Here is a 56,695-nt window from a genome sequence, read left to right as displayed (position 1 = left end):
CTTTATGTAGAGCGAAGCAAGGGCCAATGATACATACAGCCAATTCCTGCGCTCCTCTTCTATTTCCTTAGAATTTATAGGCACAATTCAGGGTTAACGCTATTTTAAGTTTCGGACGATGACCAATTATGTAATGAAGATCTTCCATCACACCAATTCCGGCTACAAGGCCGCTTCGATCGAAACGGTTGAGTGCAATCCGCTGGTTAAACGATAAGTTGAAAAACAGAATTTCCTCCAAACCATGCGCCGTCGTTTCCATGTTTTTCCAGTTATTCACGCCCATCAGCAAGGCCAGTTTATGAGAAAAAAGGGCCCGCTCGTTTAGGCGATAATTCCACAAACGAACATTCCGGCCAAAAGCGATGGCCTGAAAATCGGTATGATTTACATAACGCATCAAATGGACGCTGCGGTTAAAGATGCGGCTTCCTTCGGGTTCCGAAAACAACAATTCGGCGTCCAGACCCCAAAAATCAAGCCCTGCAAATACTTCAACTCCCGTGTAAAAATTCTTGTCGGTGGCCGTCTTTCCTCTTCTGAAATGATAAAGTTCGTTTCCGGTTAACACATCAATTTCTTTGTCTACTACCATCAGGTCGGTATTAAAATTCCGGCCCCATTGCTGCAACAGTTTTCTGTAGCTTTCATCCAGTGGAATTTTCTTCTTGTCAATCAGGGGCAGTTCATAATAGAAAGTGCCAACGAGGGTGGTATCGCCTGCCGAAGCATTGAAAACTTCGAGACTTGCAAAAAGGTTGAGATTACGTTTTCCGAGTCCGGTTAATTGCCCGATATGAAAACTGTTGATATTGACCCGGTATGCATTCAGTTCTGCGCTATCGGCCGAAAAGGCGTTTTCGAGCAGCCGGCTGAGTGCCTGCTCACTGACCACCAGCTGATCGACCGGAAAAAAAAGCCATTTCTTCTTTTCATACACCGAAAGAAAAGTGGGAGCAACTTCACGTTGATCGTTTACTTCGCTGAGCCGGAAACCTGCGTCAGACGAAGGCGGAAGCACAGGACTGACCACCAGCGTGTCGGCCACCCAAAGCTGGGCATGGCTGATAGCGGCCAGAAAAATCAGGGCCAAAAAAACGCTTAGTTTCAGGGTGTGCTTCATACCATTTATTCTGAAAGCGAAGATAATGTTTATGCCATGGAACTTTAGTCTGAAAGCCTGAATTTTTAATGTTCAATGAGGATGTTGTATTTCTGCAATAAACCAGCCAGACCTGCTTCACTAAAACGGGCCTTTTTCATTCGGTTGTTTTCGGGGTCGATTGTAAAATTGTGTGCTGTACGAAAATCGGCTTGTTCCAGAATGCTTTGATCAAACAGCGCCCCCGACAGATCACAATGATCGAAAACAGCCTTCGTCAGATTGCATTCACCAAAATCGGCTTCCAGCAAACGGCAATCGTCAAAACGAATTCCTTTCAAATTTAATTTGTAAAATACTGCATGATCGAGCTGACACTGCTCAAAGCTGAAAGAAAGTCCAAAGGTACTGAGCTCGTTGAACTGAAGCCCCAGCAACTTGCAGCCGTGAAAGTTCACCGTGCTGAATGCCGTTTTACGCAACCGTGCCATGCTCAAATTGCAGCTTTTGAATTCACAATCGCTAAAGCGAAGCTCACTCAGATCGACCGCCGAGAAGTTACAATCGGTAAAACTACAATCTTCATAGTTTGCTTTTTGAATTGGATGGACTGTAAAGTCGAGTTTTTCAAAATGCTGGTCACTTATGTAGGTTTCATTCATTGGTAATGATGACATTTATAGGTAGTTATTAACTTACTGCTTTTCGCTAATTGCGCTTCATGGCTTCGCGCCTGAGTGCTTCGGGCATTTTCTCAATGGCATAGCGCAGGGCTGTTCGGGGCATGGTTTCGCGGTGCTTCATCACAAAGTCGAAAACTTTCTCCTGGTGGTGTTTAGCAGCTACTTTCAACATCCAGCCATAACCTTTTTGTACCATGTCGTCGTGGTCGTGAAGTAAAAGGTCGGCGATCTTAAATACAATATCGATAAACATGCCTTTTCGGGCAGGCACAATGAGCGATACTGCTGCAGCACGGCGCATCCAGCGGTTTTCGGAACCGGTAAAACCAAGTAGTTCGATCAATAATTCAGGGTAGCGCATCATCAGCTCTCCCATGCTGTGGTTACAAAAATTATCGCAGCTGGCCCAATTACTCACATACTTATCGATCCACCGTCGGAAAAGGATCAAATCGTCAGGCACATATTCCTTTCGCCGTGCATAACACCAATCGCCGGCCACAAAGCTTTCCTCGAGCATTCCCGACTGCCAGAGTGTTTCGCACAGCAAGAAAATTTCATTTTTCGAATGACTTTTCAATTGCTGATACAACTCCTTACTGATTGCTTTTAAAGGTTTTGCTTTAACGCCATACACCTGCACTGTTTCCTTAAAAAAGTGCTGGCTGCCTTCACGGGTCTTTTCATCGGCCGCTTCAGTGAGGCGTTTTCTCAACAAATCGATGTGCTTGTTCATTTTTCAATTTTTAAGCTTGTCCGATCACAGGGGGCTACAATAGGTATTCTTTTTGAAGACCTGCATTTGGCGTTTCAGTATAAAAAAGGGAGCTAATGCACCAACTTGTTGTTGCTTCATTCCTCCTTTTCGGTCAAAACTCCTTTTATCAGCTCTGAACTGCCTCCATCGCTGTCGCTCACCATCAGAAGCTGGATACTATTATTTGCCGAAACGGAAACGGGAAGCACCGATTCTACCTTCAGTTTCAGCGGCTTTGCATTCTCTTCGATAAAAACCAACCAGGGCGAAAGTTCATTGGCCAGTTCACTCACGTCAACAATACCGACAAAACTACCCAAAATTTCACCATCGTGATAGGTATCGGAGGTATTTTCGACCGACGCTGTAAAAACAATTTTGCGTCCGCCGGGTAAAAATGAAGCTCCCGAAAAGCCGGCACCAATGCCGTTAAGCGCTGGTAAATGAATGTGGTACCACCTGAATTCAGGCAACACTCCGCTGCCTTCGAGGTAAGTCATCAAAGCCTCCTGTCCGAATTCAAAAATCAGGTTGACACCCCTGTTAAAAAGATATATATTCTGCCCGTTGGCAGCCACTGCTTCAATGTTAAATGTTGTTTCATCCAGTACGCTTGCTTCCCGCATTTTTTGGTATAAGGCTCCCGCATCAAAAGTAAGCGGACCTGAAGCTGCTTTTGGATTAATTCTGACAATTTTGTCACGCCAGGGCGATTTCGATCCCGAGCCCATAATCAGCAATTCCTCCACGCCATTGTGCTCAAGCACCGTCATGGCCTCATAATCGGGTTTCACTGCTTTGTCAAAAATACTGTCGGGCCTTTCACCACCAAGCGCTGTTTTTTCTGCCACGCGAAAACTTTCATCCAGCCTAAAAAGCCAGGGACTGTCATCTCCGGTCACATAAATGGCTGAAGCCAACACTTCAACTCCCGAAGCCGAAGGAAGGCCGGTAAGGATGTGACGTTCCTGCACAATAAAACCAGCTTGTTGCTTATCACAGGCAGTTAAAAGCAACAAAAAAAACAGCACGATTAAGTAAGCCCAATCAATTATTCTGACCATGGTACACCTTTTTTATCCCAAATTAAAACTTTATTGGATGAAAAGAACAAGATTCACAAGACTTTCTTAAAATGATAATTTCAATTTCATGCATCAACATGAAAACTCAAAAACACTTCTACGCTACTTGCCTTACTAATTTTCTTCTGCATTCTTGTTTGTGTGGTTCATACGATAAAGTGTATATTTGAAAAAAAAAATGTTTTTATTGCTCTTGTATCTGGCGCTTGCGCTGGTAATCTCTTTTATCTGTTCCATTATGGAATCGGTCTTGCTTTCTCTTCCTCCCTCTTTTCTGATGGTGAAAAAAGAAGAAGGACATGCATGGGCTCACACCATGGAAAAATTGAAAGCCAACATCGACAAACCGCTATCGGCCATCCTGTCGTTGAACACGGTAGCACACACCATTGGTGCGGCCGGTGTAGGCGCTCAGGCCATCAAGGTTTTCGGCGAACAATGGTTTGGCCTGGTTTCGGCCATTCTTACCATCCTCATTCTGGTAATCACCGAAATTATACCCAAAACCATTGGTGCCCGCTACTGGCGCAACCTCACCCCTTTTGCTGCCTATACCATCAATACCATGGTCTGGATCACCTATCCACTGGTACTGATGTCAGCAGTGCTTACCCGGCTCATTTCAAGGCGCAAGAGCATGCAATCGACCAGCAGGGAAGAAATTGCGGCCATGGCCAGCATCGGTGCCAACGAAGGTGTTTTCAATGAAAAAGAATACCGCATTATACAAAACATGCTTCGTCTGCGTGATGTAAGAGTAACCGAAATTATGACCCCTCGTGTGGTGGTGGCAGTGGCCAACGAAGACATGAAACTCAGCGATTTTCTAAAAAATAAAAACTATTTGAAATTTTCACGCATTCCGGTTTATACCAACAATGAAGAAAATATTACAGGATATGTTTTTCGCCAAACGGTTTTCGAAAAACTAGCCGAAGATCATTTTGAACTGAAATTAAGTGATCTGAAACGTCACATCGTAATCGTTCATAACAACATGCCCCTTTTTTCGGTATGGGATAAACTGTTGCAAAAGAAAGAGCACATCGCACTCATTGTTGATGAATACGGTGGCATGGATGGCATCGTAACCATGGAAGACATTATAGAAACATTGCTTGGACTTGAAATAATTGATGAGAAGGACACCGTGAGCAATATGCAGCAATATGCCCGTGAACGTTGGAAAACCCGACAGGCAAAGTACAACCTGCTCGAAGGGATCCAAAATAATGAGGAATATTCACAATAAAGTTATTTCATAGCTGCGTGCCATTTTTGAAAGCAATACATTAAATTTGAACAAAAGCACTAATTGAACAGCTATGGAAACAATGTTTGAAATCTTAAGATCGATGCTTAAGCCGGCAGTCATCGTATTCATTATCGCCCTGCTTTTGGTCTTTAATTCGTGGATCTTCAAAAGGTTCAAAAGCGATTCTTCTACCGGAAATATTATCAGGCGAAGTGTTGCCCTGCTCATCGTGTTAACCGGGCTGCTCATCTTTTTGCTCTCACTGCCCATCGACAAAACCACCAAAGGACAGATATTGAGCCTTCTGGGAATAATTATCAGTGCCGGCATTGCCTTAAGTTCAACGACCATACTGGGCAATATGATTGCCGGTTTCATGAACAGCTCGATGAAACGTTTCCGTAACGGCGATTTGATCAACATTGGAGCATACACCGGACGGGTAACCCGAAAAAGTATTTTTCATACCGAACTCCAATTGGAAGACAGCAACTTCATTACCATTCCTAACCTTTTTATCGCGGGAAACATCGTAAAGCTCACCCGCAAAAGCAACAGCGTTATTTCAACCGAAGTCTCACTGGGTTACGACATCGAACGCAGCAAAATTGAAGAAGCGCTGAAAGAAGCTGCCCTGGCCACCGGCCTCACCGATCCTTACGTTTACATTACCAATTTGGGCGATTATTCGGTAGTTTACAAAATTCACGGTTTTCTCGACGACAGCAATAAGTTTTTCAGCACCCGTTCGTTGCTCAATGCCATGGTGATGGATCATCTGCATAAAAGCGGAATCGAAATCGTATCTCCCACTTTCATGAACCAGCGGAGGATTGACGAAAAAACCTTTATTCCGTACACGGCATCGGAGGATAAAAGCACTACAACTGCCGAAGAAGCAACACCCGAAGAACTGATTTTCGACGAAGCCATCAAATCGGAAGCAGTTGAAAACAAACGCGACTACATCAAAAAAATACAGGAAAAACAGGAAGCTCTAAAAGCAAAGCTGAAAGACGCCAAAAATACTAAGGAGAAAGACCAGCTGAGTCAGAAAATTGAGCGTTACGAAAAAGAGATCGGGAAAATTCAGCAACATATTGAGCAAAGTGAAAAAGAAGCAGAGAAAGAGAAAAAATAAGAGAAAACAACCCTGATCAAGCTTTAGCCAACATGACCTTCAACAACCAGCGCCTTCACGTAGTGGATGCCCTCAGGGGTTTTGCCATTATTTCGATTATGCTGCTGCATAACATCGAGCACTTCGATTTTTACTACCTGCCACAAGGGCTTCCTGCCTGGATGATAACCATCGACGGCTTTATCTGGGACAGTCTGTTTTTCCTGTTTGGTGGAAAATCGTATGCCATTTTTGCCTTTTTGTTTGGCCTCACCTTTTTCATTCAAAGCAACAACCAGGCACAACGGGGTCACGATTTCAGAGGCCGCTTTGCATGGCGGCTCTTACTCTTGCTTCTTTTCGGACTGTTTAACTCGGCTTTCTACGAGGGCGACATCCTTTCAATATATGCCATGATCGGGATTTTCCTCATTCCCTTTGCCCATCTGAAAGACCGCAGCGTTTTTATCATTGCCCTGGTGCTGATGTTACAACCCTATGAACTGTATGAGCTGCTTCTTGCATTGACTAATCCACAGATGGAAGCCCCGCAGTCGATGGCCAACCAGTACTTTGCACGCATTGGCGAATACATTCCGGGTGATTCATTCAGGGCAACGGTGAAAGGAAACCTCACCAACGGAAAAGCTGCGGTTCTCTACTGGAGCTGGGAAAACGGTCGCATAGTGCAAACACTGTCGCTTTTTATGCTGGGCATGCTGGCAGGCCGAAGAAAAATTTTTGTTCCATCGGATGAGATGCTGAAATTATGGAAACGCGTCCTGCTGCTATCCGTCGTTTCCTTTGCTGTGCTTTATCCTCTTCAGCTTCAATCTGCTAAAATGATTAACAGCGAGGCCATATTAAAACCCTTTGTCACTATAATCACTTCGTGGAGCAACTTGTCCTTCATGTTTATCCTGCTGGCCGGCTTTGTACTTTTATTTGAGAAATCACGTCTTCACAGGCTGCTCAATGGCTTTTCTCCGCTTGGAAAAATGAGTCTGTCGAATTACATTATGCAATCGATAGCGGGTACTTTTATCTATTATGGTTTTGGATTGGGGCTCTACCAATACACCGGAGCCACCTGGTCCTTGCTCATAGGAATTGTGCTGGCAGTGTTACAAAGCAGGTTCAGCAGATGGTGGATGCGCCGACACCGCCACGGTCCTCTGGAATACCTGTGGCATAAAGCTACATGGATCGGAAGCAAAAGACAGTGACTGAGATGGTACCGTTGAATTTATTTTTTGATTTTAGCCACCAGCAGACTCAGACTCATGAGCACCAGCATCAGTACACTCATGCGTGCCAGGTAATCGCCCGAACGGGCATAAAACGTCAGCTCGCGGTTACGGTTTAAAGTTCCTTTTAAAGCAGTGCCCGTCCACCATTCACTTTGCTGAATAATTTCGCCTTTCTGGTTGATTAATGCGCTGATTCCGGTATTGGCCGATCGTGCAATACTGCGGCGCAGTGAAATGGCCTGAATACGTGCATAGGAAAAATGCTGTCGATATCCGGGTGAGTTTTTCCACCATCCGTCGTTGGTGATGACAAAAAGCAATTCGGCACCTTTATGTACAAAACCCGACACATATTCCCCAAAAGCCGATTCGTAACACACGGGCACACCAACAGGAACATCATTCGATACAAGCACTACCGTGTCGTTGTTCGTTGCAAGGGTTCCCGTTGTACCACCAAGGTCAACTACCAGCTTGTTTAAAAAGCGGAGCTGTCTTTCAAAGGGCATGGTTTCTACTCCGGCCACCAGCTTTGCTTTGTGTGATAGCTGAATTTCACCGTCCTTCGGTATAAGCAAGGCCGAATTGAACGCATCGTAAATAAGCGTGCTGTCGTCAGAATAACGTGCCGTAGGAGTAGCCTCGTCTTCATGATAGCGCAAATAAGTCATGGCACCACTTACAAATGCTGCCTCCCCCTGTTTTTCATCCAGAAAACGGGAAATCATCCTTACCGGAGCCTGACTTTCCAACTCGTGTTGCCATAGCTGATGAAGTGCTGTTTCGGGTGCTACATAAAAATCGGTCGTTTCATCACCCAACGAATCGGCCAGCTGTAACATGCGCCGGTATTGTTCCCGGTGGCTCATTCCTGAGAATTTTTCGGAATAGGGATCAATGTTGGGTTGTGCCACCACCACCTGCACCGGGTCATCCTTTTCGCTGTAATTCGCAAAGCGGATCAGTGAAATAATCACAGGAACAAAAAGCAATAGCACACTTACGATCATCAGTTGCCGGCGAATTGCCAAGCCTTCGATCCAGTATTTCTTCAATAAGTTCCACAATACCAAATTACTAAGCAGTATCCACAAGGTACCACCCTGAACACCGGTGTATTCGTACCATTGAATCAGACGAATATCGTTGGCCAGTCCGTTTCCAAGGTTTAACCAGGGCCATGATAAGGGCCAGTTATAATGAAGGTATTCGAAGGATAGGAAAGCAAAAATCAGGAATAAATTTCCAAAACCATTTCCCTTGATCCGGTAGGCAAAATGTACCGCCCACCAAACAAGCGACATGAGCAGCGAGTTGGTAAATATGGCAAACAGGGCTCCGGCTGGTGTGGCATGCCAGATCCACCAGGTAGAGAGTCCGTTCCAAAGCAATACGCTAAGGAATGCATACATCCAGAAAGCCAGTGGAGTATATTGGTTTTTGTGAAGTGTAAAATAATGATTCAGAAACAAAAGCGGAAGCCATGCAAAAAGCAGCACCAGCCCGCTCATCCCTAACCACGCCATACTCAGTAAAACGCCCGAAAGAACCGAAAGGGCTACGAATTTAAGTTTCATCCTCCTACCCTTTTATTTTCATTAAGATCGAGAAATGATTTCTTCTGTTTTTCGAAATAAAACTCCAGTTGGCCCAGCATCAATGCAGCCCAACCCACCTGGTTGATTACTACCGGATTCTTATCCTTGTTAAACATTTCGATGGGTGATTCGAGAAAAGTATGCGTATGCCCGCCTAAAATCACATCGGTAAAGCGGGTTTTGGGAGCCAGGGTCATATCACTGATTCTTGGTGTATCGTATTGAAAGCCAAGATGAGAAAGACAAACAACCAAATCACATTTTTCCTCATTGCGAAGATAGTCTTCCTGTTCAAGGGCCACCTCAACCGGATCGTTGTAAACCGTTTGTCCCGACAGGTTCTCTCCAACCAGGCCCTGCAATTCAATACCCAAACCATAAATTCCGATTTTGATCCCCTTGCGCTCGATAATGTGATTTTTTTTAACCAGGCCTTTCAAAGGAGTTAAAGAAAAATCATAGTTGGATGAAATAAGCGGAAAACCAGCATTGGGCATCACACCCGCCAGGGTATCAAGGCCACTGTCGAAATCATGATTTCCAATGGTACCCGCATCATACCCCATTTCACTCATTAGCTTGAGCACCACTTCGCCTTTGAAAAAATTATAATAAGGCGTGCCCTGCGAGAAGTCGCCACAATCGAAGAGAAGCAAGTCAGTTTCCTTCTGACGCAATTGTTTTACATAAGCCGAAATTCGGTTCATTCCTCCCCTGCCACCGTATTTTGGATCATTTTCGGGAAAAGGTTCAAAATGGCAATGCATGTCGTTGGTGTGAAGAATTACCAGGCGGGTCATTCCGTTAATTGCTGCAGCAGGCATGGCCATAAGTCCGGCTCCGGCCAAAGCACTGGTTCTAATAAATGCTCTTCTATTCAACATAGTAAATCCTCCCATCTGTACTTCCACTTATTTTCTCTCCCCGGTCATTCATGGCCCGCATGTAATCAATAATTACTTCTCTCATTTTGTATCCGGTATCAATTCTTTTATTGGCCCAGGTAAGCACCTTCATGCCATCGCCACCGTTGGCAATGTAATCACTGGTTACCATCCAGTAGCTTTTAGCCGGATCGACCCGTACTCCCTGTACTTTGATATCCACTGCCTTGTCCTTGAGCATTCCGAAAGTAATCCCTGCAACTCCTTCACCTTCCCGCGTTGCAATGTAACTGGCCAGGTTCATTACCTGTTCACCACTTAGTTCAAGCAAAACCAGTTCATTTTCGAAGGGCATGATCTCATAGCCACTTCGAATTGTTATGGCTCCCGATGGCAAAGAAGCCCTGATTCCTCCATGATTGAAAAGTGAAAAATGCGTAGTAAAAGCCAACTGATTGCTGTCGCAATAGTCAACTGCGAAATCAAGAATTAAATCGCTTAAAAAGTTACTTAAGGGGCTCTCGGGCCGGTAACTTACCAGCCCCTGATCACTGTAGGCAATTACTTCCGACATTTTTGACTCCACTTCGAGCTTGTAAGGTTGCAGTATGCGTTCAAACTCGGGATCACTGATCGAATCGGCAATTACATTGATCGACAGATTCTTATAATCGTAGCTGGTACTTTCATTCACCGTTGAGCAGGAAGACAAAACGGCCAGAGAAATACCAGCAATTAACATTCGTATGTTCATTACTTGCAATTTAATATTTCTGTAAATGAATGGATTTTTTTTTAATTTGCTTCAATTTAAATTAAACTAAATAAATACCAAACGGTTCAAATGAAAAAGCAATGTTTGTCTTCACAAAAAGGCATCCATTCTTTGTAGCTTAATTTAGCTTTTATAAAAATATTTAAAAATGTACATCACCAGCATTGGATGCGCTCACAAGCAAAGACTCCTTACAAAAATTATACCGACTACCCTTATTCCGGTTTTATTGTTGCTTTTTTTAAGTTTTAGCAGCATGGCTCAGGAGCATCGTGAGTTCGTTGCCAAAAGCGGAGACGGAATATACAGTATCTTGAGGAAACATGATATCCCTCTTTCGTATGTTGATGAGTTCATTGAATTGAATAAAGAAAAACTTGGCAACAGCCACGAACTTAAAATTGGCTTTCGTTATAAATTACCGAATACCGAACAATCAGGTATTGTGGCAGAAGAAATCCTGGAAACCAAACCCCTGGCAAGCAAACTGCCTACTCGCCGTTTTCCGATATTTGGAGAAGCATCGCAGGATGTGATTATTGAAAACAACCTGCTGGGCAATGCCGTGTATTACCTGGTAGCAGGTCATGGAGGTCCCGACCCGGGAGCAGTGGCAAAATACAATGGCAAAACCCTGTGTGAAGATGAGTATGCCTACGACATTACCCTCAGGCTGGCCCGTCAGCTCCTATCGATGGGGGCCACGGTGTATATGATTACCCGCGATCCCGACGACGGCATCCGGAATGGCTGGTATTTGCAGCACGACAAGGATGAGCGTTGTTATCCCAATCTGGTCATTCCCATCAACCAGAATGCCAGGCTGCGGCAACGAAAAGACGCCGTGAATAAACTCTACAACCAATACCGCGGACGATATCAACGGCTGGTTGTCATCCATGTAGATTCGCGAAGCCAGGGCGAAAAAATCGATGTTTTCTTTTATCACGACAAACGCAGCAACGATGGTAAAAAACTGGCAGTCAGCATGCGGGATACTTTTGATAAGAAATACAATACCCACCAGCCCGGCCGGGGTTACAACGGCACTGTTTCGGCACGCAACCTGTACATGCTGAAATACTCGTGGCCGGTTGCCACCTTTATTGAACTGGGAAATATAAATCATCAACGCGACCTGCAGCGTTTCATCATCGAAGACAACCGCCAGGCACTTGCCAATTGGTTGGCCGAAGGAATCCTGCTTGATTATGAACGAAACCACTAAATACCCTTCGCCCCTGATCCTCTTCGACGGGGTGTGCAATCTTTGCAATGCTTCGGTTCAATTTATACTGAAACATGAAAAAGAACACGTTTTGCAATTTGCATCTCTTCAGCAGAAAGAAGCAGGTAAACGACTGGCTGCATTTGAAAGCAGTAAAATAAGCGATTCTGTTTTACTGATTGAAAAGGGGAAGCTGTACCAGGAATCAACTGCTGCACTTCGTATAGCACGCTATCTGAAAGGATATAATTTCTTCTATCTATTCATTGTAATACCTGCCTGGATCAGGGATCCGCTTTACCGCTTCATTGCGCGTAAACGTTACAGATGGTTTGGAAAAAGAGATGAATGCATGCTTCCACAGCCTCACCTGAAACACCGCTTTCTTTAGTAAATCAGTTCAAGGTCACCCGACTCAAAATTTCGATAAAGCCGCGACAGATGTCCCATGAAATTCCCCAGTTTCCAGACTGCTTTTTGCGTTCCTTCCGATACATCCTGTTGTTTCATTTTCAGCATCAGTATCAGATAAAGCGTATTCAGCACCACTTCAATGTCATTGTCCTTTTTCCCTGACTTCTGGCGCACCAGCTCAATGTCGGGTGCGATGTCCTGGTAAAGACGGATATACTCAGCATCGACCTGCTGACTTAGCAGGGCCTTGTGAAAATGATCAAGATCGTTGACCAGATTCACCAGAAACTGCATATGGCCGCTTTGCTGCTTTTGCTCCTTTTGCATCATCAGCACCAGATTGCTGTACCAGTCAACAATTTCCTTATGCTGTATATCATCTGCCTTGTACTGGCTGATCAAAACTTTTTCGATCTGGTTCATGTCGAATTGAAGCGCACGAATCATGTCTTCAATTTGCCACATGTATAAGATGTATTCTGAAATATTCTGCTTTCGTTTCTCGCGGGCTACAATCATTTATTCCTTTACTATTTTGTATGCAAATTGTTTTTGCTTCGTTGAAATATGGAGCAAATATAAGCCCTTTTTCAATGAAGAAAAATCAATCACGGTTTCCTGCCTGAAATTTCCCTGAAGCAAAAGTGAGCCCGACAGCCCCATCAGTCGATAGCTGCCAACTTCGTTGCTTGGCTCATTGTGCCGTATGGTCAAATGATTGATCACCGGATTCGGATATACCTGAAGCTGATTCAGCACTTCGTCGTCAACACCTGTTCCCTCGAGAAAGCGGAAAGGCAGTGCCGGCGCAGTGGTAGAAATGGTACCCGTAACATCCGTAAGGTAAATGCTGGTCCATTCAGGGCGTTCAACAGCATTGCTTTGAATCATCGAAGCCCAGTCCTGATCGGTAAGTCGTTTAAAGTTAGCAGTCACATTTTCGTGATACGACATAAAGGGACCGGTATAAGCAGTATAGTTTCCGCTTTCGCTGTTTTTAATAAGAAAAACCCCCAGATTAATTTTTCCTGTTCCGGTATGTAAAACTTTGCCCACAACATTTCCTATTTCATCGGTTGGCTGCGTATGTACATCAACAACAGGATAATCATGCTTGTTGATATCGTCGGTATTGGCAAAAAGCTGGTTGTACCAGCCTGAATAGGGTGGCGCACCACTGCCCCCGCCTTCAAACAACATCGATTGCAGCCAGCTTTTTTCTGCACTGGAAAAAGGCTGTCCTTCCAGCTCTTTCCGGGCCAGCACTTCCAGCTGATCCATAATTCCGGCAAAAACCGTGAAATAACTTTTTATTTGATTGAACTCCCAATAATCGCTTTCGATCTGTGAGAAAAACTCACCAGCTTCGCGGGTAAAAACAGCCAGGGCTGCATAAAATTCAGGATAGGGCTCCACATAACTGCAGGGATACGAACAGCCGATCATGCCGGTATACGAAGGTTTGGCATACAACAAATTATCGTGCCTCAACTGGCTCCATGATGCCAGCTGGGTATTCAGTTTTTGGTGATGCCATGCCGAAGTACGCATAAAAAATGGCAAATGGCTGTCGTCGTCAAGCGGGTTCAGTTGCCTGATAGCTCCCAACCAGCTGTTGTAATAGCTGGTGGTCCAGAAACTGTCAGACTGGTGATCGATCAGGTAGCGCATGTTGGCCAGATTGGGCCCGTAATGAAACGCATCGATCTGATCGGCCAGCAAATATGCAGCATCGCTGTTGCCTAGGGCAAACGCAGCTTCCAAAGGATCGGGCAGGCCCCTGAATACCTTTTTGCCCTCGTAAATAATTCGGTCGTATACCATGTTGGCCAGCACATACGAATCGATAATAAAACGCTGACCGCTGAGCCTGAAACTTAAAGGCAATTTATCGGGTTCACCTGCATCGGGGTTCGAAAAGAGCATTCCGCCCATGATCTTTTGCTCCAGCTCAGGATGCATGCTGATGCTTTGCTGCCAGTTGGCATACACTTTTGCATCGAGCAGATCGGTGGCTTTCGTAATTCCCTGTTCGTTAAGCAGCTGCTGCAAATCGCCGGGGGTAACATTGTCGCTCTCCCCTACCAGATAGTTAACGATGGTTTCATTCTGCTTGAAACGGGACAGCTCAACGGTGCCTTGCATCAGCTCATTAAGCAAAAGCGCCGTAATGTTCATCCTTTTGATTTCATCCGCTTCCCAGTTCAATTCCCATGGATTATTTACCGACGGAGTCATAAAAAACTCAATCCGCCCCAGCCACATCATCGTCCTGAAATAATTCTCAAGCGAAGGATAGCCCATGGCCTGGTCTGAGGGCGTATCGACATAATGCCCTCTGACTTTGAACTGAGAAAAGTCAATGCGCCGCTTTCTTTCCGTTTTACAGAAAAGCGATAATTCGCTAAAATTTTCAGAAGCGATGGCTGCCATTACCTCTTGAAACTGCTCATTGGTTGCCAGCCTGACCGGCTTATCTTCACCGCTTATTAAGGAATACGCAATGGTGAGATACAGATCGGCATCGGCCAGGCTTTCATCGATTCCCTTTCCTGCATAAACAGTCGCCATTGTCGGAAATTCGGAATACAAATCGGCCAGAAATTTTTCCAGATTATCGCGCATCAAAAAGCGCTCGGTACTTTTCAACAGGTAGCTGTAAGAGCTGTGTAAGGCATGTAAAATGGCATCGGTCGAGATAAATACCGGCAGGTCGTTGGCATAGATGGTGTGAAAAGCAGATCCAAAATTGGGATAGCTCATCCGTTCGCTCACAAAAAAGTGGTGATCGCTAAGCAGTTGTAATTCATCGCTGCTTAATGCCAGGCGTTCGCGGACTGAATCGAGCCATGCCACCTGCGACAAGGCCGGAGTACCGCCATATCCCTTATAATAATATTCAGCCGGGCGAGCATACACAAGCTGCAATTCATCGGAACCGATGACGGCATGTTGCGATTTAAACTGCTGATAAGCATCAAAGTCGATTTGGGCCTGAAGCGATAAGCCGATAGCAAGGCCTGACAGGAAAAGTAGAAGTGTTTTCATTGCTTCTGGTTTAGCGGGTTGAATCAAAATTACAAAACTTTCGCCTAACAGATTAACAATAAAGCTAAAAGGTTGCGTCGTAAAACGAAAAAAGTTTATTCGTCATCACCTGTAAAACGTTCCAGATCGCGTCGTTCCTTCTTCGTCGGCCTGCCGGTTCCCTTGCTGCGCTGCGTTCCCTGCATGTATTTCTGCATTTCGAGGATTTCAAGATTTGAAGCAGGAGTGACATCCTCCATAAAATCGGGAACCAGTTTGGCCCCCATCCGTTTTTCAGTAAGTACGAGCACCTTATAATGATAGGTAACCGGGCTTTTTTGCACATGAATCACCTCTCCTGCATGAAGCTCACGCGATGGTTTTGTGTTGATTCCATTGATACTTACCTTCCCCTTACGACAAGCTTCGGCAGCCATGCTGCGTGTTTTAAAAACCCTTACAGCCCAAAGCCACTTATCAATGCGTACCATAGTGCTCATCTATTTGTTATTAAAGAAGTTCATGGTTCGGTCGAGGCCAATGGTACCGAACGAGTGGATAATTTCAATCACCTTGTCCATCCGCTCGGGGAGCAAGGCTTCTTCTTCGGGGCTCCATTCGCCCAACACATAGTCGATTTGCTGCCCCTTGTTGAATTCATTTCCAATACCAAAACGAACACGGGCATAGTTGCTGGTTCCCAATATCTGGGTAATGTGCTTCAATCCGTTGTGGCCCGCATCACCGCCCTTACCCCGCATGCGTATGGCACCAAAGGGAAGAGCAATATCATCGACAATGATGAGCACATTTTCGAGCGGAATTTTTTCTTTCTGCATCCAGTAACGAACCGCATTTCCACTCAAATTCATATAGGTTGAAGGTTTAAGGAGTACAAAAGTTCGTCCCTTGAACTTGTATTCGACCATGGCACCATAGCGCCGGTTGATATCAAAAACAATATTGGACGCCCTTGCAAGAGCGTCCAATATTTTAAAGCCAATATTATGGCGGGTATTTTTGTATTCTTCTCCTATGTTTCCTAAACCTACAATTAAATATTTCATAATCATTCAGTTAATAGGATCTGATGTCTGGAATGTGCTCCAGCCATTTTGAGTCGAAATTACTTATTCAGCAGCTTCTTCTCCAGCTTCTGCTTCTGCTTCTTCTTCTTCCTCTTCACCCAACGATCCGGCTGAACGTGATGCACGGGTTACCATAACGCGCACAACAGGTACCGATTTGGCGTTCAGGAACTTCAAGGTTTCGGTTTCAATATCGCTAACACGGTAGCTTTGTCCCAGACCCAGTTTTGTTACATCAATGGTGATGGTATCGGGTAAGTCCTGTGGCAGGGCATATACAGTCAGACGACGCATTTCAAGCTGCAGTTTACCACCGGCACGAATACCTTTTGCAAATCCTTTGGTGGTAACCGGAATATTTACTTTCACCTTTTTGTCTTCCGAAACTTTCAGAAAATCGATGTGAAGTGGTTCATCGCTTACAGGATGGTATTGTACGTCCTGCATGATGGCCTGATGTTTTGTTCCATCAACATCAAGATTTACCAGATATACACTGGGAGTGTAAATCAGTTTGCGCAAGGCACTGAAATCACATGAAAAATGTACATTCTCTTCCAGACCGTAAAGTACACAAGGTACCTGTCCTTCATTTCTTAGTCTCTTCGACTCTTTTTTTCCAAGGTTTTCGCGAACCTTACCTACTAATTCGTATGTCTTCATAATGTTTAAAATTGTGGTACTCAGCCCTTCCTGCCTGTTATGCAGGACAAACCGCATACACATGTATAACTATTTATTTAAAGCGGTGCAAATATACAACAATCTGTTAAACTACAAGATTTCAGTAAAAGAAAAAACCATGTTGAAAGAAAGGATTGTCTCTCATACATGGTTCGTTATCATTTAATCTTCTTCCGTTTTACTGAATGTAGAAAGTACTGATCGACTTATAGTAATACACCTTATCGATCACATCGGCTAACAAGGGTGCCAATGATATGATTTTTATTTTATCAGATTCCTTCCTTAAAGGAATGGTATTGGTAAAATAAACTTCTTCGAGTGCTGAATTTTCAATGTTCTCGTATGCCGGGCCCGAAAGTACCGGATGGGTTGCAAAGGCCCTAACACTGTTGGCTCCTTTATCCATAAGCAAACCAGCTGCCTTTGTAATGGTTCCTGCGGTATCGATAATATCATCAACAAGAATGACATCCTTGCCTTTTACATCGCCAATTACGGTCATGTTTCCAACAACATTGGCCTTACTTCGGGTTTTATGACAGATCACCAGGTCGGTTTCGAGCAGCTTGGCGTAAGTGTTGGCACGCTTGGTTCCGCCCACATCGGGTGAAGCAATTACCACGTTGGGTAAGTTCATTTCTTTAATGTAAGGAACAAATAACGAAGATGCATACAGATGGTCAACCGGAACATTGAAGAAACCCTGAATCTGGTCGGCGTGCAGGTCAACGGCAATCAGGCGGTCGATGCCTGCGGTAGACAAAACATCGGCAGCCACTTTGGCACCAATCGATACGCGGGGTTTATCCTTTCGGTCCTGACGGGCATAACCCAGATAAGGAATAACAGCAATTACTTTGTAGGCTGAAGCCCTTTTAGCTGCATCAATCATTAAAAGCAGTTCCCACAAATTATCGGCCGAGGGAAATGTTGACTGAACAATGAAAACATAGGAACCTCGAATGGTTTCTTCAAAACAGGGTTCAAACTCACCGTCGCTGAAACGCGGGCACGATGATTTACCCATTTCGATGTTCAGATGTTTGCATATTTGTTCTGTGAGATAGGAAGTTGAGGTTCCTGTGAAAACCTTAAGCGGGGCTTTACGTGGCATGCTTTAAGAATTTTGTTTTGATTTGATGGCTCAAAAATATAAAATAAACCCTCTCATTCAACAGGGCCTGTTAATTTAGCTTGTTTCAATTTACAACTTTCTCCTAAAAAGGGGCCGCCTTTTTTCATGTTATTGATCAGCATTGTTTACCTTTTCAATAAAATCGAGTATTTCTTCACGTCCCAGACCGGTTTCAGCTGAGCTTTGAAACATGATGGGCGTTTCGGCCCAGGTTTCAAGTAATTTATCGGCATAGCGCTGTTCAAACTGATCCTGGTCGGTTTTATTCAGTTTATCAACCTTCGTAAATACAATCACAAAAGGAATCTGGTTCTCACCCAGCCACTGCATGAATTCAAGATCGTTGTTCTGGGGTTCAAGCCGGGCATCTATCAAAACAAAAATTCCATAGAGATTTTTTCGGTGAAGCAGGTACTTGCGAATGAACTGCTGCCATTTTTTCCGGTCACTTTTCGACGATTTAGCATAGCCGTATCCGGGTAAATCAACCAGGTACCATTGTCCATTGATGATAAAATGATTGATAAGGCGGGTTTTTCCTGGTTTCCCCGAAGTCATTGCCAGCTTCTTCTGGCCGGTTAACATATTGATTAATGATGACTTTCCGACATTTGAACGGCCAATAAATGCATACTCGGGTTTTGTCGAATTAGGACACTTATCGATATCGGTATTACTAATCACAAAACGGGCATCATGAATAATCATAAGAATTGTTATTGGGTGTAAACTTCAAGAAAAACTACTTTATCGTTCAGTGGCTCATAAACGATACTGCCAAGACTTGCAGGCAGGAGTATCGTTTCACCGGCCTTCACATGCGTTTTTTCACCATCGCGACTAACGAGGTTCATTGCACCCGCAGTGCAAATCACGATCACAAAGCTATCAATTGCATAATAGTCACGTTCGGCCTGACGTGTAAGTTCCAGCCGGTTGGTGGTGAAATACTCGCATGAAACCAGTTGAACAGGCTCGTTCTGTTTTGCTTCATATTCAACAAGTGGATTTTTCACCTTCGTGTAATCCATCACATCCAAAGCCATGTCGAGGTGCAAGTCGCGTCCCTTACCATTTTCATCTTTTCGATCGTAATCATAGATGCGATAAGTGATATCCGATGTTTGCTGAATTTCAGCAACCAAATTGCCCGAACAAATAGCGTGTACACGGCGTGCCGGAACAAAATAAACTGCTTCCTTACTTACCTTTTCGTAGTGAAATAGTTCGGTGAGACTTCCATCTTCGAGTTTCGCGATGAATTCATCCCGGTTGGTGTCGCGTTCAAAACCGGTAATTATTTGGCTGTCATCGGCAGCATCGAGCGCATACCACATTTCGGTTTTTCCGAAAGCATGATGACGCTCCCTGGCTTTACGATCGTCGGGGTGTACCTGAATCGATAAATCGGCATTGGCATCGATGAACTTAATCAAAAGAGGAAACTCATTCCCATACTTCCTGTAGTTTTTCTCACCTACCAGTTCATCCATGTAGATCTCCAGTAATTCCTGCAGGCTGTTACCTGCCAACGGACCGTTACTTAGCAGCGAAATGTCCCCCTCAACAGCCGACAACTCCCAGCTTTCACCAATATTTTTTCTGCCCTGAAAATCTTTTCCCAGTTGCGTTGCCAGCCGTGTTCCTCCCCAGATGCGTTCCTTGAGAATTGGCTCAAACTTTAACGGATATAAATTCATGTTGAATACTTAAAATTCGAAATCAACTGCAGCACGTTCAACGGTAATCTCCTTCACAAAATCAACCACTTTCATGTGCTCAGGATGAACCCGGTAAACATCCAGATCGGCCAGAGAATCGAAATGACTGATCAGGCACAAATCGTACGAAGGTGCTTCCAGTTCATGGTGCCTGCCAACTTCGATGTGCTTCAACTCCGGAATCGCTTTCTTCAGTGCCAGCAATTTCGATTTAAATGACTCAAGCGCTTGCTCCTTCTCCTGCGAATTGGCAAATTCTTTCAGCTTAAATAAAACAACATGATTGATCATTTTTCAGTATTTTTTGAAGTTTATTATTTGAAATCCCAAAGAAAACCTTGCAAAGATAGAGCAACAGGATTAAAACAAAGAATTTTAGTAAAAAGAATTGGCAGCCATTGCTTACAGTTAATAACTTGTACCTGCCAGCCAGCCAATCATCCGACCAAGCAGCAAACGATAATCCTCGTTGCTGAATGCATGTCCGTCGTGTCCAGGTTGAAGATAGATAACCGGTGAATTCTGGTAACGATGCACCCAGGCAATGACCTTTCCGCTGGCTTCATGATTGGTCAAAAGCAGTGGAACTACCTGAGGGAGCACTTCAAAATTACCATATACTTCATCGAAGAGTTCAAAGGATTTCAGGCCCCTTGTTACCGGATGGTCGTCATGCGCACTTTGCACCAGGAACTTTGTTTCGTGACGGTAGGTTGAATAGCCCGAAGGCGGTGTACCCTTGTATCGCTTTTCATCATAATACTTTCCACCCACAATTGTGCGGTATTCGTCCCACTGCTGATACGACAGCAAGGAATGGTGCAGAAAGAGAAGTGCTTTTCCATCTTCTGTCATTTTGAGCCAGGCTGCCTTTTCATCCTCGTTTATTTCCTGATACATATCGTAAAAAACCAGCACATCGTAGTCGTTCAGCTGCCTGCGCAAAATCATTTGATTGGCATCGGGCTGGGTCACATGTTTCCATGTCAGTCCATCCATTTCGTCGAATAGATTGAAAAAGGCTGCTTCTTCAAAACTTTTCCCTCCGGTAATCAGTAAAACCGAAATATCACCTGCTTTTAAGGTGGATGAAAAGAACAGAATGGCAACGAAAAAAATCCACTTCATGGTTTAAACTTTTAATTGATTCAACAAGCCAACTGAAAACAGCAGCACTATAGGAACGAATTCAGGCATTTTTTGTTAGAATTTCAGGCTCTTTTCTGATATTTTGCAATGGCAAGCACAAGCATCGTCACACCAAAAAGAAGCGCAAAAACAAGATGTGGCAAAATATCGGCCAGGGAAGAGCCTTTCAGTAAAACCATCCGGTTAACATCGATGAAATAACAAACCGGATTAAACCAATCGACAATCTGCGCCCATCGGGGCATGCTCTCAACCGGAGTAAAAATTCCACCCATCAATACAAAAATCATCATGATGAAATAGGCAATAAAGAGTACCTGCTGCTGAGAGTCGGCCATGGTTGAAATAAACAAACCTGCAGCCAAAATACCAACGAGATACACTGCTGCAAACAAGAACAGAACCAACAGGTTTCCCTCGATTGGCAAATCAAAAGCCACCCTGGCTATTATCAGGCCAAAAGCCAGATCGAGCAGACCAATGAACCAAAACGGAATCAGCTTCCCCGCAATCAGTTGGTATTTTTTAATGGGCGTAACATTCAGCTGCTCGGTGGTACCCAGCTCCTTCTCTTTTACAAGGTTCATTCCTGAAAGAAACATGCCGATGATGGTAACCAGGATCACCAGAATTCCGGGTGCCATGTAATGCTTGTAGTCGAGCGCCTTGTTGTACCAAAAACCAGCGTTGCTTTGTATACGTGAACCATTTGCTTCGAGCGGAACACCCAGGGTTTCGGCTACAATGTTTTTATTAAAACCAAGGACCACATTTTGTGCATACCCAACAGCAATTTCAGCAGCCGAACCGTTGATGGCATTCACAATCAACTGTAATTGCGCATGCTGCTCACGAGTGAGTTTACGTTCAAAATTGGCCGGTACGGTTATAATCAAATCGGCACGACCGGCTGCCAACCAATCTGTTGCTGTTTCACTATCGCTGACAATGCCCTGTACCTTAAAAAAAGGTGAACCGGAAAACTGATTATAAAGTGCGCGTGAGCTTTCACTCCGGTCGTGATCGACCATGATCAGCTTTGCATCTTTCAACTCAAAATTGGCAGCATACACCAAAATCAGCATTTGCAAAACCGGCACTACCAGAATAATGCCCAACATCCGGCGATCTCTCAGGATTTGTATCAGTTCCTTTTGCAAAAGGTAGAACAAGGTTCGCATGGTACTACATTTTATAATTTTAAGGGCAGATCATCTCCCTGATAAACCGGTTTCATGACAGCCTCACTTTGAATTTTTTCACACTCGCTACAACAATCAGCACACTCATTACAAGCAAAATGGACACTTCTTTCATAATTCCCATCCAGGTACTTCCCTTGAGCATAATGTCTTTTACAATGTCGTTGAACCAACGGGCCGGCATCAGGGCACTGAACCACTGCAAAACCAGGGGCATGTTTTCGATTGGAAAAATAAATCCCGAAAGCAGCAAAGTTGGCAGCATCAGCCCGATCATCGAAATAAACATGGCAATCAGCTGCGTGGGGGCGATGGTTGAAATCAGAATGCCAAGACTCAGCGAAAGAAAAATGAACAGAAAACAAACCAGCATCAGCAAACTCAGGCTTCCTGCCACCGGCATCTGAAATACCAGCGTGGCCATCAGTACAATCAGCACCGCATCGATAAAGGCCACAAGCAGGTATGGCGTTACCTTGCCCAGTATGATCTGAACCGGGCGCAGCGGTGAAACCAGCAATACTTCCATGGTACCCAGTTCTTTCTCACGGGTAATCGACACCGACGACATGATGGCCGAAACCAGCATCATGATCATTGCCATTAGTCCGGGTACAAACATGTAAACGCTTCGTACCTCTTCGTTGTAAAACATTCGGCTTTCGAGCTCAATTTGCATGGGCAGCTGCATTTTTCCAAATTCCTCTTCCTCTACCGAACGAATTACCTGGCTTGTGTAGGTGGTAATAAGTCGTGCCATATTGGGATCGCTGGCATCGACAAGCAGTTGTATTCCGGCACTTCCTTCACGTTCTGCTTTTTGTGCAAAGCCGGGTTCGAAAACCACTACTTCTTTGATTTTTCCGCGCCTGAAAATGGCTTCTACCCCATCGTCGTTGTCCAACTGATCAACAATGGAAAAGTAGGATGATGCTTCCAAGCGCCCGATAATTCTGGAACTCAGATAATCGTTTGAGCGATCGTAAACCGCAATCTTAACATCCTGAATTTCGGTTCGAATTACAAAACCAAAAAGCAGCATTTGTGAAATCGGTATACCCAAAATAACCAAAAGGGTACGCGGATCGCGCCAGATATGAAAAAACTCTTTTTTGATGAAACCGATAAAACTGATCATATTCGAATACTTCGTTTGTTCATACAATTTCCGGTCAAACCGGATCTTTTCATCACACAGCTCACTGATTAACCAGCATTTTTCCTGCGCGCCAATTGCAGAAATACCTCTTCCATACTGGAAACGCCATAGTGCCCGATCAGCTGACCGGGCGAATCGAGTGCTTCGATGCGGCCATCGACCATGATGGAAACCCGGTCGCAGTATTCGGCCTCATCCATGTAGTGCGTGGTAACAAAAATGGTGGTTCCACCCGCGGCGGCTTCGTAAATCATTTCCCAAAACTGACGCCGGGTAAGCGGATCCACTCCTCCGGTGGGCTCATCAAGAAATACAATTCCGGGACGATGCAAGATGGCCACCATAAAGGCGAGCTTTTGCTTCCAGCCAAGGGGCAAATCTTTTACCAGCTGATTTTTTATTCCGGGCATATCCAGGTGCTCCAGCAGTTCCTGCTGCCTTACCTTGCGCTCTCTGTAAGGAATTCCGTAAATTCCGCCATAAAAACGGATGTTTTCATTCACCGTTAAATCCTCGTAGAGCGAAAATTTCTGACTCATGTAGCCAATGGTCTTTTTTATTTTCTCGCTTTCGGTATAAACATCGAAACCATTGACCCATAGTTTACCCGAAGTGGGCTTCGACAAACCACACAAAATACGCATGGCCGTGGTTTTGCCTGCTCCGTTTGCTCCCAGAAAACCAAAAATCTCTCCCCGGTAAACATCGAAGGTGAGGTGATCGTTGGCTATAAAATGTCCAAATTTCTTAACCAATTCCTTTACCTCAATTATTTTATCCTGCTGCTTCATCATTTTTTCAGTTAGCTCATTGCTTTGCCATCAAATCCATAAACACGTCTTCGATATTCGAGAAATCCTCAAAAATTTCAGGACGATGCTTGCGTTCTTCCATAAATTGCAGAATATCTGCTTTTTGGGTTCGCTCACTGACCGTTAAATGAAGGTATCTGCCAAAAGGATATACCGAAACAGTTTGCGGCCAGCTCTTCAAATCGCACAATAAGCGATAGGTATCAGCGGCGCTCACCTTCCAAAGTACTTTTCCAAACTGTTTCACAATATTTTGCGGCGAATCGACCGACATAATCCGGCCCTGACCAATCAGGGCCACCCGCTCACAACGTGAAGCTTCGTCCATGTACGGGGTCGAAACAAAAATGGTAATTCCTTCGGATTTCAACCTGGCCAGCATGTTCCAGAATTCATTTCGCGAAACAGCATCAACTCCGGTGGTGGGCTCGTCAAGCACCAAAAGGTCGGGCTGATGAATCAGGGCACACGACAAGGCCAGTTTTTGTTTCATTCCACCTGACAGTTTTCCGGCCCTTCGGTTCTTAAAAGGAAGCAACTGCTTGTAAATTTCCTCAATAAGGTGAAAGTTATCCCGAATATTCACGCGATGAACCGATGCAAAAAACTGCAGATTTTCTTCCACTGTCAGGTCGTGATACAATGAAAAACGACCGGGCATGTAGCCAAGCATCTTTCTTATTTCACGATAATCCCTTACCACATCGTTTCCGGCAATTGTTGCAATTCCGCCATCGGGTATAAGCAAAGAAACCAACATGCGCATGAGTGTTGTCTTTCCGGCCCCATCGGGACCAATCAGACCAAACAACTCCCCTTTTTCCACCTTCAGTGAAACATCGGATAATGCTTCCCTTGAGCCGTATTTCTTCGATAAGTGCTTTACTCGAATCATCTTGAAAGTGCTATTTTATTTGCTCTTTTCCAGGTTCAGTGAACCTCATTTCTCCTGGCATACCCAGCTTCAGACGACCATCGTTCTTCACCCTGACTTTTGCAGCATAAACCAGTTTAACTCGTTCTTCCCTGGTTTGAATAATTTTCGGGGTAAACTCCGACTGTTCCGAAATCCACGAGATGATGCCGGGATATTCCAGCATTTCTCCATCGCTTCCATCGATATACACCTTAACCTTCTGTCCCAGTTCTACCTTATGAAGTTGTTGTCCCGACAAATAGCAACGAAAATCGAGCTCTCCCAGGCGGGCCATCTTGTACAATGGTTTACCCACTGTTGCCAGTTCACCTTTTTCAATGTAGCTTTCAAGCACCAGGCCTTCTCCGGGGCTGATGATGGCACATTTCGAAATTTGATCATCAAGTACATCTTTCTGTTTGCTCAACACGCCGACTTCGGCCCTTACGGCCTCAATCTGAGCTTCGGCTGCCAGTATTTGTTTCTCAATCATTCTGAGTTGTCCGGCTGCATCGTCGCGTTGCTGCGGTGTTGCTGCACCCCCTTCGATCATGTTGAGAATGCGCTGGTAATTGGTATTCACATTTTCCCATTGCTGTTTCTGAACTTCGATTTGTGCCCTGAGTTGTTTAATTTGAGAAAATACTGCCTGTTGACGACTCTTGATTTGTTCTTTCTGGAGAAACAGGGCCATGGTATCGATCTGTCCGAGTTGCTCGTCAGACGCTATCTCCTTTCCCTGCCTGATTACCGAAGCAACGAGCAGCCCGTTCCCCTGTGCCGAAACAATAAGGTCGTCGGCTTCAAAATGACCGTAGGCATCGGCCAGCCCGGCACGCCGGTCGCAGGATGTAAACGACAGGAAAAACAGTGCCAATGCGATGGCTACTAATCCATTGTTTTGATTTGTTCTCATAATTAAAGGCCTAAAAGTGAATTGTATTTTGTTTTTGCTTTCAAAAGCTGAATCTGATGAATTTCGCGATTGATTTTCGCAATGGTTTCGGCATTCAGGTCGCCCAGATAATCGCTGGCCGTGATGGTTCCGTTTTCAAGTTCCAGGGTGGCTGCCCTGAGAATATCCGCTCTCATTTTTAATACTTTAACATCGTAGTCGATAAGACTTTTCAGTTTTTCGATGTCTTCTTTTGTTTCACTTAAACTCAGCTCCACCTGCCGGATAAACTGCGCTCTTTCGATCTCAATCATTTCGCCTTGTACTGCATTGGCTTCAATACTTCGGCGCGTATTGTTCCAGTCGAATACTTTCCAGCTTAAGCCAACTCCCAGCACATAATAAGCATCCATGCTGTTGTTAAGCATATTCAGGCCCGGCTTTCCATATCCGGCCTGTGCAAATCCGAATAATTTAGGATAGCGCGAGCGCACAAGCAGCTCATTGGCTGCACCAAGTTGTTGTTGCTGTTTTGAGAACAATGAAAGCTCAGGTCGCAGCTCCCATCCCTCGTCAAGTGCAATATCGTCAGGTAAAAGCAGCTGAGCAGCCGTGAGCCGGGCACCTGTAGTTATGCTCATTGCCTCTTGCAAGGCCTGGCGCTGATGCCTTGCCTCCTGTATCTTTTGCTGCATATTCAGTTGTTCAACGGTCAATTGCAAACGATCTTTTTCGCGGATCATGCCAGCCTTAACCGCTGTTTCGGCTTTTGTAAGTTGCTGCTGCAAGACCTCGAATTGCTGCTGTAAAATGGCCTCGCTGCGTTCGCTTAATACCAGCATAAAAAAAAGATTTTCCACCATCAGGCTCAGTTGATGTGCCTCAACTTCAAGCTGCTGCTGACTGGTTTTCAGGCTGACATCATTCGCCATACGACGTGCCTTGTTGATCCCGCCATCCCAAATGATTTGCTTTAGCTCCAACCAGGCTTTGTACTGATCGTTTGATAAGGGTTCGAAGTTGAAACCAGGAACCGGCAGATCGAGTTCTATCACATCCGACTGGTAAGTGGCCTGTGCATGCACACTAACATCGGGCAACCAGGCTGAACCCGTATTTTCCTGTTCAATTTGATTGAGCTTTTCCAACAGGACCAAACGCTCCATACGGGGATAATTGGCAATGGCCATTTGCCTGCATTGTTCAAGAGTAAAAGACTGTTGTGCCCACATAAGCGGGCTTGAAAACAACATTAGCATAAAAAGTATACGAATCTTCATAGGGTGATATTTTAGAAATTATCATCAGGTGGCATGCCTTCAGAATGATGCCCCATACCCGACAGCAGGTCGATAAGGAAAGCAGTACGCTCATCCAAAAACTGACTATATTTCGCTTCGTTATTATCAAAAAACATCCGCTGAAAAAGCGGTCGTGCAATGTGTGGGAACAAACACATGCCCATCACATTGGCAATCATGTGCTGTGGAAAAAATTCGGTCTGTTCCGAAACAGGCAATTGCTGCTCAATTTTCCCGATGATATCGCGGGGCCTGATGTTCTGTGAACGAATCAAATCAGCCAGTTTGTCGGGGTGTTGCCATATTTCGTGAAAGAAAAACTGTGGTAAATAGGGATTCTCTTTGAAAATTGTATTATAAAACTCAATGAAGGTCCTCATCATGTTTTCGATTGACAGGTCGGACTGAAACGATTTGGCAAATTCAGGAATCATGACACTGATAATGTCCTGAAATACGGCGTCGAACAACTTGTCCTTCGATCGGAAATAATAATGCAGCAAGGCCTTGTTGATCCCGGCACGGTCGGCAATTTCCTGCATACGTGCCCCCTCCAGTCCTTTCTCAATAAACACCTCATGAGCAGCACTGATGATTTTTTTTTCTGTTTCCTGTTTTACGCCCTTCATTTTAACTTTAACTATTTGGTTAAACTTTTTGGTAAAATTAGAAAACAGAAATAGCAAATCAAATACCTGGATGAAAATTTTTAACCGGATGGTTAAATTATGGGCTTGAAAAGAAGAAACCTATTTTTCGGGAGATGAGGGAGAATAAACTTTATACACCACATCTAATTCGTTACTCAGTGCTTCCAGTTCTTTTTCATTCTCAGCCCAACGGATTGTCTTTCTGATTCGGCTAAGGCTTTGTGGTGTAATATTCAAATACGAAGAAATATCTTTTAACTCACAATACTTTACTACTGCCGGGTACTCACGCAAAAACTGTTTATATCGTTTCTCTGCACTCATAGTACGAAGCAAAGCAACTTTATAGTGCGTCATTGCCAGGTAGTTAGCCACACCCATTGTTGCAAATTTTGCCAAATCGAGATTTGAGAAAATCATAGGAATAAAATGCTCGGCAGGAAACTCAATAAATTCGCAATCAGTTAATGCTTCCAAAGTAATTCGGGAAGGTTTGTTATTTAAAAAAGAGACTGTTTCACTGAGGATAATGGGCGCTATTCTAAAGTCATATACAAATGATTTTCCATTAAAATGGTCTTCGCATTTCACAATTCCTTTTCCCAAAAATCGAACAGCACGTTCTACACGCATATAATCAAGCAACCTAGTTCCTTTTTCAACCTTATAAAAACGCATAATACTGCACATCTGATCCCATGTAGCTTCAGAAACAGGACTGGTTACTTTTATAAACTCATATAATTGGGTTTGGTATCTTATAAAATCATCTTGGTCGAGCGACGTCATGGTATCAGAATTATTAAGTTTTAAAAATAAAAAAAATTACCATTTGTTAAGCCACTATTTATCATATGTTAAATATAAATTTTCTATTTCTAAATACATTTGTGTTTACAAATTCTAACACAAAATGCAAAAACATATTTATTTTCCAAACTCGTATTGCACAAGGCTACAGATAAAGCGAGTAAAAAAACCATTAATCAACGACAAAAATTTTAAAATAAACCACTAAGACAATATTTATGAAAAAATGGATTTATGTATTGCTTACAGGTCTGGTTCTCATCTTGCAGGGCTGTAATGAAACCGAGTATGTTTTATCAGCACCGCAACTCGAATTTACGGTAGTAACCGATAACATGGTTTTTGTTGAAGGCGCAACAGTGACACTTTACAACACCAAAGAAGATTGGACAAACAGAGAGCATGCCGTTCAGTCTCTACCAACCGATTCAAAAGGACAGGTATTTTTTCAAGATCTAAACGAACAGAAGTATTACTTTTTTGTACAGAAAGGAGAAATGAATAACCTGGCGGACATTGCTGCAACAGCCGAATCACTACAAATGGGGCAATTATCTCAACTCCTGGTTAAGATTATGGAGAACCCGTTTTAATCCTGCAATCATAAAAAATAATACGCGATGAAAAACATAAAAAATTATACAGTAAATTTTCTCACAGTTCTATTTTTTCTGCTATTCTTTTCTTCGTGCGAGAAAGAAGTCATTATAGAAGATCCAACACCTGTTTATGATCATGGAGAACGCTTAATATTAAACAATGATTTGCTTATTCTGGACAACAGCGAATTAACATTCGGGGGACAGCAGGGGGTTTCATATGACGACGCAACAGAAGTTTTAAAATTTGATGAAGCGGGGATAATCGATGAGCTCGAAACTGATCTCGACACAGGCATGGTTTTGCTTATTAAAATGGAGAAGGATGTGCTTCTCAGAAAAATTACTGAAGTAACAAAAAATGGAGGCGAATATGAGCTTAAAACCAGCCCGGGGTCAATTTCACATATTTTTGATAATGCACGTTTAAATTTCGATTTTAGTCCCGATTACAGTTACAAAAAGATGCAATCAATGCGTTTGAGCACAATGAATGATGAAGAACTAAGTGCAGCCCTGACCGATAAGGATAAGCGCATACATCCCAGTGAAATAAGCATGAAAATCGGAGGAAAAAAAGAACTTCTGTTTTCAGTGAGTAAAGAAATGTATTTGCCTGCAAGCAAATCAGCAAGTATGGAACAATCTTTCAATGAAAACAACAAGGTTGGGTTCAGCCACCAATTCGATGATCCGTTCTCAATACCTTTGCATGGTCCCGTTGAATTAGTACTTGAAGATTTTGGCTTTTCATGGTATTCAAAGCTAAGCGCCGAGTACAGCAAGAGTATTGGGTTTACATCTCAGTCAGCCAGTTTTAAAGTGATCGCATCAGATATGGATATTGAAGCCTGGTTTGATGCCGCGTTGATTGCCGAAGGTGAAGTGCCGCTGGTAAACGACGAATCACAACTGCTTCTGCCGGTAGTTATCCAATTTACATTTCCGGTAGCAACAATTCCGGTAGTTATTGATGTTGAATTTGCACTTAATCTGGGTACAGAAATCACCTTGGACGGAAAAGCAAGAATTTCTTCGGGATATACAGTAAAATATAATATCCCCCGCTTTGAGATTGGGGCCCATGCACATCATTGGGACAACTGGAAAGGAGATCATCTTGACTGGGGACCGGTATTTAATTACGAAAAAGGCCACATTAGCGACCAACACTTCCACCCTTTAACAATTGAAGCGATGGCTACCTTAAAACAGGTTTATACCATAAAACCAACAATGGGCTTTGCTATCTATGCAGTGGCTGGTCCGGAGATTAACATGGCCATTGGAGCCGAGTATGATTTTAGTGTTGGTGCAGGTGCACGGTTTGATGTAGAAGGAACTAAAGCTCCCGAAACATACATTGGATGGGGAGCGAACCTGGCTTCCAGAATTGGAATCGGTGGCGGAGCATGGATCGACCTTAAGGTGGTTAATAAACATTGGGATATACCTACCCTGCCCGTCCTTCCAAATATTCCTATCTGGCACACTCCGGAATCAATGGAGAAAAAGTCGGATAATGATTTTGCCCAAACGATCGTTGGAGCGTCAAAAGAAGTGGAAGTGGAAGTTAAAGACTCCTGGACCTTACCTGCCCCGGCGATGTTTGTTGAGTGGGTTTCAGACGGCGGAGGATACTGGGAATATCCGATTACACTATCCGGTTTGGGAACCACAAAAAACACATGGCACCCAACAGAAGCCGGCGAATTTGCACCCTATTGCTATGTCAAAAATGGTTCATTGGAAGAAAAGGGCAGGGTAACCTTTAATACCACAACCAAGGCAAATTAGAAAATTGCCGTAGTAAGTAAAATGAGCTGTCTTAAATGAAAAGACAGCTCATTTTGTTATTGTGCAATACATCATGGCAATCATTTGCGTCCACTAAGATATAAGCTGGCAGCCCTTTTAAAAAACCGCCTGTCAGGTCTACTTTTAGTTTTCATCATCAAAAAAAGTAAGACATCAGTAAAAGTAAAGAATTTAGTCAGCAACCAACTTAATAACAAGAACATAAAGTGTTTATACATTATCGACTCATCCACGCTATCGCCTTTTAAGGACAGCAAAATCAATGAAGTTTTTGTTTTCGGGACAACGTTGAAATAGAAAAATAATTTTTAATTTCGCCTTTCATACCATAGCCAATGGCCATTAAAATTGCATTGATCCTTTCTGTTGTGCTACAATTTGGGGCAGCCATCATCGCACTCTCGCTGACAAGACGCACACGCACCAACATAGCCTGGTGGCTCATCTCATTCGGATTCTTACTCATGGCATTCCGAAGATTATTTGAGATTTTCATGGTTTATGACATCGAAAACCGCTTTACTTCACAAATGTTAAGCAGCTGGACCGGAGTAATGGTTTCATTACTCATGTTGTTAAGTCTGGCCTTTGTAAGGCGAATCTTCAACATTCAGCAACAACTTGACGGCTTGAGAAAGGAAAATGAGGCCAGGGTGCTTTCGGCCATTATCAAAACAGAGGAAAAAGAACGTCAGCATTTTGCAAAGGAACTGCACGATGGACTGGGTCCCTTGCTTGCTGCCGTAAAAATGGCTATTTCATCAAGACGCAAAACCTATGAATTCAAAGATCAGGTCATTGAAAACGCAGAGAAATTAATTGACGAATCAGTGCTTACCCTAAAGGAAATTTCAAATAAGCTAAGTCCTCACATCCTCAATAACTTTGGATTAGACAAAGCAATTCACTCGTTTATTAGTAATCTGAAAATCATTGACAAACCAAAAATAAAATTGAAAAGCAACCTGGAAAACAAGCGTTTTAGTTACAACATTGAAGTGCTGCTTTACCGAGTTGTTTGTGAATTGCTAACCAACACCCTGAAACACGCCGAAGCAAACAATGTATACATTGACCTGCTTCTGGAGGATCATCAAATAATGGTCAACTATATCGATGATGGCATCGGATGTCCCGACTATGAGCAGATCAATGGCTCAGGTCAGGGCTTTACCAACATCCGTTCTCGCATACAATCGATCAATGGTGAATATCAATTCTACAGTAGTCCGAACGAAGGAATAAGAGTCGTCATAAGCATTCATCTCTAATAAAATGGATCAATTATCATTAATTCTGGTCGATGACCATCAGCTATTTCGTGAAGGATTGCAGTTGCTCTTAAGCCAGCTTGATTACATAAAAAATGTAAGGCAAGCCGGAACTGCAAAAGAATTTTATCATCTGGTTGAAGCACAGGAACCCGACCTGGTATTTATGGACATCGATCTGCCGGAAATTGATGGCATTGAAGCTACCGGAACCATCTTGAAACAATATCCCCAAATGCGTATTATTGCCTTGTCGATGTACGGCGATGAAGATTACTACACCCGCATGATTGAAGCAGGTGCTAAAGGCTTCTTACTGAAAAATTCAGGCATCGACGATGTGGAAACTTCCATTAAAAGTGTGATGGCCGGCAAAAATTATTTTTCTCAGGAAATTCTAAGTAAACTGCTCAACAGCATTAACCGAAAAAATCAGGTACAAAAAAACACCGACCTCAGCGAACGTGAAACAGAAGTACTTTTCCAAATTTGCAAAGGATTATCAAACCTGGAAATTGCCGATTTACTCAACATCAGCAAACGAACAGTAGACAAGCATCGTGAAAACATACTTTCAAAATCGGGTACCAAAAACACAGCCGGCCTGGTTATTTACGCCATAAAAAACGGCGTGGTCGAAGTGTAGAAAACATACAAACAAAATTAAAAATTGAATCCGTAAAGCAAAAGTGTAATGTGTATTACAAAGCATTTTGCGATTTTTCGGATACTATCTCGATCTAATCCATTACTATATTCTGGCTTTTTCTGTTCCCTCTACCACTTTCACACCCCAAAACCACACTACGTTTTTATACCTAGTGCTTACGATTTAACACGTATAGACATTTTACGTTTTTACGCTGTTTTACCCCTGCTTTCAAACCCCCAACTTTGCACCAAGCTTAATCACTTAATCATTCTTTTAAAAAAAACCTATGAGTAAAATAAAATTTCTGTTTGCACTCTGCTGCTTAATTTGCCTGCAAAGCCTTTCATGGGCACAAATACGCATCGATGCTCAACTGCGCAACCGCTTTGAGTTGCGCGACGGCTACAAAAAACTGGCAGCCGACGGGGCTAATCCAACCGGAATCGTTTCACAACGAACCCGAATTAGCTTTGCCTACAAAAGCGACTTGCTAACCTTGAATATTACGCCGCAGGACGTGCGCCTTTGGGGTGGAGATGCAAGCTGGAGCTCGTCGGGAGTAGCCACAAACAATTCGATTGGGCTGTTTGAAGGCTATGCCGAAATTAAAACCGGCGAAAAATTAAGCATCAAAGTGGGGCGACAAGCTTTTAAGTACGACAGTCAGCGCATGTTAGCTGCCCGCAACTGGAACCAAAACGGGTTGAGCCACGATGCGCTGTTGCTCAAGTTTAAAATGAAAGAATGGAACCTGCACCTGGCCGGTACATGGAACAACCTATCCGATTTAAAAGCGGAAAATTATTACCCGTCGAACCGGATTAAAACCCTCGATTTTGCATGGCTAAACCGGAATTTTAACAACAATCTTACGCTTTCGTTTTTACAACTGGCAGCCGGCACAACCGATACCGACACCACCAACACGCTCAATTTCAGGCACACCACCGGCGTGTATGCACAATACACCAAAGGCAATTTTTCGGCATGGGGAAACGCCTACTACCAATACGGAAAAAACACCGAAGCCAAGGCCGTTAGTGCCTTCATCGTTGATTTTGAAGCCTGCTACAAAACCGGAAAACTGAGCCCTGGGATTGGCCTGAGTTATTTGTCGGGCAACAGCAAAACCGGCAGTGCACAAACTACCGATAAACTATTTGATGTGCATTACGGGGCGCGCCACAGCAAATTTGGGGCGATGGATTATTTTAGCTCGTTTGTCTCACAAACACAGCAAGGCGGACTTGCCCATTACTTCTACTTCCTCGATTATCAAATCAACAACAAGGTTAAAATCAACAATAAAGCACAATATTTTCAACTGGCACAAACCAATCCGTTAACGCCTCAAAACAAAAACCTTGGCTTCGAAAACGACTTAGTATTAAAATACCAATTTAACGAATGGGGAAACCTCGAAAGCGGCTATTGCTTTTTTGTACCCACCGGCTCACTCAGAACCTTGCAGGGCGTGCCCAACAACAAATTTTCGCAATTCGTTTACATTCAACTTACAATAACACCAACACTTCTAAAATAAGAGACTATGAAACGAGCATGTAAAAAATTGACCTCTAAGTTGAAAATAATTCACATCATGCGAGTTCCATACGATACCATAAAAAAACAAACAATTCAATCGTATGAAAACATCTAAAACCATCATTTTTATTCTGATTATGGCACTGTTTAATTCGTGTGCCTCGAAAAAACAAAAAGAACAAACCATTAGTATTTCCGGGGCTTTTGCACTGTACCCTTTAGTGGTTATGTGGGCAGAAGAATACAAAAAAGAAAATCCCGATGTACGTTTCAACATATCGGGTGGAGGTGCCGGCAAAGGCATGGCCGATGCGTTGTCGGGCACGGTTGACCTGGGCATGTTTTCGCGCGAGATAGCCCCGGCCGAAATCAACAAAGGCGTATGGTGGGCCGGCCTTACCATCGATGCAGTGTTACCAACCATCAGTGCTAAGAATCCTTATCTCAACGCGCTAAAAACAAGAGGCTTAACCCGCGACGAACTGAAAGCTGTTTACATTGATGGAGACATTACAAACTGGAACCGGTTTTTTGCAAACGAAGAAGCAAACGAAATAGTTGTTTATACCCGTTCCGATGCCTGTGGCGCAGCCGGAACCTGGGCAAAATACCTGGGAGGCACTCAGGAAGACCTGCAGGGCATTGGCATATATGGCGACCCCGGGTTAGCCGAAGCTGTAGGGAAAGACCCACTGGGCGTGGCTTTCAACAACACCATTTTTATTTACGATATCGAAAGCAGCAAAAAACGCCCCGGCATCGAAGTGATACCCATCGACCTGAATGAAAACGGACATATTGATGCCGACGAAGATTTCTACAACACCTTCGACGAGATACTCGCAGCCATTGCCAGTGGAAATTACCCCTCGCCACCGGCACGTGAACTGTATTTTGTTTCGGACGGAAAACCCGAAAAACAAGCCGCACTCGATTTCATCAAATGGTGCCTTACCTCGGGACAGCAATACATCAAAGAAGCCGGGTATGTACCTATTAGCAAGGCAAAGATTGATGGATATTTGGAGAAGTTGTAATGTTTATGGAAGACTGGATTCTTGGAAAAATGGAAGAATGGAATGTTGGAGGGTGTGTTTCAGGTTTAGGACGAGTCATGTTTGATGCTGTGCGTTCGAGGGCAAAGCCCGTTTGACGCTTCGCGTTTGAAGTCGGGTCACCTCCTATTGCTTTCAAAATGAAAATTACAGGTTTAGCCCGTGAAATGCGACGTAAGGAGAATATCTCACAGGGCTTGCAAGTTTCAAAAAAGCAATGACTCAATAACTGTTGACTATTTACTAATGCTGGGAGCTATGCGACCAGTCCCGATGAGTGAGGCACGAACGACATCGGGAACTATTGACTAAAAAATGTTAAGCAAACGAAAAATAAGCGACCGAATTTCAAATGGGTGGATGATTGCTGCCTTGATATGCATTTTACTTTTACCGGTAATCATAGGGGTCGCACTGTATTTTAAATCGGCACCATTGCTGGGTGAGCACACACTGGGCGAGCTCATTACCTCGTCAAACTGGCATCCCAACAGCGGAAAGTTTGGTTTTTGGCCTTTCATAACCAGTTCGATGTATGTTACCCTATTGTCGTTTGTATTTGCAGCGCCCGTGTGCCTTCTGGCCGGCATTTACCTCACCCAGTTTGCAAGCAAAAAGCTTATCGACATGATGCACCCGGTTATTGACATACTGGCCGGACTGCCATCGGTTATTTACGGTGTGTGGGGCGTACTTATTATTGTACCCTTTACCTCAAATGTGCTTGCACCACTTTTCAACACCGAATCGTCGGGCTATTCTATCCTTTCGGGTGGTATTGTGCTGGCCATTATGTGCATCCCGTATATGTTGAACATGCTTATTGAAATATTCAATACAGTGCCACGTGGCTTACAGGAAGCCTCGCTATCGCTGGGAGCTACGTACTGGGAGTCGGTAAAACATGTGGTAATACGTGGCAGTTACCCGGGCATTATCTCGTCGTTTGGACTGGGACTTGCCAAAGCATTTGGCGAAACCCTGGCCGTAATGATGGTAGTGGGCAACATGGTACAGGCAACAGCCAACCCCTTTAAAGCCGGATACCCGCTCCCCGCCCTTATTGCCAACAACTATGGCGAAATGCTTTCGATACCAATGTACGACTCGGCATTAATGTTTGCCGCTCTGCTGCTTTTGGTTATCATCCTGCTAATCAATCTTGTATTTCGATATTTTATTCATAAAACCCAACAACGATGAAACGAGCAAAGGTGATAGAAGAAAAAATATTTAAAAGCTTATCGGGCATAGCCACCTACTCGCTTATTGTTCTACTGGCTTTCATTATTGTTGTAATTTTTGTGAAAGGCTTCAACGCTCTATCGTTCGACATGATTACCAAAACCCCAAAAGGCGGTTATTATTACGGAGGCGAAGGAGGTGTACTCAATGCCATTATTGGGTCACTTTACATTGCCCTGGGGGCAACGCTTATGGCAATAGTTATTGGTGTGCCCGCAGCATTATTCATCAACGTGCACCTGGTGAGGCACAAGAAAACCCAAACGACAGTCCGTTATTTTCTCGATGCGCTGTGGGGCATTCCTTCAATTGTGTATGGTGCTTTTGGATTTACGCTGATGCTCTATCTGGGGATGAATGCCTCGCTAATAGCCGGAATTATTACTGTAGCTCTACTAATTGCACCAATTGTGGTACGTACGTTCGACGAGGTACTGAGCAAAATCCCCATTGGCATGCAGGAATCGGTGCTGGCCATGGGCTCAACCAAAACCGAAACAGCCTTTAAAATTATGCTGAAACAAGGATTTCCGGGGCTTATTACCGCCATTCTGCTGGCTTTTGGACGTGGCATTGGCGATGCAGCATCGGTACTTTTTACCGCAGGTTACACCGACCTTATCCCCGTAAACCTCGACGAACCCGCGGCAACACTCCCCCTGGCTATCTTCTTCCAGCTTAGCTCGCCCATACCCGAAGTTCGCGAAAGAGCTTATGCCGCAGCTGCAATTTTAACCATTATCATACTCGTCATCAGCCTCTCAGCCCGTGCCTTGTCGCGTCGGTATTCAAAAACCATCATTAAATAAATCGTAAAAATAAGCAACCATGGAACTCATTCAAGCAAAAGTTATGACACCATCTCCACAAAAAGCAACACGTCACGAAAAAGCTTCGGTGCCCAGCGCCATAAGCATCAAAAACCTTGACGTACATGCCCCGGGACATCATATTCTGAAAAACATCAACCTCGAAATCCCCAAAAACAAGGTAACGGTACTGTTAGGCCCTTCGGGCTGCGGTAAAACAACCCTGCTAAAAAGCCTCAACCGCCTCACCGACCTGTACAAGGAGCTTAATGTTACCGGCACCATCAACATCGATGGCGACGACATACTCAACACACGGCAAAACGTTGCAGACCTGCGCCAAAAAATGGGATTGCTTTCGCAACGCCCTTACCCGCTACCCATGTCGATTTATAAAAATGTAGCCTACGGATTACGACTTAAAGGCATTAAAGACAAAAAACTTATTGCGCACAATATTGAGAAAAACCTGCGCGAAGTTGGCTTATGGGACGAGGTAAAAGACCGTCTGCACACGCCGGCCAACAACCTGTCGATTGGTCAGCAACAACGCCTGTGCCTGGCACGCGGCCTGGCCGTTAAACCACTGATTATACTGGCCGACGAACCCACCTCGGCACTCGACCCCATGTCGAGCAGCACCATCGAAAAGCTGTTTCGCGAAATAAAAAGCCACTACACCATTGTGTTGGTAACCCACATTTTACGACAAGCCAAGCGCCTGGCCGACCATGTTGTATTTATGTATTATGGCGAAATTATTGAAGAGGGAGCTCCCAACGATCTTTTCACACGTCCACAGACTGCACTTTTAAGAGATTATCTTCGCGATGGCAACTAAGCAGCAAATAAACATTGGTTCATTTTATTATCTTTGCAGAATTCAAAAGCTGCAATCATGCCCAACAGAATTCGAAAGAGAAAAATTGGAATGTTCCCTCCCATGGAAGGCTATAAGCCCTTTGGCATTCCCATGCGCGAGCTCGAAAGCATCAATTTACTTTACGAGGAATTTGAAGCCATACGACTTGCCGATTATGAGAATCTTTCGCAGGAGGATGCAGCGGAACGAATGAATATTTCACGCCCTACCTTCACCCGTCTCTATGACAAAGCCAGGAAAAGTATCTCGAAAGCATTTGTCGAAGGAAAGGCCATCATCATTAAAGGAGGATCCTATATTACCGATGATTACTGGTACAAATGTGATCAATGTAACGAAACCATCGTTGCAATAAAGCCCATCACCCACTGTCGTAATTGTAATTCAAACGACCTGACAGCCATCGGAAAGGAAAATACAAAAAATGATAGCAGGGGAAGTAAAAATCACAAGTCACATACATAGCATCAAAATGAAAAGCATCGCACAATACAACACCCGTGACCGTGAAATCATGAAATATGCAGAGGCGGCTAAAAACAAGCAACTCGATCGTGTTGACGAGCTATTGGCCTTTGCCAGCCTGGCGGGAATAAAAACAATAGGGATTGCTTATTGTGTTAATTTTAGAAAACAAGCAGAAAGTTTAAGCAAAATCCTCAGTCAACATGGATTTGAAGTATTTAGTGTTGACTGCAAATATGGGAAAATTAAAAAAGATGAATTGCTGCCCGGCACGAAAGGACTGCTCTGTAACCCGGCCGGACAAGCTTCCTATCTTAAGGAACATCAATGTGAACTCAACATCATGATGGGGCTTTGCGTAGGACACGACATGGTTTTCAACCTCCATTCAGAAGTACCGGTTAGTCCCTTAATTGTGAAAGACCGAATCAGGAATCATTATCCTAATTCAAGGTTTGAATCGATCAATGAAGAATAACAAAAATCAAAAACGATGCAAAATACTACCGTACGAATTGCTTTTGCCACAGACAAAGCAGGCCTGCTGCACGCTGGCTTTTTTGGTTCGGCCGACACTTATCAGCTATTTGAATGGAAGAACCAACAATTTAGTGCACCCGAACTGCTTCCTAACCCGACTCCGTATGGCAGCAGTCAAATCGATTTAATGGAAAAAGGTCAGGCCATTGTCGATCTGCTAAATCAACGAAAAATAAATTTACTCGTTTCTGGCAGCTTTGGTGAAAATATCAGATTGATGACACCTCATTTTATTCCGGTGATCATTCATGCCGAAAATATTGATGCTGCATTGCTTGCCATTGAGCGGCAAATGCACTGGATTGTTGAAGAACTGAAACAAGATCGCACCCAGTTTAAGGTTTTTACCATAGGTAAAGGAATCATAAAAAGTAAGGTAGAATCGCATGGCTTTAGATCGAAAAACATCAAGGCATGAAAATTTCTGTACTCACCGACAATGCACCCGGATCGAAAACACTTTCAGAACACGGGCTATCGTATCTTATTGAACACGACGGACAAATTATTTTGTTTGACAGCGGGCAAAGTGATGTTTATCTACACAATGCCCGTATTATGGGAATTGAGCTCAGTGCTGTAACACACATTGTGCTTAGTCATGGCCATTACGACCATGGTAACGGACTGAAATCGCTCAGCGGCGGCAAGCTTGTTTGTCACCCCGGTGCATTTGCCAATCGCTACCGGAAACGCGACCACAGTTACATTGGGCTCAATATGAGCAAAACCGAAATGGAACAGAAGTTTGAGTTGCTCACCTCATCAGCGCCTTACAATATCAGCGACAACATCATTTTTATGGGCGAAGTGCCCAGAACAACCGATTTTGAATCGGAAACCACACCGTTTGAATTCGATAACTACAAGCCCGATTTTGTGATGGACGACAGTGGCCTTGTTTTGCAAACCCCCAAGGGTATATTTGTGCTTACAGGTTGCGGTCACGCGGGGGTGGTAAACACCCTCGAACACGCACAAAATATAACAGGCGACAACCGGATATGGGGCATCATGGGAGGCTTTCACTTAAAAGAAGAGAACCGACAAACCCGCGAGACGATCCGGTACCTGAAAGACAAAAATGTAAAACACATTATCCCGTCGCATTGCACTGCGCTTCCAGCCCTGGCTGCTTTTTACAATGCCTTTGGAATTGAACAGGTAAAAACAGGAAATACGTACACCTTTGAATAAATACCACAATGGACACCATAATCATTTCCACATTAAAGCAATCGTTAATGATTACCGCTTTTGTATTGCTCATGATGGTGGTAATCGATTACATCAACGTACAAACCCGAAACACCTGGGCTGAAAAATTACGTCACTCGCCTGTTTCACAAATCATTATGGCAGCCTTGCTGGGCATTACTCCCGGCTGCATGGGAGCCTTCACCGTTGTTTCGCTTTACACACACCGCATGGTAGGACTGGCAGCACTTGTGAGTGTTATGATTGCCACATCGGGCGATGAGGCTTTTGTCATGTTTGCCCTGTTTCCAGCGAAGGCTCTGCTCATCAATGCCATACTTTTTGCTATTGCAATTATTGGCGGACTTATTGTGCTCCATTTCACTAAAAAGAAACAAAAAACAGCTCGAGAAGTACATGGTTTTGTTGTCCACCAGCAAGATGTATGCAAATGCTTTGATCACAAAATCATCCTGACTCAACTGAGAAAAATATCATTTGAACGGCTGGCCATGATCGTTTTTGCTCTCCTGTTTATTGTGTTGTTGCTTAACGGTGCCATTGGTACTCCAGCCTGGGGATGGAAAAGAGTTACATTTCTGATAGGAAGCCTCTTCCTTCTTTTTGTTTTTATTAGCGTACCTGAGCATTTTTTAAATGAACACCTTTACAAGCACATCATAAAAAAGCACCTGCTGAGAATTCTATTGTGGTCGTGGGCTGCCTTTTTATTACTGCACTTCGTGCTTTCAAATGAACTGATGTCAGGTATAATCGAGAAAAACGATTACCTGATTTTACTTATCGCTGTAGTAATGGGCTTTATCCCCGAATCGGGGCCACATTTGGTATTTGTCACACTTTTTTCGCAAGGAATGATTCCTGTAAGCATACTGATTGCCAGCTCCATTTCACAGGACGGGCACGGCATGCTTCCATTGCTGGCCGAAAGCCGTAAAGATTTTTTCAAGGTGAAAGCCATTAATATGCTGATTGCACTATTGATTGGAGCAGCACTTATCCTGGCCGGCTTATAAAATTTTGCGTCCTGTAATGAACCTATGTTCATTTTATTTTTTACCTTTGTACCGTACTATAGATTATAAGACTTTAGGAAAAAGACTAGAGACTTGCTTCTAAAGACATCAAACAGAACTTACACATAAAAATTAAAGATGATGGCAAGAGGAGACAAAACAGGTCCAATGGGACAAGGTTCTATGACCGGCAGAAGTTTAGGATATTGTGCAGGATATGACAGCCCTGGTTTTACCAGCGGATTTGGCGGCGGACGCGGACAAGGCCGTGGATTTGGCAGCGGTGGACAAGGTCGTGGTTCTGGTGGCCGCAGAGGTCGTGGTCGTGGGTTCGCATTCAACGCCGGATACACCAACGCACCACAAACCAACAGCAACGATGAAATACTCAACCTGAAAGCACAAGCCGAATCGCTAAAAAAAGCACAAGAGGAAATTGAACGCAGGCTGAAAGACCTGGAAAACAATTAAGGATTAGCTCCAGGCAAAATGGATAAGAAAGCCATTGAGAAAGTGGCCCTTCCCAGTGTTAAAAACATTATTGTTGTTGCATCGGGGAAAGGCGGAGTAGGGAAATCAACAGTTTCGGCCAATCTTTCGGTAGCCCTTGCACGGCAAGGTTACCGGGTTGCATTGGTCGACACTGATTTGTACGGTCCATCGATCCCTCTGATGTTTGGGGTTGAGGGGCGTAAGCTTGAAAGCAAGGAAGTTGATGGTAAACAACGCATTGTACCTTTTGAACGCTACGGAGTAAAACTGGTTTCCATCGGGTTCTTTTTAAGCAAACAACAATCACTGGTATGGCGTGGCCCCCTGGTTTCTAAAGTAGTTACCCAGCTTTTTGAAGACACTCTTTGGGGTGACATCGATTATATGATCGTCGATTTTCCACCAGGAACAGGCGATATTCAGCTTACTACGGTGCAAAAAATGAATCTTTCGGGGGCAATTATAGTTACAACTCCCCAACAGGTAGCCGTCGCAGATGCCCGAAAAGCGGCCGACATGTTTCTTTCGGCGCATATCGGAGTTCCGGTATTGGGTATTGTTGAAAACATGGCATGGTTTATTCCGGCACAGCACCCCGACGAGCAGTATTATATTTTCGGAAAGGGAGGCGGACTGAACCTTGCCCATGAGCTTTCGGTTCCTTTAATCGGACAAATACCCTTTATAATGGAAATTGGTGAAAAAGCGGATCATGGCCTTACGGTGTACAATCAGCAAAATAAAGCTGCAATCGATGCTTTTGATTCGATCTTAACTTATATCACACACGAAACAGCAACAATATGATCGCATTCGGGCCGATACCTTCACGCAGACTGGGACTGAGTCTCGGCATTAACAACATTGTTTCGCGCAAAGTCTGTACTTACAACTGTGTTTACTGTCAAATCGGACAGACTAAAAATCGGCAGCTTAAGCGCGAAAGCTTTTACGAGCCCGAATACTTAATTCGCAATGTAAAGGAACATCTCGACAAACTCGACCTGAAACACCAACCCGACTTCCTCACTTTTGTTGCCAATGGAGAGCCCACGCTTGATATCAATCTGGGAGATGAAATAAAACTGCTGCAGGATACTTTCTTAATTCCCGTTGCCATCATTTCAAATGCCTCGCTGATGGCCGATGAAAAAGTGCAGAACGAGCTGATGCATGCCGACTGGGTTTCACTTAAAGTCGATTCGCTTGAATCCGACACCTGGACTAAAATCAACCGCCCCTACCCTGGCATCGACTTAGATGGAATACTGCAGGGCATCGAACGTTTTGCCGGACGGTACCAGGGACGATTGCACACCGAGACCATGCTGGTTGACAGACTTAACGATCACGAATCGGGTCTCGAAGCCACTTCGGCTTTTATTGCGAAACTTCATGTCGAAACAGCCTACCTGTCGATCCCCACACGCCCGCCGGCCGAAAAAACAGTAAAAGCCATTACGCCCGAAAACATTGCCAAAGCCTGGCAAATATTCAATAATAAAGGCATTAACACCGAAAACCTTACAGGCTTTGAAGGCACCAATACCGGCTATACCGGCAATGCCTACGAGGACATATTGAACATTACAGCCGTTCACCCCCTGAGAGATGACACTTTAAACGAGTTACTCAAAAAAGAAAAAGCCGGAATGGAGGTCATTGAATCGCTCATGACGCAACACTACCTGATCAAAAACCATTACAACGGACACGATTACTATACAAGAAATTACTATTTATAGCAATGATGATTCTACCTATAATAAAATATGGCGCATCGGTTTTGCGAGATAAAGCAGGACAAATTGATAAGGCAGATGACTTTAAACAGCTCTCCGAAAACATGTTCGAAACCCTGAAACAGGCTCAGGGCATTGGATTGGCAGGTCCACAGGTCAATGTACTCAAGAATTTGTTTGTCATCGACACCACGCCATTCGCTGATGACGGAACGCCTACAATTGAAAAAGCTTTCATCAACCCCGAAATTCTGCATTTTAGCGAAGGAGAAGAAGATTACGAAGAAGGTTGTCTCAGCATTCCCGGCATTTTCGAGCGTGTCAGAAGGCCCTCATCCATTGAAGTGCGCTACAGAGATCTCCATTTCGATATTAAGGAAGAAAGTCTCACCGGGATCGAAGCCCGTATTTTTCAACACGAATACGACCATCTGGAAGGCATCCTGTTTATTGACCGGATTCACCAACTAAGAAGAAAGCTGATTAATAGAAAATTACAACAAATTTCGAAATACAGACATTGAAAAAAGTCATTGAGGAAAAAGTCATCACCTAATGAAATTAGCAACTTAGCATCACAACTTAATGACTTTTTGACTTTTGACTTAATGACCTTAAAATTAATATTATGCCTAAAATGAACGGAACAGGCCCCGAGGGCAAAGGATCGGGAAGCGGAAGAGGACTTGGCAAGTGCAGGCCTCATACTTCCGATGAGTTACTCGAACAATTGGGAAAAGGACAAGCCAAACGACGCAACACAAGCGGCGGCGAAGGCAAAGGACGGCGTTTGCGCTACAATCAGCAAAACAATCAAAAGTAAGTTGGTTTATTTTCTTCCAAATTGCTTTTGAAGCCCGCCGGTAATCGCCTCGTGGTTCATCACCAGCATGGCTGCTCCCACTACGATCATGCCCGCGATGGCATACGCGTCGGGCGATTCGTCGGGCAACAACAGCCAGCTCAGAATGGCCCCAAGAACCGGAATAATGAATTTCCAGGTATTGAGGTGCGAAATTTTCACACCCGGACGGCGTAACAGGGTAAACCAAATGGCAAAAGCAGCAGCCGACAGAAAACTCAGCCAGGCCAATGCCAGCCAGAATTCGGCAGGGAAAACCCGGTTCAGTTGCCAGCCTTCGAATGACCATCCGATTAAAAACAGCACTAATCCACCAATCCATAAAGAGGCAGAACTTAGCACCAACATCGAAATGTTGCGTTTACTCTTCATCACCACCACATTGTAAAAACCACTGACCAGGTTGTTTCCGATCAGAATAACCACCCCCAACAGTTCATAAGCACCGGCAATACCTTTTGTCTGACGCCCCAGATTGATAATTACAATGCCCAAAATGCCCAACAGAATACCTCCTGTCGTTCTCAGGTTCATCTTGTCGTTGTGCATGGCAAAATGGGCAACAATGGCTGCAAACAAAGGTCCTGAACCAATCACCATGGCACCTACAGCACCGGGCACCATGTTGATGCCGGTATAAAACAGACTGTACATTAGTACGGTTTGTAAAAAGGCAATGAGCAGAATGTAAGAGAAATGGGTTCTTAGTGCCTGCACATAAGCGCCTATTTTTCCATAAAACGCCATGATCATCAGGCCCGAAATAAAAAAACGAATGCCGGCAAATTGCAGGGGACTCATGTATTTCAAACCAATTTTCACTCCGGCAAAAGCAGTGGCCCACAAAAAACAGGCAACAATGGCCAGAAAGGCGGTACCTTTCATTAATTTCCTCAGGTCTTCACTCATGCTAAATTGTTTTCTTTTCGATAACCTGCAATAAACCCTCGGCAGCATCCTCAAGCAAGTCAAGCACCAGTTCGAAGCCTTCGTCACCTCCGTAGTATGGATCGGGAACCGAGCTGTAAGCACTGCGGGTGCAATAGTCAGTCATCTTTGAAATTTTCTTCCTTTGCTCCTCGTTTTGGGCCATGACTTCCAAATCGCTCAGGTTCTGATCGTCCATGGCCACAATGTAATCGAAATGATCAAAATCGACTGCCTTGTTTACTTTTCGCGAAATACTGTCGAGCACATAGCCCCTGCGCCGGGCATGTCGTTGCATGCGCGCATCGGCCGCCTCACCTGCATGTACAGCAATGGTTCCTGCCGAATCAATCTCGTATTCATCACTCAAGCCGGCTTTCTGTACCACACGCTTAAAAACTGCTTCTGCACTGGGTGAACGGCAAATGTTGCCCAGGCAAACAAATAAAACTCGTTTTTTCATCGATCCTTTACATTTGAATAATTGGCAAAAGTAATCGATTACTGGCTAATTTAAAATGAAACGAAATTAGTACCCTTCAAATGAAGCAACTCTTAACACTTACTTATTGAGCTTGCTGGTCCTGCTGTTTACTTTCAATCTGATTGTCAGTCGTTCGCCCGCAATGACAAATCAAAATTTGTCACCGCCTTATCCTTACAAATTGTCAAATAACCGGGAGCAACATTTATTTTTTGTTACTCAATACAACAAAATGTATGATTTTTATAAATTTGTCACTTGCCGAAGAATTGATCATTGAAAATTGTTTTACAATTTTTAATAAAGTAGATAATTGGTTATTTTGCGATTGGATTTAATTAAACCAAAACAATAAAACAAACAACTATGAATTACTTCTTTTTGATACCATTGGCATCGGTCATTGCCTTGGTTTTTGCCTGGTTTTTTTATCGCTCGATGATGAAAAACTCGGAGGGCAATGATACAATGAAGGAGATTGCCCAATACGTCCGTGAAGGGGCAATGGCCTATCTCAAAAGTCAATACAAAGTAGTCGGTCTTGTATTTGCTGTCATTCTGGTTATACTTACCATTCTTGCTTACATGGGGGTACAGAATCCCTTTGTACCTGTGGCTTTCTTAACCGGAGGTTTCTTCTCAGGCCTTTGTGGTTTTCTGGGGATGAAAACAGCTACCAACGCTTCGGCCCGTACAGCTCAGGGAGCTTCGGAGAGTTTAAACAAAGGACTGAAGGTTGCTTTCAGAAGTGGTGCCGTAATGGGACTTGTAGTGGTGGGTTTTGCCTTACTCGACATTTCGGCCTGGTACCTTATTCTTACCAAACTGGTTTACACTGCCGAACACATGCGTGACGGACTGACCTTTTTAGGACTCGACCTGGTGAAAGCCGGTACCGATGAATCGCACAAACTGGTAGAAATTACTGCTGTTATGCTTACCTTCGGAATGGGTGCTTCGACCCAGGCCTTGTTCGCCCGTGTGGGTGGTGGTATTTATACCAAGGCTGCCGATGTGGGCGCCGACCTGGTTGGCAAGGTAGAAGCCGGTATTCCTGAAGACGATCCGCGCAACCCTGCAACCATTGCCGACAATGTTGGTGACAACGTAGGTGATGTGGCCGGTATGGGTGCCGACCTTTACGAGTCGTATGCCGGATCGATTCTGGCAACCGCCGCATTGGGTGCTGCCCTTTCGATGAATTCCGATGAACAAACCTCCAAAATTGTAGCACCGATGATCGTTGCTGCCGTGGGAATTATCCTGTCGATCGTGGGGATTTTTATGGTACGCACCAAGGAATCGGCTACACAAAAAACACTGTTAAGAGCGTTACTTATCGGAACCGGTGGAAGTACCGTGCTCATTATTGGCGTCGTAGTGATTATGGCTGCTGTTGGAATGATTACCTGGGGTATTGTTGGTGCTGTTGTTTCAGGACTTATTGCCGGAACCATCATTGGTCAGGGAACCGAATATTTTACTTCCGATGAATACAAACCCACCAAGGGCATTGCACGTCAGGCACAACAAGGGCCTGCCACTACCATCATCGATGGTATTGCTACCGGGATGTATTCAACCTGGATTCCTGTGGTGACCATCGTAGCCGGCATCATTGCTGCCTATGGTTTTTCAGGCGGCTTTACCAACTTTGGCGAGGGTGTTTATGGAATTGGCTTTGCTGCAGTAGGCATGCTTTCCACACTGGGTATTACCCTGGCAACCGATGCTTTTGGTCCCATTGCTGATAACGCCGGTGGAAACGCCGAAATGTCGCACCTGCCCAAAGAAGTACGCGAACGCACCGATGCACTCGACATGCTCGGAAATACCACTGCTGCAACCGGAAAAGGTTTTGCAATTGGCTCGGCAGCCTTAACGGCCATGGCCTTGCTTGCAGCTTATATGGAAGAAATTAAAATCTGGCTGAAGAAATTGCTTGTCGATGGGGAGGTTTTATCGCGTAATGGTATTCAGTTTATGAACGACGGTACCGAAACTGCCGTTGAAGGTGCCAAACAGGTGCTGCTGAACAATGCGACCATTCAGGACTTTTCGATCTATTACGATCTTTCTCTCTTCAACCCAATGCTTTTGGGTGGTTTATTCCTGGGTGCCATGATGGCCTTTGTTTTCAGCGCCATGACCATGAAAGCCGTAGGACGTGCCGCTGGTGCCATGGTCGATGAAGTACGTCGTCAGTTCAAGGAAATCCCTGGAATACTCGAAGGAACATCCAAACCTGAATATGCCAAATGTGTGGCCATTTCGACCAAGGGTGCTCAGCGTGAAATGATCGTTCCCTCCTTACTTGCCATCATTGTTCCCATTGTGGTAGGACTGGTATTCGGTGTAGCCGGCGTCGTTGGTCTGCTCATGGGCGGTTTAACCACCGGATTTACTCTGGCAGTGATGTTGAACAATGCCGGTGGTGCCTGGGACAATGCCAAAAAATACATTGAAAAGGGCAATTTCGGCGGAAAAGGAAGCGAAGCACACAAAGCAGGTGTTGTTGGCGATACCGTAGGCGATCCGTTCAAAGACACCTCAGGTCCGTCACTCAACATCCTGATTAAACTGATGACCATGGTTTCGGTGGTGATGGCCGGCTTAACCGTTGTTTATCATATTTTCTAAATCCATACTTTTTTATAAGGAAAAGCCATCATCTGTTACGGGTGATGGTTTTTTTATGCAACTGAATGTAGGTGACAAATGTGTCAGGAAACAAGACGCACGTATCAGGATGCAATAAAATTTATTCCCGGTGTGGTACGATTGGAATGCACGCCAAGGCGCAGAGACGCAAAGGGGAATAAGCTTTCAATTCCAGCTTGGCGATTGGTAGCTCAAGCTCGAAGCCAATCAGAAATTGAATAAAGCCGTTTCAATTCCAGCTTGGTACGATTGGTAGCACCCGGCAAGCATGATCACCGGGCTGGCCACAGGTTTCAATTCCAGCTTGGTACGATTGGTAGGTGTTCTTTCACAAGGATTAATAGATGGTGACAATCCCGTTTCAATTCCAGCTTGGTACGATTGGTAGAAAATCGACTTTAAAACCACCCTCGACCAATTTCTGTTTCAATTCCAGCTTGGTACGATTGGTAGCATATATAACACGTTATAGCCAATTAAGGCTCGTGTTTCAATTCCAGCTTGGTACGATTGGTAGTTTAACAAATATATCATCAATAGTTTTAAATGCTGGTTTCAATTCCAGCTTGGTACGATTGGTAGCAAAAGGAACAGGTGATACACCAACCTTAAAACTGTTTCAATTCCAGCTTGGTACGATTGGTAGTTACAGGCGAAAAATCAACATACTGATGGAGTACTACAGTTTCAATTCCAGCTTGGTACGATTGGTAGCGTACAAAGATGCCACCGGGGTGTATCACGAAGAAGTTTCAATTCCATCTTGGTACGATTGGTAGAAACACAAAGTAGTTATTACTTTATTATATTCCTGGTTTCAATTCCAGCTTGGTACGATTGGTAGTGTACGGGCAGTCGTGAAACAATTAGCAATTAAGGCGTTTCAATTCCAGCTTGGTACGATTGGTAGCCAGCCCTCCGGCTTGACCACTTGCACGGCCAATAATGTTTCAATTCCAGCTTGGTACGATTGGTAGAGCCCTCCGGCTTGACCACTTGCACGGCCAATAATGTTTCAATTCCAGCTTGGTACGATTGGTAGCAAAATACGAGCGTATGCGTTGGCTGCATTGGCTAGTTTCAATTCCAGCTTGGTACGATTGGTAGCATTTTTAACACTCCACGCACGACGCATAATTTATTGTTTCAATTCCAGCTTGGTACGATTGGTAGATAATTCACATAAAGGACAAGCAAGCTAATCTGTCGTTTCAATTCCAGCTTGGTACGATTGGTAGTTTCCAATTTTTCAGGGGTTTTTGCAATTGTGGTTCGTTTCAATTCCAGCTTGGTACGATTGGTAGCGTAAGGAGTGGCTGTGTTGTCACCGCTATCATACGTTTCAATTCCAGCTTGGTACGATTGGTAGTAAATTCAAGGCTTTTCCCGCTTGCCTTTGCAGCGTTTCAATTCCAGCTTGGTACGATTGGTAGAACTTTCATGCTTGCGTGTTCCTTCATAACTTCATGTTTCAATTCCAGCTTGGTACGATTGGTAGCCCTGTCGTCAATTGCATAATAGCAATCTTCTACTGTTTCAATTCCAGCTTGGTACGATTGGTAGTGTCACCAACAACTTTTCTTCCGCTTTCGCTTTTATTTTGTTTCAATTCCAGCTTGGTACGATTGGTAGAAACCATGTCCGAAATGTGGTGAAAATTTGCTGACAAGTTTCAATTCCAGCTTGGTACGATTGGTAGTTCGCAGCGGTGTAAAATGTGGCTATTGACACGCGTTTCAATTCCAGCTTGGTACGATTGGTAGAGCTTGCGAAGTCGCTGAAATGCTACATAGTCTGCGGTTTCAATTCCAGCTTGGTACGATTGGTAGTCCCGCCCTCGCTACAATCAAAAAACAAACATTAGTTTCAATTCCAGCTTGGTACGATTGGTAGTGCCGTTGACATGAACACTGCAAATGCTGTTCGACCGTTTCAATTCCAGCTTGGTACGATTGGTAGTCAAAGAATGCTGTTATGATGATTGCCTTTTTCATGTTTCAATTCCAGCTTGGTACGATTGGTAGAATCGTAAGCCTGATTCCAATTAACTGTATTGAAGTTTCAATTCCAGCTTGGTACGATTGGTATTATCAAAATCAAAATTATCAGATAAATTATTTGATAGTTTCAATTCCAGCTTGGTACGATTGGTATCTGGAAATGCTCGCACAAACATATTCTGTGCTCAGTTTCAATTCCAGCTTGGTACGATTGGTATTTTCGCCGTAAGCGGCAATAAGGGCATCGCCGCCGTTTCAATTCCAGCTTGGTACGATTGGTATCAGTAACCTATCCACATACACTGAACTAAATTAAGTTTCAATTCCAGCTTGGTACGATTGGTATCTATTGCACAATGTCACGATTCTGAATATAACTTGTTTCAATTCCAGCTTGGTACGATTGGTATTCGTTGTCGATTACATTGAAACACTCAAAAGCGATGTTTCAATTCCAGCTTGGTACGATTGGTATCAAGCGTTAAGTCAGCATCAAGCGCAATCGTCAAGTTTCAATTCCAGCTTGGTACGATTGGTATCAAACATGATTACAGGGCTGGCCACCGTGGCCACTACGTTTCAATTCCAGCTTGGTACGATTGGTATTACCCTCGATCTGCTCGACTATGCTACAAAGGACGTTTCAATTCCAGCTTGGTACGATTGGTATATTGCTTACCAGTTAAATGTTGTATCAAAATATATGTTTCAATTCCAGCTTGGTACGATTGGTATAACTATTAAACCTGCACATCAATCTTCCATGTCTGATGTTTCAATTCCAGCTTGGTACGATTGGTATTCAATTCCTATGCAATTGATTTGCTAATGGGTACTTGTTTCAATTCCAGCTTGGTACGATTGGTATAATACGATGAGGGAACAGAAGCGCGTGGTACAGGTGTTTCAATTCCAGCTTGGTACGATTGGTATTTGACAAATACGACAAGGCCGGGGCTTTACTTTCGTTTCAATTCCAGCTTGGTACGATTGGTATATATATCAAATCCGCTTTCAGTATAGCTACCATCGTTTCAATTCCAGCTTGGTACGATTGGTATCAAAACTGAAAACGAACGGGTTGCCGAATACAAAAAGGTTTCAATTCCAGCTTGGTACGATTGGTATCATAATTAATCGTGAAATAAAAAAATTCATAACCAAGTTTCAATTCCAGCTTGGTACGATTGGTATAGGTGTAATAACAACAATTAAGAACGAGCGACTCAAGTTTCAATTCCAGCTTGGTACGATTGGTATCCGTTCGACGACTAAAAAAATAGAACTCATTTTCAATGCAATGAGCGAAAACAAAGATAGCTTTTTATACCTAAAAGTTGTCGTTTATCTAAACGGTAATTTTACCCCTGGTTCGACAAGTAGATATAAGTTGTTTATTTTCAGTACGTCAAAGAACTTTTTAGCTGTATTCTCTCGTGCTACTACCTTTTCTCTAAAGTATAAAAAACGTCATCGACAAGCCCGGCTCATAAAAATGTGTCCAAATTCTGCCTTTCCTGCCCCACTACCTCTTTATCCAGCCACTTCTCCTGACGGGTCTTAAAGATAATTAAACTGTCGGACTCAACATCCATAATCGCCAGCGCTTCCTGCTTTAATTCCAACAGTTTTACTTCTGACAATTCTCCTTCGAAAACCGAATTCTGAATCCAGTTTAGATACCTGCGGCAAAGCTTTAACATCTTCCCTACCCGCTTTTGGCCTACGTCGTATACTAATATGATGTACATGCTTTTTAGATTGAATGAGATTGAAAAAAAGATTGAATGAGATTGACTTAGGTGCTACTTCGTTTGCGCATGGATGCCAGAAGCTTTAATAGTTCAAGGCTTTCAGAATGCAATTCTTTCGCCAGCTGATCGTTGATTATTCCTGAGGTCACTGTCAGTTCGAGCCACATTTCCGTTTCATCGGCCTCTTCCACAGCAACAGATAATTTGCTGAAAAACTCAGCTTTTGACCTTCCCCGTAAAGCAGCCCGATAGTTGGCATACATCGATGTACCCGAACGGGTAAGCTGATGATTGATGATTCGCCCTCGTTCAGTTCGCGGTAACAGTTCTGAAAAATCCAAAATCTTTAAAGCGAATTTCATGATCCGCTCCCGAATTTCGATCTTGTAATTCAGCCATTCCTGGTTTTCCATAGTAAGCAATTATTAGTTTTTTAATTGGATTGAAGGAGATTGAAGAGATTGATCCAGCTATTTCAACCATCTTTTTTCTTCCATCTTTTTCATCAATCATTTCATTCATTTCATTCATTTCATTCCTCACCACCACATCTTAAATGGCTGATAGTCTTCAATTCCCAGCAGGTGTTTCTGTATTTTGAAGCATTCCAGCTTGATGAGGTGTTTATAGCTGACCGAACGGTTCAACGAACGATGTTTAATGGTTTCCTGCAAGCGGTCTTCAAAGGCCTGTACAAATACTTTTCGGCCTGGGTTTTTCAACAAGACCCGATTCAGGTTCTCCTCAAAGTGTTTCGAGCTAAGCATCTTCTTATTCATCACTTTAAAAATTACCCGGTCGACAAGCAGTGGCTTAAAAATTTCGGCCAAATCGAGCGAAAGAGAAAAACGGCGTTCACCGGGTGTGTGCAGATAACTGATTACCGGGTTGAGTTGCGTTTGATGAATGGCCCTGAGACATTGACTGTAACACATCATGTTTCCAAACGAAATCAGGGCATTTACCTCGTTTTGAGGAGGACGGTAGCTGCGTCCGTCCATACTGAAATCGTTAATGATGAGCTCAAATGCTTCGTAATAGTTTTTGCGAATATTCCCCTCAATCCCCATTAACTGATCAATCTCACGAACTCCGGCCATTTGTGCGCGAAGCGCATCGATGATTTCGATAAGGGGAAGCAGGTCTTTTCCGCGTGAGTTATAATAACGAAGGTTTTTAATCATATTAAACGAAGCACCATCGAGTATGCGCCGCGCCAGATCGATGCGTTGATGTTTATTTTCATGGCACTTCACCTGGGCTACCAACATTTTGCCCGACAACTGGGCCTCACGGGGCATAAACGATCCGGTATAATTTTCGTAATAATCGAAGAAATGCACGGGAATTTGTTCCTGACCCAAAAAGTTGTACAAAGCCGAATTGGCATCAAGGTTGCCAAAACAGTATAGTTCCCCAACATGCTCAACAGGAAGGAAACGTGGTTTTTCTTCCTTGCCCTCTTCATCATAAGGGGTGAATTTCAGGGTATTGTCGCGGCGCTGCAGCAGGCCAGGGTTGAATAAGTAGTAGGTTTTTTTTGACATGTTTTTGTATTATGACAGGATTGACAGGATTGACATGTTTTTGATTTTGACGGGATTCACATGTTTTAATCAAGTGTCAGGAACTTGTGTACTTTCGGAATTTTCTTTTTACGACAACTGAACTCCCGAAATTAATTAGCAACCCTATATCCAGTCCAATACCATTAAGATAATTGACCACCTGCACTTCGTGTTGCTTTGTCAGGTTTACAACAGCTTTTAACTCAACAATCACTTCATCATTTACCAATAAGTCGGCATAATAATCACCAACCTGGATGGTTTCATAAAATACTGGAATTGGGAATTGCTGTTCTACCTTCAGCCCACTCTTTCGTAGCTCTATCGCCATTGAGTTTTCATAAACTTTTTCCAAAAAACCTGATCCAAGTTTATTATGAACCACATACGCACATGCGATAATTTTTTTTGTCAATACATCTTCTTCCATATCTTGAAATATTTAAGTGTTGTTTAAATCCTATCATGTTCATCTTGTAAATCCTGTCTGAATTTTTACATTCAATATGTTAATCCATTAGATCTTTGTCTATTCATCTTTCTCCCCGCTCCAGCAAAAATCAAAATAGCTGCACTTTTTGCACCTGCTCTTAGCTATTCTTTCAGGACATGCTTCCTGTCCGATGATGCGCTTGATGTTGGCTATCATTTCCCTGATCAATTCACGGTCGGGGCCCGAGAGTAACACTTCGCTGGTTTTATGCAGGCGCGGATATTCCAATAATCCGGTAGCACCTTCAATGCCATTTTGCTCCAGTACATACAGGTAATATTTCACCTGCCATTCGTGCGCCTCTTCGTGTTTGTCCGACTTTTTAATTTCGTGCACTACCTTGTTGCGCACATCGTAATAATCGATTTTAATGCCGTCGATGGCCACTTCCTGGTATTTCTCGCTGCGGCGGGGGTACGATGTTTCATGCAATAATTTTCCCTCGTATACCAAATCGGAGGTCGATTCCATGTTGATGCCATTGGCAAACAACCACAGTTTGCGGTGACAAATCAGGTAGTAGTTGAAGTGGGTGCCGGTGGTGTTCATAATGAGTGAATGAATGAATGAATGAGTGAATGAGTGAATGAGTGAATTAAATTTCCTTGAACATACCGCATTCAAAGTTGGGGTCGTCGCGTTGGTCGTTTCGGTTGAGCATGCAGAGGATGTTTTCTTCGGCATCGCCGGTATAAAACGACCTGCACCTGATGCATCGATCCGGTGTGGGTACTGTTTCAGGATCGATGCGTGTTCCATCATCATCGAACAAACCGTTGCTCCCTTCAGTAAAAAGATCGTTGGCCCTGAGATCCTGCCAAATCACAGCCCTAACATAATCTTCAATCGAGTTTTGTTTGAAAGTGAGCCAGTTTCTCTTTTCATCCGATTGTGATACGATGGCATTAAACTTTTCCACAGGGCTTTCTGAAATCAACGCATCAAACAACTTGCTCCTTAAGGGTTCAGTCCGCAGTCTGCTTGCAAAATCTTCCATCATATCGGTCATTTCATAGGCAAGAAGGGGTTCAATCCTGAACTTTTCACCTGGGCTAAAAATGCGCTCATCGTCTGGGTACAAAATATGCAGCAGGGCATCAGGATCATCGGAGTTATAGTATTCTTTTTGGCTTATTGTTTTTAACTCCAGCGTATCGCCAAACAACAGGCACACCCAACCAGCATCGATTACCCAGGCTATTTGGGGCAGTATTTCTGCGTATTGGTCGGGTATTTCCCTCTTTAGTTCAAAGTATTCTTCGTCATCGGGCCAAACGATGCCACAGGTGCAAAACATGCCATAGGGGCATGTTTCCGGGTCTCCGGTACAAAGTTCAAGGTCCATTCCTTCTTCAGGCAGGTATTGCACCTGATGATCCCAGTTGCTCGTTAGTGCCTCGTAGAGCCATTCTTTGGGCATGCCTATGGGCGCATCGACGAGTTTAAGTTTTAGCGAGTCGAACACTTTGAAAATAGCATCGAGCACTGCCCTCCAATGGCGGCTGTGCAAGCCGTTGAATTCTGGAAAAACTTCCTGCTTGATTCCCGTGAGTACTTCGATTGACTGATAAGGGGTGAGCCCCAGATTTACAATGGCAGGCTCTTCCTCGAATCCCGGAGGAGTTTCAAGGTATGGTGGATTTGGCGGGTTTTTTGCCGCTGCCTCCAGGTCCTCGATAAGCTGTTGTATGTATCGATCCATGTGCTGATTGCTTTCTTGTTATTGTTTTTGCTTACTAACTCCAAATAATCCTCCATTTCCTGATGTTTCCATCCCTAACGAGATTAACGAAAATATTATCACCAACATCGCGATCAAGCGATAGTCCCGTTAGGGACTTTATATTGGTAGATCGTTTGAATCCTGCCATTCAGTAAGTGCCGTCAGGTACG

Annotated in this window: 59 protein-coding genes and 1 CRISPR repeat array; of the genes, 25 read left to right on the top strand and 34 right to left on the bottom strand. The window is 43.9% G+C overall.

Annotated features, from left to right (window positions below):
• Positions 1-67 precede the first annotated feature (67 nt).
• The 4 genes from FHS86_RS10645 to FHS86_RS10630 form a co-directional block, all read right to left on the bottom strand.
• Positions 68-1,123, bottom strand: a complete 1,056-nt coding sequence (locus FHS86_RS10645; protein ID WP_429413118.1) for a hypothetical protein — start codon at positions 1,121-1,123, stop codon at positions 68-70.
• Positions 1,124-1,188: 65 nt separating this feature from the next.
• Complete coding sequence (locus tag FHS86_RS10640) at positions 1,189-1,779, bottom strand: pentapeptide repeat-containing protein (RefSeq protein ID WP_429413116.1); 591 nt, start codon at positions 1,777-1,779, stop codon at positions 1,189-1,191.
• A 31-nt stretch (positions 1,780-1,810) separates the two neighbouring features.
• Entirely contained in the window at positions 1,811-2,521 is a 711-nt protein-coding gene (locus FHS86_RS10635; protein ID WP_429413114.1) for a DNA alkylation repair protein, read from the bottom strand.
• Positions 2,522-2,637: 116 nt separating this feature from the next.
• The gene (locus FHS86_RS10630) at positions 2,638-3,606 is read right to left on the bottom strand and encodes a DUF6929 family protein (protein ID WP_429413112.1); all 969 of its coding nucleotides are present in this window, start codon (positions 3,604-3,606) and stop codon (positions 2,638-2,640) included.
• 199 nt (positions 3,607-3,805) lie between these two features.
• Between FHS86_RS10630 and FHS86_RS10625 the strand changes: the two genes are divergently transcribed.
• The 3 genes from FHS86_RS10625 (at position 3,806) to FHS86_RS10615 (ending at position 7,228) form a co-directional block, all read left to right on the top strand.
• Complete coding sequence (locus FHS86_RS10625) at positions 3,806-4,879, top strand: CNNM domain-containing protein (protein ID WP_429413110.1); 1,074 nt, start codon at positions 3,806-3,808, stop codon at positions 4,877-4,879.
• A gap of 73 nt (positions 4,880-4,952) precedes the next feature.
• The gene (locus tag FHS86_RS10620; protein WP_429413108.1) at positions 4,953-6,023 is read left to right on the top strand and encodes a mechanosensitive ion channel domain-containing protein; all 1,071 of its coding nucleotides are present in this window, start codon (positions 4,953-4,955) and stop codon (positions 6,021-6,023) included.
• 32 nt (positions 6,024-6,055) lie between these two features.
• A complete protein-coding gene (locus FHS86_RS10615; protein WP_429413106.1) occupies positions 6,056-7,228 on the top strand; it encodes a DUF418 domain-containing protein in 1,173 nt (390 codons plus the stop codon).
• Between the two features lie 20 nt (positions 7,229-7,248).
• Here the strand turns inward: FHS86_RS10615 and lnt are convergent, their stop codons facing one another.
• From lnt to FHS86_RS10600, 3 genes are read right to left on the bottom strand one after another with little or no spacing between them, the layout of a single operon-like run.
• Positions 7,249-8,829, bottom strand: coding sequence for an apolipoprotein N-acyltransferase (gene lnt / locus FHS86_RS10610; protein WP_429413104.1), 1,581 nt, complete (start codon positions 8,827-8,829; stop codon positions 7,249-7,251).
• Positions 8,826-9,749, bottom strand: a complete 924-nt coding sequence (locus FHS86_RS10605; protein ID WP_429413102.1) for a bifunctional metallophosphatase/5'-nucleotidase — start codon at positions 9,747-9,749, stop codon at positions 8,826-8,828. The genes lnt and FHS86_RS10605 overlap by 4 nt, the downstream gene beginning before the upstream one ends.
• Positions 9,724-10,488, bottom strand: a complete 765-nt coding sequence (locus FHS86_RS10600; RefSeq protein ID WP_429413100.1) for a 5'-nucleotidase C-terminal domain-containing protein — start codon at positions 10,486-10,488, stop codon at positions 9,724-9,726. The genes FHS86_RS10605 and FHS86_RS10600 overlap by 26 nt, the downstream gene beginning before the upstream one ends.
• A 169-nt stretch (positions 10,489-10,657) precedes the next feature.
• Between FHS86_RS10600 and FHS86_RS10595 the strand changes: the two genes are divergently transcribed.
• Both FHS86_RS10595 and FHS86_RS10590 read left to right on the top strand, forming a co-directional pair.
• Complete coding sequence (locus tag FHS86_RS10595; RefSeq protein WP_429413098.1) at positions 10,658-11,737, top strand: N-acetylmuramoyl-L-alanine amidase family protein; 1,080 nt, start codon at positions 10,658-10,660, stop codon at positions 11,735-11,737.
• Positions 11,721-12,128, top strand: coding sequence for a thiol-disulfide oxidoreductase DCC family protein (locus FHS86_RS10590; RefSeq protein ID WP_429413096.1), 408 nt, complete (start codon positions 11,721-11,723; stop codon positions 12,126-12,128). The genes FHS86_RS10595 and FHS86_RS10590 overlap by 17 nt, the downstream gene beginning before the upstream one ends.
• Here FHS86_RS10590 and FHS86_RS10585 read toward each other — a convergent pair.
• The 18 genes from FHS86_RS10585 to FHS86_RS10500 all read right to left on the bottom strand — a co-directional run bounded on the left by FHS86_RS10585 (position 12,125) and on the right by FHS86_RS10500 (position 28,682).
• Complete coding sequence (locus tag FHS86_RS10585; RefSeq protein ID WP_429413094.1) at positions 12,125-12,670, bottom strand: DUF4924 family protein; 546 nt, start codon at positions 12,668-12,670, stop codon at positions 12,125-12,127. The genes FHS86_RS10590 and FHS86_RS10585 overlap by 4 nt on opposite strands.
• On the bottom strand, positions 12,671-15,199 hold the full coding sequence (locus tag FHS86_RS10580; protein ID WP_429413092.1) for a DUF3160 domain-containing protein: 2,529 nt from the start codon (positions 15,197-15,199) through the stop codon (positions 12,671-12,673).
• Between the two features lie 95 nt (positions 15,200-15,294).
• Positions 15,295-15,678: an RNA-binding S4 domain-containing protein gene (locus FHS86_RS10575; protein WP_429413090.1), complete on the bottom strand. Its 384-nt coding sequence runs from the start codon at positions 15,676-15,678 to the stop codon at positions 15,295-15,297.
• A complete protein-coding gene (gene pth / locus FHS86_RS10570) occupies positions 15,679-16,245 on the bottom strand; it encodes an aminoacyl-tRNA hydrolase (RefSeq protein WP_429413088.1) in 567 nt (188 codons plus the stop codon).
• A gap of 63 nt (positions 16,246-16,308) precedes the next feature.
• A complete protein-coding gene (locus FHS86_RS10565; RefSeq protein ID WP_429413086.1) occupies positions 16,309-16,929 on the bottom strand; it encodes a 50S ribosomal protein L25/general stress protein Ctc in 621 nt (206 codons plus the stop codon).
• A gap of 199 nt (positions 16,930-17,128) precedes the next feature.
• On the bottom strand, positions 17,129-18,067 hold the full coding sequence (locus FHS86_RS10560) for a ribose-phosphate pyrophosphokinase (RefSeq protein ID WP_429413084.1): 939 nt from the start codon (positions 18,065-18,067) through the stop codon (positions 17,129-17,131).
• 129 nt (positions 18,068-18,196) lie between these two features.
• Positions 18,197-18,796: a ribosome biogenesis GTP-binding protein YihA/YsxC gene (gene yihA, locus FHS86_RS10555; protein ID WP_429413082.1), complete on the bottom strand. Its 600-nt coding sequence runs from the start codon at positions 18,794-18,796 to the stop codon at positions 18,197-18,199.
• Positions 18,797-18,804: 8 nt separating this feature from the next.
• Positions 18,805-19,788, bottom strand: a complete 984-nt coding sequence (locus tag FHS86_RS10550; protein ID WP_429413080.1) for a type I phosphomannose isomerase catalytic subunit — start codon at positions 19,786-19,788, stop codon at positions 18,805-18,807.
• Positions 19,789-19,797: 9 nt separating this feature from the next.
• Positions 19,798-20,100, bottom strand: a complete 303-nt coding sequence (locus FHS86_RS10545; protein ID WP_429413078.1) for a Dabb family protein — start codon at positions 20,098-20,100, stop codon at positions 19,798-19,800.
• Positions 20,101-20,217: 117 nt separating this feature from the next.
• Complete coding sequence (locus FHS86_RS10540) at positions 20,218-20,937, bottom strand: ThuA domain-containing protein (RefSeq protein ID WP_429413076.1); 720 nt, start codon at positions 20,935-20,937, stop codon at positions 20,218-20,220.
• Between the two features lie 83 nt (positions 20,938-21,020).
• Complete coding sequence (locus tag FHS86_RS10535) at positions 21,021-22,139, bottom strand: ABC transporter permease (RefSeq protein ID WP_429413074.1); 1,119 nt, start codon at positions 22,137-22,139, stop codon at positions 21,021-21,023.
• A gap of 52 nt (positions 22,140-22,191) precedes the next feature.
• Positions 22,192-23,298, bottom strand: coding sequence for an ABC transporter permease (locus tag FHS86_RS10530; protein WP_429413072.1), 1,107 nt, complete (start codon positions 23,296-23,298; stop codon positions 22,192-22,194).
• A 68-nt stretch (positions 23,299-23,366) separates the two neighbouring features.
• A complete protein-coding gene (locus tag FHS86_RS10525; protein ID WP_429413070.1) occupies positions 23,367-24,113 on the bottom strand; it encodes an ABC transporter ATP-binding protein in 747 nt (248 codons plus the stop codon).
• A 13-nt stretch (positions 24,114-24,126) separates the two neighbouring features.
• On the bottom strand, positions 24,127-25,026 hold the full coding sequence (locus tag FHS86_RS10520) for an ABC transporter ATP-binding protein (protein WP_429413068.1): 900 nt from the start codon (positions 25,024-25,026) through the stop codon (positions 24,127-24,129).
• Positions 25,027-25,036: 10 nt separating this feature from the next.
• Entirely contained in the window at positions 25,037-25,963 is a 927-nt protein-coding gene (locus FHS86_RS10515; RefSeq protein WP_429413067.1) for an HlyD family secretion protein, read from the bottom strand.
• 2 nt (positions 25,964-25,965) lie between these two features.
• Positions 25,966-27,222: a TolC family protein gene (locus tag FHS86_RS10510; protein ID WP_429413065.1), complete on the bottom strand. Its 1,257-nt coding sequence runs from the start codon at positions 27,220-27,222 to the stop codon at positions 25,966-25,968.
• A gap of 11 nt (positions 27,223-27,233) precedes the next feature.
• Entirely contained in the window at positions 27,234-27,872 is a 639-nt protein-coding gene (locus tag FHS86_RS10505) for a TetR/AcrR family transcriptional regulator (protein WP_429413063.1), read from the bottom strand.
• Positions 27,873-27,992: 120 nt separating this feature from the next.
• A complete protein-coding gene (locus FHS86_RS10500) occupies positions 27,993-28,682 on the bottom strand; it encodes a Crp/Fnr family transcriptional regulator (protein WP_429413061.1) in 690 nt (229 codons plus the stop codon).
• A gap of 239 nt (positions 28,683-28,921) precedes the next feature.
• Between FHS86_RS10500 and FHS86_RS10495 the strand changes: the two genes are divergently transcribed.
• From FHS86_RS10495 to FHS86_RS10405, 19 genes are all read left to right on the top strand, one after another.
• Positions 28,922-29,296: a hypothetical protein gene (locus FHS86_RS10495; protein ID WP_429413059.1), complete on the top strand. Its 375-nt coding sequence runs from the start codon at positions 28,922-28,924 to the stop codon at positions 29,294-29,296.
• Between the two features lie 27 nt (positions 29,297-29,323).
• Positions 29,324-31,099: a hypothetical protein gene (locus tag FHS86_RS10490; RefSeq protein WP_429413057.1), complete on the top strand. Its 1,776-nt coding sequence runs from the start codon at positions 29,324-29,326 to the stop codon at positions 31,097-31,099.
• Between the two features lie 356 nt (positions 31,100-31,455).
• The gene (locus FHS86_RS10485) at positions 31,456-32,391 is read left to right on the top strand and encodes a sensor histidine kinase (RefSeq protein WP_429413055.1); all 936 of its coding nucleotides are present in this window, start codon (positions 31,456-31,458) and stop codon (positions 32,389-32,391) included.
• A 4-nt stretch (positions 32,392-32,395) separates the two neighbouring features.
• On the top strand, positions 32,396-33,037 hold the full coding sequence (locus FHS86_RS10480; protein WP_429413053.1) for a response regulator transcription factor: 642 nt from the start codon (positions 32,396-32,398) through the stop codon (positions 33,035-33,037).
• 292 nt (positions 33,038-33,329) lie between these two features.
• On the top strand, positions 33,330-34,586 hold the full coding sequence (locus FHS86_RS10475; protein ID WP_429413051.1) for an alginate export family protein: 1,257 nt from the start codon (positions 33,330-33,332) through the stop codon (positions 34,584-34,586).
• Positions 34,587-34,689: 103 nt separating this feature from the next.
• On the top strand, positions 34,690-35,625 hold the full coding sequence (locus FHS86_RS10470) for a PstS family phosphate ABC transporter substrate-binding protein (RefSeq protein ID WP_429413049.1): 936 nt from the start codon (positions 34,690-34,692) through the stop codon (positions 35,623-35,625).
• Between the two features lie 333 nt (positions 35,626-35,958).
• On the top strand, positions 35,959-36,846 hold the full coding sequence (gene pstC, locus FHS86_RS10465) for a phosphate ABC transporter permease subunit PstC (protein ID WP_429413047.1): 888 nt from the start codon (positions 35,959-35,961) through the stop codon (positions 36,844-36,846).
• A complete protein-coding gene (gene pstA / locus FHS86_RS10460; RefSeq protein WP_429413045.1) occupies positions 36,843-37,697 on the top strand; it encodes a phosphate ABC transporter permease PstA in 855 nt (284 codons plus the stop codon). The genes pstC and pstA overlap by 4 nt, the downstream gene beginning before the upstream one ends.
• Positions 37,698-37,716: 19 nt before the next feature.
• The gene (locus tag FHS86_RS10455) at positions 37,717-38,538 is read left to right on the top strand and encodes a phosphate ABC transporter ATP-binding protein (protein ID WP_429413043.1); all 822 of its coding nucleotides are present in this window, start codon (positions 37,717-37,719) and stop codon (positions 38,536-38,538) included.
• Positions 38,539-38,595: 57 nt separating this feature from the next.
• A complete protein-coding gene (locus FHS86_RS10450; RefSeq protein ID WP_429413041.1) occupies positions 38,596-39,045 on the top strand; it encodes a DUF134 domain-containing protein in 450 nt (149 codons plus the stop codon).
• Between the two features lie 7 nt (positions 39,046-39,052).
• Positions 39,053-39,523 (top strand): DUF1847 domain-containing protein, encoded by a 471-nt coding sequence (locus FHS86_RS10445; protein WP_429413039.1) that lies wholly within the window; start codon positions 39,053-39,055, stop codon positions 39,521-39,523.
• 15 nt (positions 39,524-39,538) lie between these two features.
• Complete coding sequence (locus FHS86_RS10440; protein WP_429413037.1) at positions 39,539-40,003, top strand: NifB/NifX family molybdenum-iron cluster-binding protein; 465 nt, start codon at positions 39,539-39,541, stop codon at positions 40,001-40,003.
• Positions 40,000-40,782, top strand: a complete 783-nt coding sequence (locus FHS86_RS10435) for an MBL fold metallo-hydrolase (protein ID WP_429413036.1) — start codon at positions 40,000-40,002, stop codon at positions 40,780-40,782. Before FHS86_RS10440 ends, FHS86_RS10435 begins: the two co-directional genes overlap by 4 nt.
• 8 nt (positions 40,783-40,790) lie before the next feature.
• Positions 40,791-41,819, top strand: a complete 1,029-nt coding sequence (locus FHS86_RS10430; protein ID WP_429413034.1) for a putative manganese transporter — start codon at positions 40,791-40,793, stop codon at positions 41,817-41,819.
• 141 nt (positions 41,820-41,960) lie between these two features.
• Entirely contained in the window at positions 41,961-42,290 is a 330-nt protein-coding gene (locus FHS86_RS10425; RefSeq protein ID WP_429413032.1) for a DUF5320 domain-containing protein, read from the top strand.
• A gap of 18 nt (positions 42,291-42,308) precedes the next feature.
• Positions 42,309-43,118, top strand: coding sequence for an Mrp/NBP35 family ATP-binding protein (locus FHS86_RS10420; protein WP_429413030.1), 810 nt, complete (start codon positions 42,309-42,311; stop codon positions 43,116-43,118).
• On the top strand, positions 43,115-44,056 hold the full coding sequence (locus FHS86_RS10415) for a radical SAM protein (RefSeq protein ID WP_429413028.1): 942 nt from the start codon (positions 43,115-43,117) through the stop codon (positions 44,054-44,056). Before FHS86_RS10420 ends, FHS86_RS10415 begins: the two co-directional genes overlap by 4 nt.
• 5 nt (positions 44,057-44,061) lie before the next feature.
• Entirely contained in the window at positions 44,062-44,577 is a 516-nt protein-coding gene (gene def / locus FHS86_RS10410; protein WP_429413026.1) for a peptide deformylase, read from the top strand.
• A 104-nt stretch (positions 44,578-44,681) separates the two neighbouring features.
• Positions 44,682-44,876: a DUF5320 family protein gene (locus FHS86_RS10405; protein WP_429413024.1), complete on the top strand. Its 195-nt coding sequence runs from the start codon at positions 44,682-44,684 to the stop codon at positions 44,874-44,876.
• A gap of 6 nt (positions 44,877-44,882) precedes the next feature.
• On the opposite strand, the gene FHS86_RS10400 is transcribed toward FHS86_RS10405, so the two are convergent.
• The gene (locus FHS86_RS10400) at positions 44,883-45,824 is read right to left on the bottom strand and encodes a DMT family transporter (RefSeq protein WP_429413022.1); all 942 of its coding nucleotides are present in this window, start codon (positions 45,822-45,824) and stop codon (positions 44,883-44,885) included.
• A 1-nt stretch (position 45,825) separates the two neighbouring features.
• The gene (locus tag FHS86_RS10395; protein ID WP_429413020.1) at positions 45,826-46,305 is read right to left on the bottom strand and encodes a low molecular weight protein-tyrosine-phosphatase; all 480 of its coding nucleotides are present in this window, start codon (positions 46,303-46,305) and stop codon (positions 45,826-45,828) included.
• A 387-nt stretch (positions 46,306-46,692) separates the two neighbouring features.
• Between FHS86_RS10395 and FHS86_RS10390 the strand changes: the two genes are divergently transcribed.
• A complete protein-coding gene (locus tag FHS86_RS10390) occupies positions 46,693-48,966 on the top strand; it encodes a sodium-translocating pyrophosphatase (protein WP_429413018.1) in 2,274 nt (757 codons plus the stop codon).
• Between the two features lie 247 nt (positions 48,967-49,213).
• A CRISPR array of direct repeats spans positions 49,214-52,247; the repeat unit is 30 nt; unit sequence GTTTCAATTCCAGCTTGGTACGATTGGTAG.
• Between the two features lie 227 nt (positions 52,248-52,474).
• Here the strand turns inward: FHS86_RS10390 and cas2 are convergent.
• The 7 genes from cas2 to FHS86_RS10355 form a co-directional block, all read right to left on the bottom strand.
• Complete coding sequence (cas2, locus tag FHS86_RS10385) at positions 52,475-52,738, bottom strand: CRISPR-associated endonuclease Cas2 (protein WP_429413016.1); 264 nt, start codon at positions 52,736-52,738, stop codon at positions 52,475-52,477.
• Positions 52,739-52,785: 47 nt separating this feature from the next.
• On the bottom strand, positions 52,786-53,082 hold the full coding sequence (locus FHS86_RS10380; protein ID WP_429413014.1) for a four helix bundle protein: 297 nt from the start codon (positions 53,080-53,082) through the stop codon (positions 52,786-52,788).
• On the bottom strand, positions 53,051-53,263 hold the full coding sequence (locus tag FHS86_RS10375) for a hypothetical protein (protein ID WP_429413013.1): 213 nt from the start codon (positions 53,261-53,263) through the stop codon (positions 53,051-53,053). Before FHS86_RS10375 ends, FHS86_RS10380 begins: the two co-directional genes overlap by 32 nt.
• Positions 53,264-53,280: 17 nt before the next feature.
• Positions 53,281-54,288 (bottom strand): type I-B CRISPR-associated endonuclease Cas1b, encoded by a 1,008-nt coding sequence (gene cas1b, locus FHS86_RS10370; protein ID WP_429413011.1) that lies wholly within the window; start codon positions 54,286-54,288, stop codon positions 53,281-53,283.
• A 76-nt stretch (positions 54,289-54,364) separates the two neighbouring features.
• A complete protein-coding gene (locus FHS86_RS10365; RefSeq protein WP_429413009.1) occupies positions 54,365-54,739 on the bottom strand; it encodes a GxxExxY protein in 375 nt (124 codons plus the stop codon).
• Positions 54,740-54,838: 99 nt separating this feature from the next.
• Positions 54,839-55,351, bottom strand: coding sequence for a CRISPR-associated protein Cas4 (gene cas4, locus FHS86_RS10360; protein WP_429413007.1), 513 nt, complete (start codon positions 55,349-55,351; stop codon positions 54,839-54,841).
• Positions 55,352-55,397: 46 nt separating this feature from the next.
• Positions 55,398-56,504 (bottom strand): hypothetical protein, encoded by a 1,107-nt coding sequence (locus FHS86_RS10355; protein WP_429413005.1) that lies wholly within the window; start codon positions 56,502-56,504, stop codon positions 55,398-55,400.
• Positions 56,505-56,695: the final 191 nt, after the last annotated feature.

It is taken from the genome of Roseimarinus sediminis, from assembly GCF_050433125.1.
GTDB classification, from domain to species: Bacteria; Bacteroidota; Bacteroidia; order Bacteroidales; family Prolixibacteraceae; genus Roseimarinus; species Roseimarinus sediminis.
Note: the sequence above shows the minus strand (reverse complement) of the source record. Positions and strands in the feature narration are given on the sequence as shown.

What these genes read in the sequence shown, in the direction of transcription:
- FHS86_RS10635 (WP_429413114.1), bottom strand. Translation starts at nt 2,521, where the DNA reads ATGAACAAGCACATCGATTTGTTGAGAAAACGCCTCACTGAAGCGGCC.
- FHS86_RS10500 (WP_429413061.1), bottom strand. Translation starts at nt 28,682, where the DNA reads ATGACGTCGCTCGACCAAGATGATTTTATAAGATACCAAACCCAATTA.
- FHS86_RS10445 (WP_429413039.1), top strand. Translation starts at nt 39,053, where the DNA reads ATGAAAAGCATCGCACAATACAACACCCGTGACCGTGAAATCATGAAA.
- pth (WP_429413088.1), bottom strand. Translation starts at nt 16,245, where the DNA reads ATGAAATATTTAATTGTAGGTTTAGGAAACATAGGAGAAGAATACAAA.
- FHS86_RS10645 (WP_429413118.1), bottom strand. Translation starts at nt 1,123, where the DNA reads ATGAAGCACACCCTGAAACTAAGCGTTTTTTTGGCCCTGATTTTTCTG.
- FHS86_RS10535 (WP_429413074.1), bottom strand. Translation starts at nt 22,139, where the DNA reads ATGCGAACCTTGTTCTACCTTTTGCAAAAGGAACTGATACAAATCCTG.
- FHS86_RS10575 (WP_429413090.1), bottom strand. Translation starts at nt 15,678, where the DNA reads ATGAGCACTATGGTACGCATTGATAAGTGGCTTTGGGCTGTAAGGGTT.
- FHS86_RS10605 (WP_429413102.1), bottom strand. Translation starts at nt 9,749, where the DNA reads ATGGGAGGATTTACTATGTTGAATAGAAGAGCATTTATTAGAACCAGT.
- FHS86_RS10365 (WP_429413009.1), bottom strand. Translation starts at nt 54,739, where the DNA reads ATGGAAGAAGATGTATTGACAAAAAAAATTATCGCATGTGCGTATGTG.
- lnt (WP_429413104.1), bottom strand. Translation starts at nt 8,829, where the DNA reads ATGAAACTTAAATTCGTAGCCCTTTCGGTTCTTTCGGGCGTTTTACTG.
- FHS86_RS10420 (WP_429413030.1), top strand. Translation starts at nt 42,309, where the DNA reads ATGGATAAGAAAGCCATTGAGAAAGTGGCCCTTCCCAGTGTTAAAAAC.
- FHS86_RS10470 (WP_429413049.1), top strand. Translation starts at nt 34,690, where the DNA reads ATGAAAACATCTAAAACCATCATTTTTATTCTGATTATGGCACTGTTT.
- FHS86_RS10580 (WP_429413092.1), bottom strand. Translation starts at nt 15,199, where the DNA reads ATGAAAACACTTCTACTTTTCCTGTCAGGCCTTGCTATCGGCTTATCG.
- FHS86_RS10595 (WP_429413098.1), top strand. Translation starts at nt 10,658, where the DNA reads ATGTACATCACCAGCATTGGATGCGCTCACAAGCAAAGACTCCTTACA.
- FHS86_RS10560 (WP_429413084.1), bottom strand. Translation starts at nt 18,067, where the DNA reads ATGCCACGTAAAGCCCCGCTTAAGGTTTTCACAGGAACCTCAACTTCC.
- FHS86_RS10430 (WP_429413034.1), top strand. Translation starts at nt 40,791, where the DNA reads ATGGACACCATAATCATTTCCACATTAAAGCAATCGTTAATGATTACC.
- FHS86_RS10515 (WP_429413067.1), bottom strand. Translation starts at nt 25,963, where the DNA reads ATGAGAACAAATCAAAACAATGGATTAGTAGCCATCGCATTGGCACTG.
- FHS86_RS10525 (WP_429413070.1), bottom strand. Translation starts at nt 24,113, where the DNA reads ATGATGAAGCAGCAGGATAAAATAATTGAGGTAAAGGAATTGGTTAAG.
- FHS86_RS10435 (WP_429413036.1), top strand. Translation starts at nt 40,000, where the DNA reads ATGAAAATTTCTGTACTCACCGACAATGCACCCGGATCGAAAACACTT.
- FHS86_RS10395 (WP_429413020.1), bottom strand. Translation starts at nt 46,305, where the DNA reads ATGAAAAAACGAGTTTTATTTGTTTGCCTGGGCAACATTTGCCGTTCA.
- FHS86_RS10505 (WP_429413063.1), bottom strand. Translation starts at nt 27,872, where the DNA reads ATGAAGGGCGTAAAACAGGAAACAGAAAAAAAAATCATCAGTGCTGCT.
- FHS86_RS10450 (WP_429413041.1), top strand. Translation starts at nt 38,596, where the DNA reads ATGCCCAACAGAATTCGAAAGAGAAAAATTGGAATGTTCCCTCCCATG.
- FHS86_RS10600 (WP_429413100.1), bottom strand. Translation starts at nt 10,488, where the DNA reads ATGAACATACGAATGTTAATTGCTGGTATTTCTCTGGCCGTTTTGTCT.
- FHS86_RS10480 (WP_429413053.1), top strand. Translation starts at nt 32,396, where the DNA reads ATGGATCAATTATCATTAATTCTGGTCGATGACCATCAGCTATTTCGT.
- FHS86_RS10490 (WP_429413057.1), top strand. Translation starts at nt 29,324, where the DNA reads ATGAAAAACATAAAAAATTATACAGTAAATTTTCTCACAGTTCTATTT.
- FHS86_RS10540 (WP_429413076.1), bottom strand. Translation starts at nt 20,937, where the DNA reads ATGAAGTGGATTTTTTTCGTTGCCATTCTGTTCTTTTCATCCACCTTA.
- cas4 (WP_429413007.1), bottom strand. Translation starts at nt 55,351, where the DNA reads ATGAACACCACCGGCACCCACTTCAACTACTACCTGATTTGTCACCGC.
- FHS86_RS10550 (WP_429413080.1), bottom strand. Translation starts at nt 19,788, where the DNA reads ATGAATTTATATCCGTTAAAGTTTGAGCCAATTCTCAAGGAACGCATC.
- FHS86_RS10625 (WP_429413110.1), top strand. Translation starts at nt 3,806, where the DNA reads ATGTTTTTATTGCTCTTGTATCTGGCGCTTGCGCTGGTAATCTCTTTT.
- FHS86_RS10415 (WP_429413028.1), top strand. Translation starts at nt 43,115, where the DNA reads ATGATCGCATTCGGGCCGATACCTTCACGCAGACTGGGACTGAGTCTC.
- FHS86_RS10585 (WP_429413094.1), bottom strand. Translation starts at nt 12,670, where the DNA reads ATGATTGTAGCCCGCGAGAAACGAAAGCAGAATATTTCAGAATACATC.
- FHS86_RS10620 (WP_429413108.1), top strand. Translation starts at nt 4,953, where the DNA reads ATGGAAACAATGTTTGAAATCTTAAGATCGATGCTTAAGCCGGCAGTC.
- FHS86_RS10405 (WP_429413024.1), top strand. Translation starts at nt 44,682, where the DNA reads ATGCCTAAAATGAACGGAACAGGCCCCGAGGGCAAAGGATCGGGAAGC.
- FHS86_RS10475 (WP_429413051.1), top strand. Translation starts at nt 33,330, where the DNA reads ATGAGTAAAATAAAATTTCTGTTTGCACTCTGCTGCTTAATTTGCCTG.
- FHS86_RS10425 (WP_429413032.1), top strand. Translation starts at nt 41,961, where the DNA reads ATGGCAAGAGGAGACAAAACAGGTCCAATGGGACAAGGTTCTATGACC.
- FHS86_RS10565 (WP_429413086.1), bottom strand. Translation starts at nt 16,929, where the DNA reads ATGAAGACATACGAATTAGTAGGTAAGGTTCGCGAAAACCTTGGAAAA.
- yihA (WP_429413082.1), bottom strand. Translation starts at nt 18,796, where the DNA reads ATGATTATTCATGATGCCCGTTTTGTGATTAGTAATACCGATATCGAT.
- FHS86_RS10630 (WP_429413112.1), bottom strand. Translation starts at nt 3,606, where the DNA reads ATGGTCAGAATAATTGATTGGGCTTACTTAATCGTGCTGTTTTTTTTG.
- FHS86_RS10545 (WP_429413078.1), bottom strand. Translation starts at nt 20,100, where the DNA reads ATGATCAATCATGTTGTTTTATTTAAGCTGAAAGAATTTGCCAATTCG.
- FHS86_RS10440 (WP_429413037.1), top strand. Translation starts at nt 39,539, where the DNA reads ATGCAAAATACTACCGTACGAATTGCTTTTGCCACAGACAAAGCAGGC.
- FHS86_RS10590 (WP_429413096.1), top strand. Translation starts at nt 11,721, where the DNA reads ATGAACGAAACCACTAAATACCCTTCGCCCCTGATCCTCTTCGACGGG.
- FHS86_RS10400 (WP_429413022.1), bottom strand. Translation starts at nt 45,824, where the DNA reads ATGAGTGAAGACCTGAGGAAATTAATGAAAGGTACCGCCTTTCTGGCC.
- FHS86_RS10615 (WP_429413106.1), top strand. Translation starts at nt 6,056, where the DNA reads ATGACCTTCAACAACCAGCGCCTTCACGTAGTGGATGCCCTCAGGGGT.
- pstC (WP_429413047.1), top strand. Translation starts at nt 35,959, where the DNA reads ATGTTAAGCAAACGAAAAATAAGCGACCGAATTTCAAATGGGTGGATG.
- cas2 (WP_429413016.1), bottom strand. Translation starts at nt 52,738, where the DNA reads ATGTACATCATATTAGTATACGACGTAGGCCAAAAGCGGGTAGGGAAG.
- FHS86_RS10355 (WP_429413005.1), bottom strand. Translation starts at nt 56,504, where the DNA reads ATGGATCGATACATACAACAGCTTATCGAGGACCTGGAGGCAGCGGCA.
- FHS86_RS10455 (WP_429413043.1), top strand. Translation starts at nt 37,717, where the DNA reads ATGGAACTCATTCAAGCAAAAGTTATGACACCATCTCCACAAAAAGCA.
- FHS86_RS10375 (WP_429413013.1), bottom strand. Translation starts at nt 53,263, where the DNA reads ATGAATGAAATGATTGATGAAAAAGATGGAAGAAAAAAGATGGTTGAA.
- FHS86_RS10640 (WP_429413116.1), bottom strand. Translation starts at nt 1,779, where the DNA reads ATGTCATCATTACCAATGAATGAAACCTACATAAGTGACCAGCATTTT.
- FHS86_RS10520 (WP_429413068.1), bottom strand. Translation starts at nt 25,026, where the DNA reads ATGATTCGAGTAAAGCACTTATCGAAGAAATACGGCTCAAGGGAAGCA.
- cas1b (WP_429413011.1), bottom strand. Translation starts at nt 54,288, where the DNA reads ATGTCAAAAAAAACCTACTACTTATTCAACCCTGGCCTGCTGCAGCGC.
- FHS86_RS10510 (WP_429413065.1), bottom strand. Translation starts at nt 27,222, where the DNA reads ATGAAGATTCGTATACTTTTTATGCTAATGTTGTTTTCAAGCCCGCTT.
- FHS86_RS10530 (WP_429413072.1), bottom strand. Translation starts at nt 23,298, where the DNA reads ATGATCAGTTTTATCGGTTTCATCAAAAAAGAGTTTTTTCATATCTGG.
- FHS86_RS10390 (WP_429413018.1), top strand. Translation starts at nt 46,693, where the DNA reads ATGAATTACTTCTTTTTGATACCATTGGCATCGGTCATTGCCTTGGTT.
- FHS86_RS10485 (WP_429413055.1), top strand. Translation starts at nt 31,456, where the DNA reads ATGGCCATTAAAATTGCATTGATCCTTTCTGTTGTGCTACAATTTGGG.
- pstA (WP_429413045.1), top strand. Translation starts at nt 36,843, where the DNA reads ATGAAACGAGCAAAGGTGATAGAAGAAAAAATATTTAAAAGCTTATCG.
- FHS86_RS10495 (WP_429413059.1), top strand. Translation starts at nt 28,922, where the DNA reads ATGAAAAAATGGATTTATGTATTGCTTACAGGTCTGGTTCTCATCTTG.
- def (WP_429413026.1), top strand. Translation starts at nt 44,062, where the DNA reads ATGATTCTACCTATAATAAAATATGGCGCATCGGTTTTGCGAGATAAA.